The 55,703-nt window shown below is 67.7% G+C and carries 52 protein-coding genes and 1 pseudogene (1 of these 53 running past the window's edge); 23 read left to right on the forward strand and 30 right to left on the reverse strand.

Features of this window, described 5'->3' with window-relative positions:
* Positions 1–163: 163 nt before the first annotated feature.
* Both VFB33_06215 and VFB33_06220 read right to left on the reverse strand, forming a co-directional pair.
* The gene (locus tag VFB33_06215) at positions 164–553 is read right to left on the reverse strand and encodes a hypothetical protein (GenBank protein ID HZO81273.1); all 390 of its coding nucleotides are present in this window, start codon (positions 551–553) and stop codon (positions 164–166) included.
* Between the two features lie 27 nt (positions 554–580).
* A complete protein-coding gene (locus tag VFB33_06220) occupies positions 581–997 on the reverse strand; it encodes a nuclear transport factor 2 family protein (GenBank protein HZO81274.1) in 417 nt (138 codons plus the stop codon).
* Positions 998–1,138: 141 nt separating this feature from the next.
* Between VFB33_06220 and VFB33_06225 the strand changes: the two genes are divergently transcribed.
* The 3 genes from VFB33_06225 (at position 1,139) to VFB33_06235 (ending at position 4,230) form a co-directional block, all read left to right on the forward strand.
* The gene (locus tag VFB33_06225) at positions 1,139–2,743 is read left to right on the forward strand and encodes a hypothetical protein (protein ID HZO81275.1); all 1,605 of its coding nucleotides are present in this window, start codon (positions 1,139–1,141) and stop codon (positions 2,741–2,743) included.
* 406 nt (positions 2,744–3,149) lie between these two features.
* Complete coding sequence (locus VFB33_06230) at positions 3,150–3,650, forward strand: cupin domain-containing protein (protein HZO81276.1); 501 nt, start codon at positions 3,150–3,152, stop codon at positions 3,648–3,650.
* A gap of 364 nt (positions 3,651–4,014) precedes the next feature.
* Positions 4,015–4,230 carry a hypothetical protein gene (locus VFB33_06235; GenBank protein HZO81277.1) on the forward strand — a complete coding sequence of 72 codons (216 nt, stop codon included), beginning with the start codon at positions 4,015–4,017 and terminating at the stop codon, positions 4,228–4,230.
* A gap of 258 nt (positions 4,231–4,488) precedes the next feature.
* Here VFB33_06235 and VFB33_06240 read toward each other — a convergent pair whose 3' ends face one another.
* Positions 4,489–6,231: a CocE/NonD family hydrolase gene (locus tag VFB33_06240; GenBank protein ID HZO81278.1), complete on the reverse strand. Its 1,743-nt coding sequence runs from the start codon at positions 6,229–6,231 to the stop codon at positions 4,489–4,491.
* A 406-nt stretch (positions 6,232–6,637) separates the two neighbouring features.
* Here VFB33_06240 and VFB33_06245 point away from each other — a divergent pair, with 406 nt between their 5' ends.
* Both VFB33_06245 and VFB33_06250 read left to right on the forward strand, forming a co-directional pair.
* On the forward strand, positions 6,638–7,576 hold the full coding sequence (locus VFB33_06245; protein HZO81279.1) for an alpha/beta hydrolase: 939 nt from the start codon (positions 6,638–6,640) through the stop codon (positions 7,574–7,576).
* 57 nt (positions 7,577–7,633) lie between these two features.
* Positions 7,634–8,569 carry an alpha/beta hydrolase gene (locus tag VFB33_06250; protein HZO81280.1) on the forward strand — a complete coding sequence of 312 codons (936 nt, stop codon included), beginning with the start codon at positions 7,634–7,636 and terminating at the stop codon, positions 8,567–8,569.
* A gap of 219 nt (positions 8,570–8,788) precedes the next feature.
* On the opposite strand, the gene VFB33_06255 is transcribed toward VFB33_06250, so the two are convergent.
* Together VFB33_06255 and VFB33_06260 are read right to left on the reverse strand one after the other, a co-directional pair.
* Entirely contained in the window at positions 8,789–9,595 is an 807-nt protein-coding gene (locus VFB33_06255; protein ID HZO81281.1) for a Dam family site-specific DNA-(adenine-N6)-methyltransferase, read from the reverse strand.
* Positions 9,592–10,197 (reverse strand): DsbA family protein, encoded by a 606-nt coding sequence (locus tag VFB33_06260; protein HZO81282.1) that lies wholly within the window; start codon positions 10,195–10,197, stop codon positions 9,592–9,594. The genes VFB33_06255 and VFB33_06260 overlap by 4 nt, the downstream gene beginning before the upstream one ends.
* Before the next feature lie 217 nt (positions 10,198–10,414).
* Here VFB33_06260 and VFB33_06265 point away from each other — a divergent pair.
* A pseudogene (locus VFB33_06265) lies at positions 10,415–10,831 on the forward strand (NUDIX hydrolase).
* Positions 10,832–10,915: 84 nt separating this feature from the next.
* On the opposite strand, the gene VFB33_06270 reads toward VFB33_06265, so the two are convergent.
* Positions 10,916–11,128: a hypothetical protein gene (locus VFB33_06270; protein ID HZO81283.1), complete on the reverse strand. Its 213-nt coding sequence runs from the start codon at positions 11,126–11,128 to the stop codon at positions 10,916–10,918.
* Between the two features lie 366 nt (positions 11,129–11,494).
* On the opposite strand from VFB33_06270, the gene VFB33_06275 reads away from it, so the two are divergent.
* The 4 genes from VFB33_06275 (at position 11,495) to VFB33_06290 (ending at position 15,177) form a co-directional block, all read left to right on the forward strand.
* Positions 11,495–13,219, forward strand: coding sequence for a gamma-glutamyltransferase family protein (locus VFB33_06275; protein ID HZO81284.1), 1,725 nt, complete (start codon positions 11,495–11,497; stop codon positions 13,217–13,219).
* Positions 13,220–13,233: 14 nt separating this feature from the next.
* Positions 13,234–14,061 (forward strand): cyclase family protein, encoded by an 828-nt coding sequence (locus VFB33_06280; GenBank protein HZO81285.1) that lies wholly within the window; start codon positions 13,234–13,236, stop codon positions 14,059–14,061.
* Between the two features lie 392 nt (positions 14,062–14,453).
* The gene (locus VFB33_06285) at positions 14,454–14,801 is read left to right on the forward strand and encodes a glycine zipper domain-containing protein (protein ID HZO81286.1); all 348 of its coding nucleotides are present in this window, start codon (positions 14,454–14,456) and stop codon (positions 14,799–14,801) included.
* A 43-nt stretch (positions 14,802–14,844) separates the two neighbouring features.
* On the forward strand, positions 14,845–15,177 hold the full coding sequence (locus tag VFB33_06290; protein ID HZO81287.1) for a glycine zipper domain-containing protein: 333 nt from the start codon (positions 14,845–14,847) through the stop codon (positions 15,175–15,177).
* A gap of 79 nt (positions 15,178–15,256) precedes the next feature.
* On the opposite strand, the gene VFB33_06295 is transcribed toward VFB33_06290, so the two are convergent.
* From VFB33_06295 to metH, 3 genes are all read right to left on the reverse strand, one after another.
* A complete protein-coding gene (locus VFB33_06295) occupies positions 15,257–16,087 on the reverse strand; it encodes a methylated-DNA--[protein]-cysteine S-methyltransferase (protein ID HZO81288.1) in 831 nt (276 codons plus the stop codon).
* Between the two features lie 5 nt (positions 16,088–16,092).
* A complete protein-coding gene (locus tag VFB33_06300; protein HZO81289.1) occupies positions 16,093–16,608 on the reverse strand; it encodes an RNA polymerase sigma factor in 516 nt (171 codons plus the stop codon).
* A 79-nt stretch (positions 16,609–16,687) separates the two neighbouring features.
* Entirely contained in the window at positions 16,688–20,218 is a 3,531-nt protein-coding gene (metH, locus tag VFB33_06305) for a methionine synthase (GenBank protein ID HZO81290.1), read from the reverse strand.
* Positions 20,219–20,364: 146 nt separating this feature from the next.
* Between metH and VFB33_06310 the strand changes: the two genes are divergently transcribed.
* A complete protein-coding gene (locus tag VFB33_06310; protein HZO81291.1) occupies positions 20,365–21,162 on the forward strand; it encodes a methyltransferase domain-containing protein in 798 nt (265 codons plus the stop codon).
* A gap of 148 nt (positions 21,163–21,310) precedes the next feature.
* Positions 21,311–22,051, forward strand: coding sequence for a DUF1499 domain-containing protein (locus VFB33_06315; GenBank protein ID HZO81292.1), 741 nt, complete (start codon positions 21,311–21,313; stop codon positions 22,049–22,051).
* Between the two features lie 31 nt (positions 22,052–22,082).
* On the opposite strand, the gene VFB33_06320 is transcribed toward VFB33_06315, so the two are convergent.
* The 6 genes from VFB33_06320 to guaB all read right to left on the reverse strand — a co-directional run bounded on the left by VFB33_06320 (position 22,083) and on the right by guaB (position 29,009).
* Positions 22,083–22,754, reverse strand: coding sequence for an EthD domain-containing protein (locus VFB33_06320; GenBank protein ID HZO81293.1), 672 nt, complete (start codon positions 22,752–22,754; stop codon positions 22,083–22,085).
* Between the two features lie 73 nt (positions 22,755–22,827).
* Complete coding sequence (locus VFB33_06325; protein HZO81294.1) at positions 22,828–24,327, reverse strand: mechanosensitive ion channel family protein; 1,500 nt, start codon at positions 24,325–24,327, stop codon at positions 22,828–22,830.
* A 3-nt stretch (positions 24,328–24,330) separates the two neighbouring features.
* Positions 24,331–25,503, reverse strand: coding sequence for a hypothetical protein (locus VFB33_06330; protein HZO81295.1), 1,173 nt, complete (start codon positions 25,501–25,503; stop codon positions 24,331–24,333).
* Positions 25,504–25,548: 45 nt separating this feature from the next.
* Positions 25,549–26,190, reverse strand: a complete 642-nt coding sequence (locus tag VFB33_06335) for a non-canonical purine NTP pyrophosphatase (GenBank protein HZO81296.1) — start codon at positions 26,188–26,190, stop codon at positions 25,549–25,551.
* A 16-nt stretch (positions 26,191–26,206) separates the two neighbouring features.
* Positions 26,207–27,403 carry a D-alanine--D-alanine ligase family protein gene (locus VFB33_06340; GenBank protein HZO81297.1) on the reverse strand — a complete coding sequence of 399 codons (1,197 nt, stop codon included), beginning with the start codon at positions 27,401–27,403 and terminating at the stop codon, positions 26,207–26,209.
* A gap of 151 nt (positions 27,404–27,554) precedes the next feature.
* Positions 27,555–29,009, reverse strand: a complete 1,455-nt coding sequence (gene guaB, locus VFB33_06345) for an IMP dehydrogenase (GenBank protein ID HZO81298.1) — start codon at positions 29,007–29,009, stop codon at positions 27,555–27,557.
* 260 nt (positions 29,010–29,269) lie between these two features.
* Here guaB and VFB33_06350 point away from each other — a divergent pair, with 260 nt between their 5' ends.
* The gene (locus VFB33_06350) at positions 29,270–30,208 is read left to right on the forward strand and encodes an LLM class flavin-dependent oxidoreductase (GenBank protein HZO81299.1); all 939 of its coding nucleotides are present in this window, start codon (positions 29,270–29,272) and stop codon (positions 30,206–30,208) included.
* Between the two features lie 18 nt (positions 30,209–30,226).
* Here the strand turns inward: VFB33_06350 and VFB33_06355 are convergent, their stop codons facing one another.
* The 3 genes from VFB33_06355 to ribB all read right to left on the reverse strand — a co-directional run bounded on the left by VFB33_06355 (position 30,227) and on the right by ribB (position 34,300).
* The gene (locus tag VFB33_06355; protein HZO81300.1) at positions 30,227–30,922 is read right to left on the reverse strand and encodes an iron-containing redox enzyme family protein; all 696 of its coding nucleotides are present in this window, start codon (positions 30,920–30,922) and stop codon (positions 30,227–30,229) included.
* Positions 30,923–31,064: 142 nt separating this feature from the next.
* Entirely contained in the window at positions 31,065–33,056 is a 1,992-nt protein-coding gene (locus VFB33_06360; GenBank protein ID HZO81301.1) for a cytochrome c biogenesis protein CcdA, read from the reverse strand.
* Between the two features lie 56 nt (positions 33,057–33,112).
* Complete coding sequence (gene ribB / locus VFB33_06365) at positions 33,113–34,300, reverse strand: 3,4-dihydroxy-2-butanone-4-phosphate synthase (protein ID HZO81302.1); 1,188 nt, start codon at positions 34,298–34,300, stop codon at positions 33,113–33,115.
* A gap of 160 nt (positions 34,301–34,460) precedes the next feature.
* On the opposite strand from ribB, the gene VFB33_06370 reads away from it, so the two are divergent.
* The 7 genes from VFB33_06370 to VFB33_06400 all read left to right on the forward strand — a co-directional run bounded on the left by VFB33_06370 (position 34,461) and on the right by VFB33_06400 (position 41,347).
* On the forward strand, positions 34,461–35,780 hold the full coding sequence (locus VFB33_06370; GenBank protein ID HZO81303.1) for an MFS transporter: 1,320 nt from the start codon (positions 34,461–34,463) through the stop codon (positions 35,778–35,780).
* Between the two features lie 184 nt (positions 35,781–35,964).
* Positions 35,965–37,338 carry an L-seryl-tRNA(Sec) selenium transferase gene (selA, locus tag VFB33_06375; GenBank protein HZO81304.1) on the forward strand — a complete coding sequence of 458 codons (1,374 nt, stop codon included), beginning with the start codon at positions 35,965–35,967 and terminating at the stop codon, positions 37,336–37,338.
* A 102-nt stretch (positions 37,339–37,440) separates the two neighbouring features.
* Entirely contained in the window at positions 37,441–37,662 is a 222-nt protein-coding gene (locus VFB33_06380) for a dodecin (protein HZO81305.1), read from the forward strand.
* A gap of 107 nt (positions 37,663–37,769) precedes the next feature.
* Positions 37,770–38,624, forward strand: a complete 855-nt coding sequence (locus VFB33_06385) for an LLM class F420-dependent oxidoreductase (protein HZO81306.1) — start codon at positions 37,770–37,772, stop codon at positions 38,622–38,624.
* Positions 38,625–38,732: 108 nt separating this feature from the next.
* Positions 38,733–40,280, forward strand: a complete 1,548-nt coding sequence (locus VFB33_06390) for a TonB family protein (protein ID HZO81307.1) — start codon at positions 38,733–38,735, stop codon at positions 40,278–40,280.
* 162 nt (positions 40,281–40,442) lie between these two features.
* Positions 40,443–40,772 carry an SCP2 sterol-binding domain-containing protein gene (locus VFB33_06395; GenBank protein HZO81308.1) on the forward strand — a complete coding sequence of 110 codons (330 nt, stop codon included), beginning with the start codon at positions 40,443–40,445 and terminating at the stop codon, positions 40,770–40,772.
* Between the two features lie 284 nt (positions 40,773–41,056).
* Complete coding sequence (locus tag VFB33_06400; protein HZO81309.1) at positions 41,057–41,347, forward strand: hypothetical protein; 291 nt, start codon at positions 41,057–41,059, stop codon at positions 41,345–41,347.
* Between the two features lie 102 nt (positions 41,348–41,449).
* Here the strand turns inward: VFB33_06400 and VFB33_06405 are convergent, their stop codons facing one another.
* The 4 genes from VFB33_06405 to VFB33_06420 form a co-directional block, all read right to left on the reverse strand.
* Complete coding sequence (locus VFB33_06405) at positions 41,450–42,817, reverse strand: ABC transporter permease (protein ID HZO81310.1); 1,368 nt, start codon at positions 42,815–42,817, stop codon at positions 41,450–41,452.
* Between the two features lie 34 nt (positions 42,818–42,851).
* Positions 42,852–44,072, reverse strand: a complete 1,221-nt coding sequence (locus tag VFB33_06410) for a CoA transferase (GenBank protein ID HZO81311.1) — start codon at positions 44,070–44,072, stop codon at positions 42,852–42,854.
* Between the two features lie 18 nt (positions 44,073–44,090).
* Positions 44,091–45,353 (reverse strand): CoA transferase, encoded by a 1,263-nt coding sequence (locus VFB33_06415; GenBank protein ID HZO81312.1) that lies wholly within the window; start codon positions 45,351–45,353, stop codon positions 44,091–44,093.
* A 123-nt stretch (positions 45,354–45,476) separates the two neighbouring features.
* Complete coding sequence (locus VFB33_06420) at positions 45,477–46,289, reverse strand: hypothetical protein (GenBank protein ID HZO81313.1); 813 nt, start codon at positions 46,287–46,289, stop codon at positions 45,477–45,479.
* Positions 46,290–46,401: 112 nt separating this feature from the next.
* Between VFB33_06420 and VFB33_06425 the strand changes: the two genes are divergently transcribed.
* The 3 genes from VFB33_06425 (at position 46,402) to VFB33_06435 (ending at position 48,465) form a co-directional block, all read left to right on the forward strand.
* Entirely contained in the window at positions 46,402–47,784 is a 1,383-nt protein-coding gene (locus tag VFB33_06425; protein ID HZO81314.1) for a replication-associated recombination protein A, read from the forward strand.
* Between the two features lie 48 nt (positions 47,785–47,832).
* A complete protein-coding gene (locus tag VFB33_06430; GenBank protein HZO81315.1) occupies positions 47,833–48,096 on the forward strand; it encodes a hypothetical protein in 264 nt (87 codons plus the stop codon).
* A 93-nt stretch (positions 48,097–48,189) separates the two neighbouring features.
* Positions 48,190–48,465 carry a hypothetical protein gene (locus VFB33_06435; protein HZO81316.1) on the forward strand — a complete coding sequence of 92 codons (276 nt, stop codon included), beginning with the start codon at positions 48,190–48,192 and terminating at the stop codon, positions 48,463–48,465.
* Positions 48,466–48,564: 99 nt separating this feature from the next.
* Here the strand turns inward: VFB33_06435 and VFB33_06440 are convergent, their stop codons facing one another.
* The 8 genes from VFB33_06440 to ilvC form a co-directional block, all read right to left on the reverse strand.
* Positions 48,565–48,846: an HU family DNA-binding protein gene (locus tag VFB33_06440; GenBank protein HZO81317.1), complete on the reverse strand. Its 282-nt coding sequence runs from the start codon at positions 48,844–48,846 to the stop codon at positions 48,565–48,567.
* A 223-nt stretch (positions 48,847–49,069) separates the two neighbouring features.
* Positions 49,070–49,804 carry a tRNA pseudouridine(38-40) synthase TruA gene (gene truA / locus VFB33_06445; GenBank protein ID HZO81318.1) on the reverse strand — a complete coding sequence of 245 codons (735 nt, stop codon included), beginning with the start codon at positions 49,802–49,804 and terminating at the stop codon, positions 49,070–49,072.
* Between the two features lie 16 nt (positions 49,805–49,820).
* Positions 49,821–50,813, reverse strand: coding sequence for a hypothetical protein (locus VFB33_06450; GenBank protein ID HZO81319.1), 993 nt, complete (start codon positions 50,811–50,813; stop codon positions 49,821–49,823).
* A 2-nt stretch (positions 50,814–50,815) separates the two neighbouring features.
* Complete coding sequence (leuB, locus tag VFB33_06455) at positions 50,816–51,922, reverse strand: 3-isopropylmalate dehydrogenase (protein HZO81320.1); 1,107 nt, start codon at positions 51,920–51,922, stop codon at positions 50,816–50,818.
* A 240-nt stretch (positions 51,923–52,162) separates the two neighbouring features.
* The gene (locus tag VFB33_06460) at positions 52,163–53,743 is read right to left on the reverse strand and encodes a 2-isopropylmalate synthase (protein ID HZO81321.1); all 1,581 of its coding nucleotides are present in this window, start codon (positions 53,741–53,743) and stop codon (positions 52,163–52,165) included.
* A 272-nt stretch (positions 53,744–54,015) separates the two neighbouring features.
* Entirely contained in the window at positions 54,016–54,939 is a 924-nt protein-coding gene (gene pssA / locus VFB33_06465) for a CDP-diacylglycerol--serine O-phosphatidyltransferase (protein HZO81322.1), read from the reverse strand.
* On the reverse strand, positions 54,936–55,631 hold the full coding sequence (locus tag VFB33_06470) for a phosphatidylserine decarboxylase (protein HZO81323.1): 696 nt from the start codon (positions 55,629–55,631) through the stop codon (positions 54,936–54,938). Before VFB33_06470 ends, pssA begins: the two co-directional genes overlap by 4 nt.
* Positions 55,632–55,645: 14 nt before the next feature.
* Positions 55,646–55,703 carry the final stretch of a ketol-acid reductoisomerase gene (gene ilvC, locus VFB33_06475; protein ID HZO81324.1) on the reverse strand. 959 nt of this gene lie beyond the right edge of the window, so only the last 58 of its 1,017 coding nucleotides appear in the window; its start codon lies beyond the right edge, outside the window; it ends in the stop codon at positions 55,646–55,648.

Genomic DNA, 55,703 nt, shown 5'->3' on the forward strand with positions numbered 1-55,703 from the left:
CTCAGACCGCCTGCTGCTCTCCGGCACCAAGGTGCGCGAGATGCTCCGCCGCGGCGAGGCTCCCCCGCCAGAGTTCACCCGCCCCGAAATCGCCGCCATCCTCCTGCGCGCCATGCGCGACCCCGCCTAGATCCCCGCGGCGGGTGCGACGCGCTCCGCGCGCCTAGTCGTCGGACGGTGGGTTCTGCGCGCCGGAGAACGCGCCGCCGTTGTCGCCCGCGGGCTGCTGAACCGGCGGAGCGTCGGCGTCGTCGTCATCGGATGACGGCGGAGGCTGCGCGGACGGATTGTCGTCAGAGTCAGAAGACGGCGGCTGCGGAGCGGATTCGAGGTCACCCGGCATCGCGGCCTGGGGCACGTTGACGGCCGCGCCGCCGTCGTCATCCTCGTCGCTAGCGCCGGCGGTCTCCGGCGCGTCGGCAGAGCCGGGAACCGCGATTGCGCTTCCCGACTGCGCGACTACAAGCGCCCGCGCAGATTTCGGATGGGAGCGCGGGTTCCTGGCGCGTGGCGTCAATCCGGCCGCGACCGCGACGCCCAGCGCAACGCTCATCAGCGCGGCTATCATATGAATTCGCCTCTACTGCAATGGCGGTTCATCGCCCTCGGGCGGCGCCATCACCGGCGAGCCATGATGGGAAACCATCCACCAACGCCCTTGCGCATGCTCGAAGACGTTGGTCGCCAGCACGCGGCTGCGGCTTCGCCCGTCGTAGCCGTGCTGAGTGAGATTCTCTTCGACCACGACAACTGCCAGATCGCCGCTGACCATCAGTTGCGCCTCGCCGAGGTCGAACTTCATCTCGAAGACGTTGTCGAAGATGCGCTCGAAGCTGTCCATGATCGCGCCCCATCCGACCAGCCGGCGCCATCCGGGATGGATGCAGATGATCCGGGGGTCGCGCAGCCACACCTCGGCCATCCTTTCGACATCCAGGCTTTCGAAGGCACGGTAGAACGCGCGATTTGCCTCAAGCACTGCCTCGCGCTCCGACATGGGGCCGCCTTCCCGGGGAATGTCCAGAGTTTATCCGCCGCGGCGTTGACGCGCTAGCGGCCGGGCGGACGCGCGCGGTACGGCCTGGGTCGGCGCCCGCTTGGGCGGGGCGAATTGCCGGGTCCGTTGCTGGCGGCTAGCATGGTCGTCGAGGCGGGGATGGAAGCGGACGCGGCGCACGCCAGCCACGACACGCCCGAGACTCTGATCGGACCGCAACGCTCGCCAACCTCGCTGCTCCGTTACTCGCCGGCGTTGGTGCTGCTGATCGCGGTGCTGATGAACGCGGCGCAGTGGACCGACGTTGATCCCTGGCTGCGTATCCTGCTCGGACGGCTGACGATCGCCCGGGGCCATGCGCCAACGAGCGAGAGCTTTTCCTACACGGCCTTCGGTCATCCGTGGTGGGACCACGAATGGCTGACGGAAGTCCTGTTCGCTGCAATCTATGACAAGTTCGGCGTGCTTGGCCTCAAACTGCTGAAACTTGCCTGCTCGTGTGCGATTGCAGCGCTGCTCGCGGCGGCGCTGGCCGAGACCGGCGCCGCGGTCAGTATCCAACTACCAATCCTGCTGGCGAGCGCGATCGGACTTGCCCCGTTCGTCCAATATCGCCCGCAGCTTTTCACCTTCCTGTTCACCAGCGCGCTGCTCGCCGTACTGGCGCGCGAGAATTACCGGCGCACGGCGCCGCTGTGGCTCGCGATCCCGATCTGCCTGCTGTGGGCCAATCTGCATGGCGCCTTCTTCGTTGGCCTCGGCATCCTCGCCACTTACACCACCGGCGCGGGCGCGGCCGATCTGATCGCCGGGCGCGGTCTGTGGCGCGGGATCAGACTTGGCGCAATCACGATCGCGGTCGCGCTGGCCACCCTGGTTAACCCCTACGGCATCCGGCTTTGGACCACGGTCCTGGCGTCAAGCGGTCGATGGATGAAGGGGCTCGACACGCAGTGGCAGCCGACGCTCACGGTGATGGCGGCGCAGCTTCACGGCTCGCCCGCAACCTTCGTATGCCTGGTGGTCGTGCTGGCCGCGACCGCGGCGCTCGGCGTGCTGCTCGTTGTGCGCCCGCGGGCTGACGATCTGCCGTTGGTGGTGGTCGCAGCAGTGGTCACCGCGAGCGGGCTGGCTGCAATTCGCAACTTGCCCCTGCAGGCGCTCGCGATCGTCGCGCCGCTGGGGCGCCGCGCGGGCCTGCTCTTCGGCCCCGCCGGCGCGGCCGCTCCCGCCCCGCCGCCGCGCCGATCGCTGGGCCACGAACTGATAATCGTCGCAGTCGCCCTGATGGTTGCGCTCGCCACCGGAGAGCTTTCGGGCAGGCTGATCAACACCGTCGATACGCCCACCGGCGCGGTGGCGTTCATGCGCCGCCACGATTTGCACGGCAACGTGCTGTGCGACTTCGACTGGGCGGCCTATTTCATCGCGCGCGAGGTGCCGCCGTCGCGCATCTTCATCGACGGCCGCCAGGACATGGCCTACCCGATCGCGGTGCTGCGCGACTACATAATTTTTACCGAGGGCGGCGCGGGCGCAGCGGCGGTCCTGCGGCGCTATCCGCCCGACTACGTTCTGATCCCGCTCGGCAAGCCGGGCTACCGTTTCATGAGCGCGCAGCCGGACTGGCGCCTCGTCTATCGCGACAACGTCTCCGCCCTTTTCGCGCGGGCGGATTCGCCCGCCGCGCGCATCGATGGCGTCCCGGTCCAAGGCCACAGCGGCCCGGACTTTGCCCCGCTGTAGAAGGGACGGGATGGGCGGGCGTTCTCGCGGCCTGCATCGGCGTCGTCGGACTGGTTTAATCCGGCTTGATCTGGCGCAGGATGAAGAGACACGGGATCATCGACACGATCGATATCGTCGATCGTCAATGGTTGGGGCTGCTCCCGGTAGTGGCTTACCTGCTGATGATGGCGGGGTGAGCGGAACTCGCGCGTCGCCCTACGGCGGCGCTCGAATTTCTCGCCGCCGCGCTGATTCTGCTTCTCCTCATCGGCACCCGCGACGCCCGGGACGTGACGGTGTGGATCATCGACCGCCGCCGGCACAGCAAGCGCTGCTGTCTTAACCGCATATATGTTGATTCGCGGACATGCGCCGCGCGCCGCGCCCGGTTACTATCTGGCCGACCAGCGCGGAGGTCTCCACGATGGACAACCGTACCAACGTCGTGAACGAAGCGAGCCTGCCGTGGACCGAGGCCGGCCACGGCGCGCGTTTCCATTGTCTGCGCAAGCAGCTCAGCGCGCCGGCCGGCGGGCGGAAGCTCGGATGCTCGCTGTACGAGTTGGCGCCGGGCAAGAGCGCGTGGCCGGCGCACTATCACACCGCCAACGAAGAGGCGATCTATATCCTTGAAGGCGCCGGCACGCTCAGACTCGGCGGCCGCGAAATTCCGCTCGCGCGCGGCGACTATGTCGCGCTACTCCCGGCCGCCGATGCGGCCCATCGCCTGGCTAACACCTCGGACAAGCCGCTGCGCTATCTCTGCTTTTCGACGATGATCGAGCCTGAGGTGACGGTCTATCCGGATTCCAACAAGATCGGAATCTCTGTCGGAGCAGCGCCTGGCGGACCCAGGGAGAAGCGCACGCTCGCCAAGTCGCTGCGCGCCGATGCCGAGGTCGATTACTGGGACGGCGAGCGCTGACCGGCTGCGCGCTGGCGCTCGCCGCTCTGTGAGCAGTCGAGCCGTCCGCACGCTGCGAGGAGCATGTCAGAATGCAATCCCGTCCTTCATTTTGCAGCACAGCGACGCGATCACGGGTTCGGATTCTGGTTTGATTTCTTCGAGGTTTTCTCTGGTTTGGAAATTGCGCTTCGCCTTTGGGCGTGAGGCTGTGGGCAAAGCTGCACCCGGCGCAGCGGATTGCAAAGAGAATGGGCAACGCCGTACTCCTCGCGCCGGCGAGATTCGGGTCAGGTCCGGTCTGTCCAATGAACATGCCGCGGCCTGGTAGCTTCTTAGCCGCCCGATTCAACCGATACAGCCTAACAGACACATTCGTCCCCCCATGGATCATTTGACGCTCTTCGGCCTGTTCGCCGTGACCGCAATGCTCGTGTGTTACGCGCTGGAGCAACGCAGCCGATGGTTCGTGCTCGCCTTTGCGGGCGCATGCGTGCTGGGCTCGGCCTACGGTTTTTTGCAAGGAGCGTGGCCGTTCGGAGTGGTCGAAGCAATCTGGTCGGCGGTCGCGGTGCGCCGCTGGTGGCTGGTCGCCGATTAGCGTTTGCGTCCCTCGCTGCAAGCAGGGCAATCGCGGCCCGCAGCTCCGCGACCGGCGCCCTAGAAGTGGAAGACGCGCACGGCGCGGATCAGCGCGCCGTCCCATTCGACCAGTTCGAGCGCCTGCGCCGGATGGTCGGCGTCCAGGTTGGAATGGCGGCGGTACTCGATCGCGGCGCGGTTGCCGGACTCCGTGACGGAGACAGCTCGAAGCGCAGCGCGGTGAAGCGCCTGAGGCGTCCGCCGCGCAGCTGCGAGGTCAGCGCCGGCGCGGAATCACGGGCAGGCTCAGGTAAGAGGCGAAATTGCACTCGTGCATCACGCTTTGCAGCGCCGGACGCATCTCGGCGTCGGTGAACAGCTCGTGCCCGGTGTTAGGATTGCGGTCGAAGCGCGGGAAATTCGACGAGCTCACCTCCAGGCGCACGCGATGGCCGGCCTTGAACACGTTAGCCGTCGCCCACATGTCGATCTTGAACTCGTACACCTTGCCCGGGACCATCAGCTTCGGCTCCGACTGCGATTCGCGCACGCGCGCGCGGATAATCCCGTCAGTCAGATTGCGCGCGAAGCCGCAGGGGCCGACGTCCACCAGCTTGGCAGTGAAGTCGGTGTCGGGCGCCGACGACGACGCGTACAGGGTCAGCGACACCGGGCCGATCACTTCGAGGTCCTCGGCGAGCGGCTCGGTGGAGTACACCAGCACGTCGGCGCGATGCTCGACCGCGCTTTGATCCATCGCGCCGCCCATCAGCGCGTTGGCGTAGCAGCAGAGCCCGCCGCCCGCGGTCGGCACCGGGTCGAGCGGATTGTAGAGGAAGGAGTCCGCCGGCTCGTTGCCGGGCGGCTCGGTCGCGAGCGCGCCGTCGCCCATCGCGCCGTTGGCCCTACCGCGGCTGTGCAGGTAGTAGCGGCGGCTCTCGGCGCCGGGCACCGGCCATTCCTTCTCCTCGCGCCATTCGTTTACGCCCATCACGAACAGCTTGACCGGCGCCTCCTTGTCGACGCCGTTGTCGATGCCCTTGAGCCAGCGATCGAAAAAGCGCAGCTGCGCGCCGTCGTAGTCGATCGCAACCGGCCCCGAGCGGAAGCCGTAATCGAACTGGCCGACCAGGCTCGAGAAGGGCAGCGTATGGTGCCAGGGACCGACCAGCAGGCGCTGGCCGGCGCGGGCCTCGGCCGAGGCCCCGCGCGCGCGCATCCCGACGTAGTTGCGCAGGGTGCCGCCCATGAAGATGTCGTGCCATCCGCCGACGTTGAGCGCCGGCACCCCGACCTTGTCGTGCTGCTCCTCGATACAGAGTGCGCGCCAGTAGTCGTCGTAGTAAGGATGGTCGAGCCAGTCGAAGAAGTAGGGCGCGCCGACACGGAAGAGCGGGAACTCACGCAGCGGCATCGCCTCCATCTTCTGGCGCATCACGTCGATGCTCTCCATCAGCGCGCTTAGCTCCTCGGCCGCCTTCGGATTTTCCGCCCGCTCGCGCATCAGGCGCGTCAGTCCCAGCGTGATCATCAGCCAACTCACGCTGAAGAACAGCTCGAACGCGCCGCCCTGATAAACCCATCCGTCGTGGTAGTCGCTCGCCGTGATCGACGGCACCATCGCCTTGAGGCTGGGCGGGCGCCGGGTGGCGGCGAGCCACTGGGTCGCGCCCATGTAGGAGGCGCCGAAGGTGCCGACGCTGCCGTTGGACCACGGCTGGCGCCCCAGCCATTCGATCGTGTCGTAGCCGTCGCGCGCCTCATCGAGGAAGCAGCGGAAGGTGCCCTGGGAGGCGAACAGCCCGCGGCAGTCCTGGACCACGACGTTGTAGCCGGCGCGCGCCGCGCGCATCACGTCGAGCGTGTTGAGCGTGATCGGCGGAAACGACTTGTCGTAGGGCGTGCGGTTGAGCAGCACCGGCAGTTTCTCGGGGCCGTCGGGCCGGTAGAGGTCGGCCTTCAGCACGCACCCGTCACGCATCGGGATTTCGATGTCCTTGTCAACGATGATCCTGGCCATGTGGCTCGCGGGCTCCTTTTCGCGGTCGCCGCCGCAGCCTGTCGCGCGTCACTGCTGCGCCTTGAGCGCGCCGCGTTTGCGCTCGGCCGCTGTGCCGTTTAAGGTCGCTTGTAGCCCGAACTCCGTAAGGGCTTCAAGCGAACGCGCGCGGCGCTTGCGGCGCGCAGGCTCGAATATCGGGCGGGAGGCGATGCGATGGCGACGGAACGGCAGCGTGAGATCAGGCGCAGGCGCAAGCGGCGCGAGAAGCGGCTCAAGGCGCGCGTGCGCGAGGCGCGCCGGCAGAAGAAAAGGCGCGCCTAGCACCCGCCACAGACGGTGCGGCGGCGCCGCCGGCGAGTTGCCATAGCCGCGCGTTCGCGCTACTTCCCAAGCGCGCGTAATCCCATTGCCGAGGAGCTCAGCGATGCAACTCCATCCGCAGATGAAGGCGATTCTCGACCAGGCCGCCGCCGCCGGCGCCAAGCCCTTCCATTCCATGACGCCGGTCGAGGCACGCCAGGCGATCAACGGCCTGCTCGAAGCGTTCAAAGGCACGCCGGAATCGGTGGCCAAGTCCGAGCGGCGCGAGATTCCGGGCCCCGCCGGGCGCATCCCGGTCCAGATCTACACGCCCGAGGGCAAGGGTCCGTTTCCGGTGCTGGTGTATTACCATGGCGGCGGATGGACGATCGGCGAGACCGCGTCATGGGATCCGTTCAGCCGCTCGCTGTGCAATGCCTCGGGATGCGTCGTAATTGCGGTCGAGTACCGGCTCGCGCCCGAGCATAAATTTCCCGCTCCGGTCGAAGACTGCTACGCCGCCGCCGACTGGGCATCCAAGAACGCGGCGTCGATCGGCGGCGACCCCCAGCGCGTGGCGGTCGGCGGCGACAGCGCGGGCGGCAATCTCGCTGCTGCGGTCTCGCTGATGGCGCGCGACCGCGGCGGACCCAGGCTCGCCTTCCAGCTGCTCATCTACCCGGCGACCGACGCCGCGCTCGACACGCCCTCGCAGCAGCAGTTCAAGGACGACGGCTACATCCTCTCCCGCCACGACATGGTCTGGTTCTGGGGGCATTACCTGCGCAACGACGCCGACAAGTCGAATCCTTACGCCTGCCCGGCGCAAGCGAGCGACCTGCGCGGTCTGCCGCCGGCGCTGGTGGTGACCGCCGGCTTCGACCCCCTGCGTGATGAGGGCGAGACCTACGCCGCGCGGCTCCAGGACGCCGGCGTCAAGTGCGAGTGCGTGCGCTACGAGGGCGTGACCCACGGCTTCGTGCTGTTCGGGACCGTGCTCGACGAGGGCCGCAAGGCGATCGCCGACATGGGCGCGGCGCTTAAAAAGGCACTCGCGCGGTGAGCCGTCAGCGCCGCTGTTAAGTTCGACGCCGAAGGTCGGTGCCCGGAGGTTCGTGCGATGCCGCTCGACCCGCAGATGAAGGCGATCCTCGACAAAGCCGCCGCGGCCGGCAATCCGCCCTTCCATAAGCTCACGCCGGCGGCGGCGCGCGCCTTCATCCGCAGTCGCCCGCCGATGGGCGCGCCGGAGTCGGTCGCCCATGTCGAAGACCGGCGCATCCCGGGCCCCGCCGGCCAGATCCCCATCCGCATCTACCGGCCCATCGGGAGCGCGCCGCTGCCGGCGGTGGTTTTCTTTCACGGCGGCGGATGGGTGGTCGGCGACATCGAGATGACCGACCCGGTGTGCCGGATTCTGACCAACGCCGCGCGCTGCGCAACGGTGTCGGTCGATTACCGGCTGGCCCCCGAGCATCGCTTCCCCGCCGGTCCCGAGGATTGTTACGCGGCCACGCGATGGGTGGCCGAGAACGCGGCGATGATCGGCGCCGACCCCGCGCGGCTTGCGGTCGCTGGTACCAGCGCGGGCGCGTCGCTGGCGACGGTGGCGGCGATGATGGCGCGCGACCGCGGCGGGCCACAGCTCGGCTACCAGGTGTTGTGGTATCCGGCAACCGACGCCGAGATGGATACGCCGTCGCATCGCAACTACGCCACCGACAGCTACTACTTCCTCTCGCGCGCCGATATGGAATGGTTCTGGGGCCACTACCTGTCGTCGGAGCGCGACAAGGCCAATCCCTACTGCGCACCCGCCGCGGCCAAGGACTTAAGCGGCCTGCCGCCCGCGCTCGTGATCACCGCCGAGTACGATCCGCTGCGCGACGAGGGCGAGGAGTACGCCGCGCGGCTGCGGCGCGCGGGCGTGGCGACGCGATGCACGCGTTACGAGGGCGTGACCCACGGTTTTGTCGGGATGGCGCAGATCCTCGCCAAGGGCCGCCAGGCGGTCGAGGAAGCTGCCGCCGCCCTGCGCGAGACGTTCGGCCGCTGACCCGCTGCTTATGTCGTGGAAACGTGGCACAGGCTTTCGCCTGTGACTAAAGAACGCCGGGACTCTTCGCCGGGCAGCCACGTGCGCGGGGGACAGAGAAAGACGCCGGCAGAAAGCACTGCTGGCGCGGGCCAGGCGCCCGCGCGCCAGTCAGCGGACAGGGACGCCCGCTCCACAGAACTGAACAAAGAGTACGCAGGCTTACAAGAGATGGACTCACTATAGGCCGCGCGTCGCGAGGACCTCGCGAGCGGGATGGCGGTCGCCGGTGCAGCTGATGCGGCGCGGTGCATCGAGGATATGCAGCGAAAAGCCGAGCCTGCGATAAAGCCGCGCGATTCGTGGGGTCGCCTGGTTCGACAGCACCACCGGGCCGCGATGGCGCGCCAAGAACTCAGCCAGCCGCACCTGCTCGTCCCATCCGAACCGTTCCTTTGAGTATTGAGTGAACACTACATCATAGGGCGGATCGGCGTAGATGAAATCGCCGCGCTCAAGCGGCAGCGACTCGAAATCGCCCGCCTCGAACTCCCATCGTGCGAACGCCTCCCGGTACGAGGAAAAGTCAGTAGAGTAGTTGATTCTGATATAACGGCCGAAGGGCACGTTGAATTCGCCCTTACTATTGAATCGGCACAGCCCGTTGTAGCCTGTGCGATTGAGATAGTAGAAGAGCGCCGCCGCTTCTTCGCTGTTTGCGTCCCCGCCGGCGATCAGTTCATTGAAGCGCGCGCGATGCGTATAGTAGAGCGTCGCGTCGTTGCGCATCTCCAACCCGATCTTCAGCCCCCGCTTGAGCCATCGGTAGAAGTTCACCACGTGTGGGTTGATGTCGGCGAGCGACGCCCGCGCTGGCATCAGGCCGAGCGCAATCGCAAGTCCGCCGCACAAGGGCTCCACGAGCCGCCGCTGCGAATGCCCGGCCCATAGCCGGCGCAGATGAGGCACCAGCCATCGCTTGCCTCCTGCCCACTTGAGCGGCGGCCGCAGCCCCGGCGCGGTCGCTGGGGCGAAGGCGGGGCTCACGCCCGAGGCTCCGCCGCGCGGCGTGCGAGGAACCGCCCGAGCACCATCCGCATCGTCTCGATCGGCTGGATTCCGATAAGCGGGAAATCACCCAGAACAAAGGTCGGATAGCCGAGCGCTGAGAAGCGATCGGCCTCGCGCTTGTTCTCGGCGATCCGCTCGGCCATCGCGCCGCGCTCCAGGGCGTCACGAAACCGCACCGGGTCCAGTCCCGCTCGGGCCGCGATCGCGCACAGGACGTCGAGCGCGCCGATATCCGCGCGTTCCTCAAAGGCGGCGCGAAAGACCGCGTCGTGGTAGGCGCGGAACGCGCCCGCCTCGCGCGCGAACTCCGCGCCCTGGAGCGCAGGCTGCGAGTCGAGCCAACGCGCGGGCGGCTCGACCGCCACTGCGGTCTCGGCGGCGACGTTTTGAATTCTGGCGCGCTCGAGCGCGCCCAGCGGCTGTCCGGGGCGCGCGCGATAATTGCGCAGCGCGATCGGTACGCCCTTCCATAGCGCGGCGAAGCCAAGCTCGCGCTCGAGTTCAACCACGATCCGCCAGGCGACATAGCACAGGGTCGAGGCGTAGTCGAAGTAGATCGGAATTACCGGCTGCTCCATCGCGACGCGTCCGGCTCAAGTATGTTCCGCGCGCTTGGCGCCCGCAATTCCGTGGCGGGGCGCGCGCGGCCCTTGCGCGCGCCCTGCGCCTGCCGCCAAGCTTAGGCGATGGGAACGCGGCGCGAAGTGCTCAAGTTGGGGGTCGTCGATCTCGGGGTGGAAACGGCGGAGCTGCCTAACGGTGTGACGGTCGAGCTCGCCGTCACGCCATCCAGGGGCAAGCGCGATCGTCGCACTTGACGACGCACGCCGTGTGGCGTTGCTCCGCCAGTGGCGCCACGCGGCCGGCGGATGGATGTGGGAGATCCCGGCCGGATGCCGCAATGCCGGCGAGGACGGGCTCACGTGCGCGCGGCGCGAACTCGGCGAAGAGGCGGGACTTGCAGCGCGCCGCTGGGAGCGGCTCGGCACGATCGTCACGATTCCCAGCTTCTGCGACGAGCGGATCGAGCTTTACCTCGCGCGCGAGCTGCGCGACGCGCCCGGTCGGCTCGACCATGATGAAGTGATAAGGCTGTCGCAGGTCAGTCTCGACGAGGCACTGGCGATGATCGCGCGCGAGGAGATCATCGACGCCAAATCGATCGTGGCGTTGATGCGCGCGCGCGATTTCCTCGCCGCCGAGAACGCCTAGGGAGGTCGGGGTCGGAAGGAGACCCGGGCGCGCTCGCGTCCGCGCCGGCCTGGCTATCGATCAGGCAGGCTGCTCAGCGCGTGCTCACTCGACGACAACTTCGTCGGGGAACAGGAAGGTGGTGGCGCCGTCGTCGAACTGGACCAGAAGCATCCGGCGTCCAAGGTTGTCGACGCTGCGCAAGATGCGAGGCCTTTCGCTAAACCTGCTAAAACCCTCGTGGTCGCGGACCGGCTTAAGCAGACGGCATCGCCGCCCGACTATCGAATCCAAGTTCGTGCTTTCCATGTCAATCATGCCCCCTCCCCGCGAATCTTCCTCCCGCTGGTTGCCGAAACATGACTCACATCCAAGCCTAAGCAATCATCGCGCCTATAGATTAGACGCCCGACGTACGATTTCGATTCCGTTCCCCGATTGCCGAAAAAGCGCAAGCGGCGCCAGCCTTTTTTCAATCGCTACGGGAACTCTTTCGCGGCCTTGCGACTTGCTCTTGATTTGCGGCCCGAATCGAGTCAGGAACAGGTTGGGCTGACTTGGGGGTACGCCGCCGCCGCTCACCGCTAGCCCTCAAAATTCTCGCTAACGGACGCCAAGTCTCAGAAGATACTCGTTATACCAGATATGTCAACGTTATATCCGCTCCTGAGAGGCCGCCAGGTGATGATTGCCACTGAGCATCACCTCTCCGCCGCCGCTGGCGCCCGCATCTTCGCGCGTGGCGGAAATGCAATCGACGCTGCCCTCGCCGCAACCCTCGTCGAGGGCGTGGTCAACCCGCACATGCACACGATCGGCGGTGAGGCGCCGATGCTCGTGCGCGAAGGCGGCTCGGGACGCGTGGTCGCGATCAACGGCAATACGATGGCGCCTGCGCGCGCGACGATCGCCCATTACCGGGCGCTCGGTCTGGAGCTGATGCCCGGCGAGGGGCTGCTCGCGGCCGGCGTGCCCGCCGCCTTCGGCGCCGTGATCTGCGCGCTGGAAAACTTCGGCACGGTGACGCTTGCCGAAGTTGCGGAGCCCGCGCTCGCGCTGTGCACGGACGGCTTTCCGATGCATCCGGGGCTGAGCGGCCCGCCCGACGGCCACGAGATTACGACCGCGCTGGGCCCCTCGACCATCCGCGCCAACGCCGAGGTCTATCGCACCCGGTGGCCGTCAACGGCGCGGCTGTATATGCCCGGCGGTGACGTCCCACACCCGGGCGAGATCATCAAGAACCCGGCGCTCGCGAATTTCTTCCGCCGCCTGCTCGACGCCGAGGCGAGCCATCGCAACGGTGGACGTGCGGCCGGCTTGCGCGCGGCGCTCGAGCGCTTCTATCGCGGCGACATCGCGCGCGAGATTGTCGGCCACAGCGAGGCCCACGGCGGTCTTCTTGCGCTCGAAGACCTCGCCACCTTCACGACCCGTATCGAGGAGCCGGTCAGCCGCGGCTATCGCGGCGCGACGGTGTTCAAATGTGGGCCGTGGTCGCAGGGGCCGGTCTTTCTCCAGCAGCTCGCGCTGCTCGAAGGCTTCGACCTGCGCGCGATGGGCCACAACTCGGCCGACTACCTTCACACCCTGGTCGAGGCGGCCAAGCTGGCGTTTGCCGACCGCGAGCTTTACTACGCCGATCCCGATTTCGTCGCTGTCCCGCTCGCCGCGCTGCTCTCGGAGCGCTATGCAGCGCTGCGGCGCGAGCTTATCGACACGGCGCGCGCCTCGATGGAACTGCGGCCGGGCGATCCGCAGGCGATGCGTGCGCGGGCAGACGCGCCTGCGCCTGCGCGCCCGTGGGGCGCGGGCACGACGCACGTCGATGCTGCCGATCGGCAAGGCAACCTGATCGCGATCACGCCCAGCGGCGCATGGATCCGCAGCTCGCCGGTGATCGAGGCGCTGGGCTTCCCGCTCGGCACGCGTCTTCAGACCTTCTATCTCGACGAGCGTCATCCCAATGCGCTGGCTCCGCACAAACGGCCGCGCACCACGCTGACGCCCTCGATAGCGGAGACGCGCGACGGACGATGGATCGCCTTCGGCACCCAGGGCGGCGACCAGCAGGACCAGTGGACGCTACAGTTCTTTCTTAACGTGGTCGAGTTCGAGATGGACTTACAGGAGGCGATCGAAGCTCCGCGCTACTCGTGCGTGCATTTTCCTTCGTCGTTCTATCCGCATGACGCACATCCGGGCGTCTTGCGGCTGGAGAATCGCGTCGACGCGCAGGTGCGCGCGGCGCTCGCCGAGCGCGGTCATTTGCTCGAGGAACGGCCGCCGTGGTGCGACGGCAATGTGCTCGCGGTCTCATTCGACGGCGCGCGCATGGCTCTGGCCGGCGGTGCCGACCCGCGCGGGCAACTCGCGCCGCTGATGCCGGCGCAGGCGATCGGATGGTAGGGGAGGGAAGACGGATGGGCATAACGGGCGGCGTGGCGGCCGCAGTGGCGCTGTTGATGCTTGCGGCGGTGGGGCCGGCGCGAGCGCAAGGCGAGCTGTTCAATCCGGAGAAGATCGTCAGCCTCAACGAGAACGGCAAGGTCGTCGATCTGAGCTACACGTTCGACGCCTCGACCATCTACTGGCCCACCGAAGGGGGCTTCGTGCATCAGTTCGAACAGTTCGGCATCCATCAGCCGGGTGGCTACTTCTATGCCTCGGCGCGCTTCGCCGCCGCCGAGCATGGTGGTACACACATGGACGCGCCGCTGCACTTCAACCGCAACGGGATGGCCGTCGATCAGATTCCGATGAGCTACCTGATGGGGCCCGCGGCCGTTATCGACTTTTCCGCCCGCGCCCTCAAAGACCCCGACGCGATGCTTACGCTGGAGGAAGTCCACGCCTACGAACGCACGCATGGGCAGATTCCGTCGGGGGCGATCGTGGTCGCTCGCTCGGGATGGGGTCGATACTGGCCAGATCGCAAACAGTATCTCGGTAGCGACAAGCCCGGCGACGTGACCCACTTGCACTTTCCCGGCTTTTCCCCCGAGGCTGTGAAATTTTTACTCACCCAGCGCAATGTGGTAGCGCTGGCGATCGACACTGCCAGCATCGATCCTGGCAGCTCCACCGACTTCCCGGTGCATCGCCTATGGCTGGGCGCAAACCGGGTCGCGTTTGAAAATCTCGCCAACGCGGATAAGCTCCCGTTCGGCGGAGCGACCCTATTCTGTATTCCGTTGAAAATCGCGCACGGCACCGGCGCTCCGACCAGGATTTTCGCAATACTTCCGTAGGGTTATCCGCAGTGGCCGGATCCTGGATTGAAGCTTCTAACCTGTGCGCGAGCTGCCTTGAGTCACTCGCGCCTGTGGCGTAAAGCGCGTAGCGGTGCACCAATTCGGCGGCGTCGCCGCACGGGCGGCCGTGAGGGGATCAAAAATAACTAGAGAAAGCGTACAATGGTTTGACGTGGCACGCGGGCATGAAAAGTGCTCAAAGGGCAACCGAAGCGTTTTGCGCATCGGAAGCCCTGACGTGCGGACAGGCGTAGAGAAAGCGATCGTGAGCTTGGCGGTTCAGACCGCGCCGACTACTCTATCGCATGCGGTGCCTGCCCATTCGAGAAGGTAATGTGAGCGGGCTCACGAAACGGAGCAGGGTGCGCTCAGTAGACAGGAGGGGAACGATGCGCAAGGGCACGGTTGTGACAATTTTACTGGCGGCGGCTGGAGCGCTGTTGTTGGCCGGATGTTCCGGGCAGCCGCTGTCGACACGTGAAAAGGGTACGCTTTTGGGCGGCGGCTTGGGTGCCGCAACCGGCGCGATTATCGGCGCCGCAGTCGGCGCGCCCGGTGCAGGCGCCGCCATCGGCGGCGCGCTGGGCGGCGTGACCGGCTTTGCGGTCGGCAATGAGATGCAGAACAACGAGGTCCAGCAGCAGCAGACCCAAGGCCAGATTCAGCAGCAGCAGCAGGAGCTCGAGCAGCAGCGACAGGAGATCGAGCGGCTCAAGCAGCAGCAGCAAACCGAGTGACAGGAGGTTGATGGAGGGTATGCATAAGCCTTCAGGGGGGAGGATGGCGGCCGCAGCGCTGATTTTGGGCGCGGCCTTTGCGCTGGCAGGATGCAGCGGCCAGCCGCTGTCAACGCGCGAGAAGGGCACACTGGGCGGTGGGCTGCTTGGCGCAGGTGCCGGCGCAATCATCGGCTCCGCGGTGGGTGCCCCGGGCGCGGGCGCAGCGATCGGCGGTGCGCTGGGCGCCGGCACCGGCTTTGTGGTCGGCAACGCGATGCAAAATCAGGAAGTCACTTCACAGCAGCAACAGGGTCAAATCCAGGCTCAGCAGCGCGAGATCCAGAGCCAGCGCCGCCAGATCCAGCAGCTCCAGCAGCAGCAGGAAACCGAGTAGCCTGACCTTTGCGCGCTTGGCGCGCGAACCCCAGCCGTGGGTTCGCGCGCCGCGCCCTCCGCCTTTCAGCGCCTGCCGGCTAGGACGGACGGCACAGCTTGCACGCGCGCATTCCGGCCCCGCGCGCACGGCGCGGATCGGCGAAGATAACCATCCGGTTGTGGTCGGCGCGCATGGCCGCGCGGCATCGCGGATCGCAGAAGATCCGCGTCTGCAGATGGCCCATCACTGTGCCGGCGGGCAGCCGGCAGTCGCGATCGACGCAAAAGCCCTCCGTGCGCAGCAGCCTTAGCTTGCGCTCCACGCCACCGCCATAGTGCCCGACCGTGCCGTCGGAGCGGATCACACGATGGCATGGCACATAGAGCGGAACCGGATTGATCGCCATCGTGGTGCCGATCGCGCGCTGCGCGTTGGGCGCGCCCACCGCGGCCGCCAGCGCCTGATAGGTGATGACCGCCCCCGGCGGCACCGCCCGCCGCAGCCGCATCAGTGCGCGCCGCTGGAAGGGGCTCTCGACGAGGCTGAGGTCCACCGGATGATTCAGCAGCGCGTGCGCGTCCCCGTCGAGATAGCGCAGGATCTCGCGCCGCACGCGCTCGGCGGCCTGTGCGTCCTCGACGAGGTCGAAGCGCCGGCGCAGGGCGTCGAGTGGGTCGGACGCGCCGCTTACGTCAAGAAAGCGCAGCGCGAGCAGGCCGCGCGCGCTTTCCGCCACCAGCATCTCTCCGAGCGGCGTCTCAATCACCCCGACGCGCGCCCGCGGGCGGCGAATCCGCGCCAATGCGCGCGCCATCGGCGCGCGCGCCACGCCGAGCGCCGCCTCGACTGCGGCGTCGTCGCGCGCGGCGTCGCACATAAGCGGCCGGTCGTCCTGGAGCATGTCGTCCGTAAGCAGCGTGTCGTTCATCGCCTTCACCGAATCGCCTGGAGCTTTTTAAGCGCCTGGTAAACGTGAGCGCGCGCGCTTTCGGCCGAGCAATCGAGCGCGGCGCCGATCTCCTCGTATTCCAGCCCCTCGAACTTGCGCATCACCAGCGCCAGCCCCTGCTTGTGCGGGAGCCGCGCCAGCGCGCGCTTGAGATTGAGCATGCCGGCGTGGCCGTCGGCGACCGCAGCCGCGTGCAGCGCGCCATTTTCCCCGCCCGGTGGTTCGGCGCCGGTGCGAAAGACGCGCGCGCGGCGGGCGTGATCGCGCGCGCGGTTGCGGCAGAGGTTGGCGGCGATCTTGTACAGCCACGGCCTCAGCCCCGCCTCCGAGTCGAGCTGCGAATAGGCGCGGTAGGCGCGCAGCCAAGTCTCCTGGAAGAGGTCGAGCGCGTCCTCGCGGTCGCGCGTCATGCGCAGGAGAAAGCGCATGATTTCGCGCTCGTGGCGGCTTAGCGCCTCCTCGAACGGAGGCGGCAGGGCGAGCGTGGCGATGGATTTCATCACGTACGCTTATAACCCCGCCGCCCGCCGGACGTGAATCGGGCCGGTTACAGGGAGCGCAGCGCTTCCTGCACGTCACTTACGACAGGGCGGCCACGCGGGGTGAAGTCTCGGCTGCCAGCTCGCGCTCGAGCGCCTCAGTGTCGGCGGCGGAAAGGCTGAAGTAGCGTGCCTCGGGATGGTGGAAGACGATCGCGCTCACCGAGCTCTCGGGATCCATCATCCAGCCCTCGGTGAGCGTCACGCCAATCGCATGCTTGTCGACGTCGAGCAGGCGGAAGAGTTTCTCCTGGTCCTCGAGCCGCGGACAAGCCGGATAGCCGAACGAGTAGCGTTTGCCGCGGTAGTGCGCCTGGAACAGGTCTCTCATCGCGATCGCCGCCGGGTCAGCGAAACCCCACATCGCGCGGATCTTCTGATGGAGCAGCTCGGCGAACGCCTCAGCGCCCTCCAGCGCGAGCACCTGCAGGATGTGCGAGCGCAGGTATTCGCCGCGCTCCTTCCATTGCTCGGCCAGCGCACGCACGCCGGTGCCGATGGTGGTCACGAACATACAAACATAGTCCGTGCGTCCTGAGCCGCGCGGCGCGACGTAATCGGCAAGGCAGAGGCCCGGCTCCTCGCTCTGGCGGCCGAAGACGAATCGTTCGAGCACGGTTTTGCCGTCCGGCGCGCAGATCTCGATCGTGCGGTCGCCGTCGGAGCGCGCCGGGAAAAAGCGATAAATCGCGTTGGCCGCGATGTCCGCCCGTGCGAGCATCACCTCTTCGACCGCGGCAACCGCCGCCTTGAGCTCTTTGGCGCGCGGGTCGCCCTCGGCGAGCGCTTGCTCGTAGTTGCGCAGGCCGAGGTGGCGCGTATAGAGCATCACCGGGTTGATGTAGCGGAAGATCTCGCCGAGGTCGTAGCCGCGCACGACGTGGGATTTGAGGTCCGGCGGCTGCGGAATCTCGACATCCTGGCGCACCGCAGACGCCTTGCGCGCGGCGCGCGCGGGGGCGGCAGCGGGCCTGGCCGATGCCAGCAGCCTGTGCGTTTCGGCCTCCAGCGCCCGGCGCAGCGCGGCGCGCCGCTCCTCGTCCATGATCTGGTTGGCCAGGTCCAGCCCTTCCATCGCGTCGTTGGCGTAGGCGACGAGTCCGTCGTATTCCGGCGCGATCTTCATCCGGGTAAAGCGCGCCGAGAGCGCGGCGCCGCCGACCAGGATCGGACAGGCGATCCCAGCCGCGCGCAGGTCCTGCGCCGTCGCGACCATCATCTGCGCTGACTTCACGAGCAGTCCGGAGAGCCCAATCGCGTCCGGATGATGCTCCTCGTAGGCCTTGATCAGCTCCTCGGGCGGCACCTTGATGCCGAGATTGAGCACGCGGTAGCCGTTGTTGCTGAGGATGATATCGACGAGGTTCTTGCCGATGTCGTGGACGTCGCCCTTGACCGTGGCGAGAACGATGGTGCCGCGGGCGGCGCTGTCCGTCTTCTCCATGTGAGGTTCGAGATAGGCGACCGCGGCCTTCATCGCCTCGGCCGACTGGAGCACCTCGGCAACGATCATCTGGTTCGCGTTGAACAGCCGGCCAACTTCGTCCATCCCCTTCATCAGCGGGCCGTTGATGATCTCCAGCGGCGGACGCGTCTTGAGCGCCTCGTCGAGGTCCTCGGTCAGTCCCTCGCGCGAGCCTTCGAGGATATAGAGCGCGAGCCGCTCGTCGAGCGGCAGCGCGCGATGCTCGGCGTGCGACGGCTTCGACTTGCGCGCGCGGAAATAGCCGGCGAATGCCGCGATCGGGTCCTCGCCGCGCCACCAGATCAGGTCCTCGGCGAGCCGGCGCTCCTCCTCGGGAATCGAGTGGTAGCGCTCGAGCTTTTCGGCGTTGACGATCGCGAGATCGAGCCCGTTTTGCACGCAATGGTAGAGCATCACCGAGTTCAGCACCTCGCGTCCGGCCTCGGGCAGGCCGAAGGAGACGTTGGAGATGCCGAGCACGGTCCTGCACCGCGGCATCGTGGTCTTGATCAGCGCGATGCCCTCGATGGTCTCGACCGCCGAGCCGATGTAGTTGCGGTCGCCGGTGCCGACCGGGAAGACCAGTGGGTCGAAGATGATGTCCTCGGGCTCGACGCCGTACTTTTCGGTGAGCAGCTTGTAGGAGCGCTCGGCGATCGCGAGCTTGCGCGCGCGCGTGATCGCCTGCGCCTGCTGCTTGTCCTCGTCGATGCAGCCGACGACCAGCGCCGCTCCGTAGCGCCGCGCAAGCGGCACCACGCGCTCGAAGCGCTCCTCGCCGTCCTCGAGGTTGATCGAGTTGATAATCGACTTGCCCGGTGTGCGCTTGAGCGCCTCTTCGAGCGCGCGCGCGTCGGTGGTGTCGATCATCAGCGGAACCTTGACCTTTTTAACCTCGACTTCGAGGAAGGCGGTCAGATCGGCGACCTCGTTGCGGTCGGGGTCCTGCAGACAGACGTCGAGCAGGTGGGCGCCGCGGCGCACCTGGAGCCGGCCGACCTCGGCGGCCTCTTCGAGGCGGCCTTCCGCGATGAGCCGCTTGAACTTGCGGCTGCCGAGCACATTGGTGCGCTCGCCGACGATCACCGGTCGGGTGTTCTCGTCGATCACCAGCGCCTCGATTCCCGAAACCACCGAGCGGCGCACGGTGGCGGGCCGTCGCGGGCGCTTGCCCGCGGCCATCTGCGCGAGCATCCGGATGTGCGCGGCGGTCGTACCGCAGCATCCGCCGACCAGGTTGATCCATCCGGCGTCGACGAAGCGCTCCAGCTTAAAGGCGAGCGACTCAGGCGACTCGTTGTAATGGCCTTCCTCGTCGGGCAGCCCGGCGTTGGGCACGCAGGCGACGTCGAAGCGACAAATTGCCGAGAGCGTGCGCAGATGGTCGGTCATGAAGTCGGGGCCGGTCGCGCAGTTGAGCCCCATCCAGAGCAGCTCGCGATGGGCGAGCGAGGTGTAGAAGGCCTCGATGTCCTGCCCCGCGAGCAACGTCCCCATCGTCTCGATCGTGCCCGACACCGCGACCGCGACTTCAATGCCTGCGGTGGCCGTCGCGCGCTCGATTCCGAGCAGCCCGGCCTTGCAGTTGAGCGTGTCCTGCACGGTCTCGAGCAGCAGCAGGTCGACGCCGCCCTCGATCAGTCCCTCGGCCTGCTCCTGGTAGGCCGCCGCCAGCTGGTCGAAGGTGACGCCGCCGGTGACTGAGATGGCCTTGGTCGTCGGCCCCATCGAGCCGGCGACGAAGCGCGGCTTAGCGGCCGTGGCGGCGGCGTCGGCGGCGGCGCGCGCGATCTGCGCGGCCGTCCGATTGATTTCGCGCGCATGCTCGGCGAGCCCGTATTCGGCAAGGACGATCGAAGTGGCGCCGAAGGTGTTGGTCTCGATGATGTCGGCGCCGGCGTCGAGGAAGCCCTGATGCAGCTCGCGGATCCTGTCGGGCCGGGTGCGGACGAGGTTCTCGTTGCATCCTTCGAACTGGGCGCCGCCGAAGTCGGCGGCGCCCAGATGCATCGCTTGGATCGAAGTTCCCGCCGCGCCGTCAATTATGACGATCCGCTCGGCGAGCGCCTCGCGCAGAAGTTTCAGTCGGTCCCGGGTAGTACTCATCCTTCGAAACAGGCCGCCAGGCCCCTGAACAGTCAGCCTATCGGAGCAGGGGGTGAGGGGCAATTTGGTGCCCGCCGCGGCGGTTCTCAGTAACCGTCTGCTTTGTATTTCCCGTCCAAGTCCTGTAACGGATCGCTGGAAGCGCCGTGGCCAACGCCTATTACAAGCAGCATTGGGTCGAAGTCGAACCCGAACGCCAGGGGGCCTATGACGAGATTCTGGCCTACCATCCGGCGCTCGACCCTCTGTTGCAGCCGCTGGAGCCGGGGCTCGGGATGCGGCTGCTCGACGTCGGCTCGGGGCCCGGCTATACGGCGCTAGAGATGGCGCGACGGGTCGGCGCGTCGGGGCGGGTGGTCGGCGTCGATATCAACGCCGACTTCGTCGCCGCCGCGTCGCGTCGCGCGCGCGCTCAGGGGCTCAATGCTGAATTCGTGCAGGCGGCGGTTCCGCCGCTCCCCTTCCCGGACCGCAGCTTCGAGCGCGTGCTGTGCAAGAACGTGCTCGAATACGTCGATTCGGCGGCGGACACGATGGCCGAGATGGCGCGGGTGGCCGCGTCGGGGGCGATCGTGGTCGCGATCGACAGCGACTGGGAGATGCTCGCGCTGGAGCTGGCGCCGCGCGCGCAGGCGCTGAGCGACCGGGTTATCGCGGCGGCCCGCGCCATCGCGGTCAACGAGCCGCGCATCGGACGGCGGCTGCACGGCCTGATGCGCCGGGCGGGACTCGACGAGGTTAAAGTTTCGGTCTTCGCGAGCGCCGACACCCGGGGCCATCTGGCCGTGATGTTGCGCCAGAGTCTGGCGCGTTACGCGCGGGACTCGGGCGCGGTCAGTGCGGCGGAGGTCGAGCGATGGCTCGGCGCGGTGGACGAGGCGATCGCCGCTGGCGAGTACCTGTTCATGCTGCCGCAGTTCGTGGCCCGCGGGATGAAGCGCTAGCTGGGGCGCGGCGCTTCGGCGCGCCGGCGGGGCCCGGGCGACGCATGTCAGCTTCGTCGCGGGAACCCTGGCGTGCCGCAGGTGTTTCGGACTGGCAAAGGCTGCGGGCGGCTCGCGCCCGCGGCGCCATACGGAGGAGAGACGATAAATGATCCCAGCCTGGCTTTCGTTGCTCGACGCGATATTGGCGGTGATCCTGCTGGCAGTCGGCATCGGTGGCGCGCACTTCTACCTGGTTGCACCGATGCTGGGCTTCCAGCTCTTCCTGCTGAGCGTGCCGCTGGCGGCGCTTGCCTTCCTGATCGGGCTTTTGGGAATCGCGCGCACCGGCGCCGAGCCGCGCCGGGCGGGGCGTCCGATCGCGCTGGCCGGCACGATCCTGGGCCTAGTGGTCGCCGTCCCGCTGATTCTCATCATTCGTAGCTGGATGTCGATGCACGCGCCGCTCATCAACGACATCACCACCGACTTCGACAATCCGCCCGAGTTCGTCAAACCGCCCGGGATGTCCCCGGAAGCGATGAAGTACAGGCGCGACTACTTTGCGCCGCAGCAGATCGCCGGCTACGGCAAGCTCGAGCCGTTGCATCTCGACGACAAGCCGGCCCAAGCCTTCGCCAAGGTCAACGCCGCGGCGCATACGATGCCCGGATGGGAGATCGTATGGGTTGATCCGGGCACGCGCACCATCGAGGGCATCCAGCGCTCCGACCTGTTCCGCTTCTGCGACGATTTCGTGATCCAGGTGCGGCCCGCCGCCGACGGCGCCGGCAGCGTGGTCGAGATGCGCTCGCGCTCGCGCGACGGCAAGGGCGACTTCGCCGTCAATTACCATCGGATCGAGGACTTCTTCGCGATGCTCAAAAACGAGAGCGCCGCGAAGTCCTAGGCGCGGGCGCGAAGGCCCGCCCCGCCGCCGCTTACAGCATCACGAAGTCGCGCGTGATGATGAACGGGAAGGGGTGGGTGGTGTCGATGAAGTTGGGCTCGTCGGCGCGCACCGCGCGGTACTCCTCGGTCTTCGCCGACTGGCGCATGGCATCAGTCGAGTCGAACCAGACCTCGGCGACGCCGTCGTAGATCGGCTGGCGGCCGCCGCGGTAGGCGCCGGCACGGACGTGGTTCTGCACGTAACGCCGCATCTGCGGGATCCTCGCGCCGAGTGGGCCGTGGACCTCGCGCCAGTAGCGCTGGAACGCCGCGACGTCCATCCCGGGTTTGCGCCGGATAAACTCCACCAGATGCATCATCGTGGGCGCCGCTGGCGCGTCCTTTTGAAGCACCTCTTCGGCCAGGATGAAATCCATCATGGACATGTCGAGGAAGGCGGCGTCGTCCTCGAGCGCGGCGCGGCTTTCCGGGCTGTTGGCGATGCGGCGCATGGCGTCAACGTCGTCGTACCACAGCTCAGCCACGCCGTCGTAGATCGGTTCGCCCTTGCGGTAGCCCGAGGGGATGGTGTGGCACTGGACGTAGCGGCGCAGCCCCGCCACCTTGCGCACGGCGTCGGCATGGCGGGTGCGCCAATACTCGCCGAAGGCCTCGAGAGTCATCCCGGGCTTGCGCTTGATGAAATAGATCGCTTTGACCATCGCGGACTCTCCCTCGGCTGTGGGTTTGGAGGCGCGTGCGGTGGCGGTGGCCCGCGCGGCCGCGCGCCCTGGCCTAGATATCGAATATTGCGCGCATCTTGTCGAGGAGCCAGCGCGAGCGGCCGCGGGTGCCGCCGTCCACGGTCTGCCCGGCGTCGAGCAGCTCGCGCCGCTGGCTCATCCGCGCGGCGATTATCTCGCTCATCTGGGCGGCAGCCTCGGGATGGGTCTTGAACAGCTCGATGAAGCCCTCGCGCGGCATCTCGATGACCTCGACGTCGGTGCGCGCGCGGATGGTCGCGTTGCGCGGCTCGCCCGTCATCAGGCCCATCTCGCCGAAAAACGCCGGGCGGCGCAGCTCGTTGAGATGGACCGGGCGGCCGTCGGCGCCGCTCGCGCTCACGTCAACCACGCCGCGGCGCATGACGTAGAGCGTGTCGCCGAGCTCGCCCTCACGCACCAGCAGCTCGCCGGCGCCAAAGTGGCGCACGCGCGCCGACGCGCTTAGGATGCGCATCTCGTCCTCGTTTAGCGCGCGCAGGAAGTCCACGCCGCGCAGCTCGGCGATAAGCTCGCGCTGCACCTCGGACTCGGCCATCCGGTGCTCGCGGCTGAGCTTGAGGGTGCGAATTGGAAATGGAATCTCGATCCCGTTGCGGCGCAGCGCGTACCACAGGCTCGAGATCACGCGGTCGTGGACCTGCTCGGTCAGTCCGTAGTCGGCAAGCCAGTACTTGACGCGGTAGCGGATGGCCGAGTCGCCATACTCCCAGGCGAAGATCTCGGGGCTCGGATGGCGCAAGATGTCGGGGATGTCGCGCAGGACACCGAGGATTACCTCGCGCACGCGGTTGGGCGGCTCGTCGTAGCTGATGCCGAGCGAAATCTCGTCGGCGACGGCGTGGCTGGCGTAATTGAAAAGCACGTCCTTGGCCAGCTGGGCATTGGGAATATCGACCCGCTCGTTGGCGCGGGTCAGAATCGTCGTCGCCCGCCAGCCCACGCCCTGCACGCGCCCGACCTTGTCGGCCGAGCGCACCCAGTCGCCGGGCTGGAACGGCTGCGAAATCTGAAGCGTCAGGCCGCTGAAGATGTTGCCCAGGGTTTCCTGGAGCGCCCATCCGATCACCACGGTGATGACGGCGGGGATGGCGAGCAGCGCGGTTACGTCGATCTTGAAGAACGTTCGCAGCACCACCATCACGACGAACGCCCACAGCGCCAGCGTCAGCAGGTCGCGGAAGATGGTGGAGAAGTGCTCGCGCCCGCGATGGGTTGCGGCGTCGGCGAGTTCGAGCGCGATCCGGATGAGCCCGCACATGAAGATCAATAGGGCCGAGGTGTCGACCACGTAGCTCAGGCGGCTGAGCCCGAGCGCCGGCGTCAGCAGGTCGATAATCAGCGCCACGCCGACCACCGCCACCGGCCAGGCGTGCAGGTGCCCGCGCCGACGGCGCAGCGCCACTGCGTAGAGCAGCACGATCACTGCCACCAGCGCCTGGACGATAAACCGGACCTCGGGGCTGAGGCGGTCGAGTCCGAGAAGGAACTGGAGCTCCGTGGTACGGCTCATCGGCTAGAGCCCGCAGAGCGTGGCGATTTCGTCGAGCAGGCGCGCGGCGTCGAAATACTCGCACGCAAGCTCGCGCGCCGCCCGCGCATGGCGCGGATAGTCGGCGTTGATCACGCGCAGCGCGTCGGCCGCCGAGGCGGCGTCGTCGAAGCCGAGCAACCCGGTGCCGGCCGGGATGAATTTTTCGAAGCCGGTGAACTGAGTGGCAGCGGGGCGCCCAGCGGCCAGATAGCACACCGTGCGATCGCTGAACCATCCCGAGCGAGTACTGACGTAGAGGTCCTTGGCCGGCGTGAATTCGCCGCGCGAGCCGCTGATGTAGGCGCGATAGGCGTCGAGGTCGAGCGACATCGGAACCACCGGCCGGAAGCTGAAGCCGCCCGCCAGCGCCCGCTCGTAGTCAGGGCCCGAAGAGAGGTCGGTCGCCAGTTCGACGGCCTGTCCGGCGCGCCGCGGAACGTCGAGCATTTTTGCAAAGTTGAGGTGCTTGGACCAGTAGTAGATGCGTCCGCTTATTTCTATGTCGTTGCCTCTGTTGCGCCAGGTTCCGACCGTGGTGAAGGGGGCAGACCGGGCCGGCGTCGGCTGCACGGGCCATTGGTCCAGCAGCACAGGCGGGCGGGTCGGATGCCATACAAGCCCGCCGGTCGGCAGCACGCAGTCGGGCTGCCCGATATTACTGGCGTAGGTGAAGAACAGGCGATGCGCCCGGGCCAGGCTCACCATCTTCGGGTCGCCGGCCGCGTAGCGCGCCTGAAAGACACCGGGATCGGTTTCAAGATACACCATGCATCGCGCGCGCAGATGCTCCTCGCGCGGCTCGGTCGCCGCGCACAGGTTGATCACCGCGTCGGCTTCGGCGAGCAGCCGATGGGTTCGCTCGCGGCCCATCCCGAGGTACTCGCCCCGCTCGGCATCGAGGAACGACCAGCGATCGGCGAAGCCGAAGCGCCCAAGCACGCCGGTCAGAAGCTTGAGATTCGGCGCCGGATCGGGCGCGACCGTGCCGGCGGCCGGGTTGTACACCCACGCCCCGTGATCCTCGACGTAGTAGACCTCCAGTCCGAGGCGCTGGAAGCCGACCAGGTGATGGAGCAGCTGCCAGATCACGCCCGCGAACGGATAGCGGGCGGCCAGATGCAGAACGACGACCTTGCCCTTGTGCCGCCGGCTCATCCGCTTACCGCAATCGCACTTCCAAATCGTTGGGCGCGCCGGGCCTCAGCGCATTCCCGCGATCCGCTCGAGATCGGCGCGCAGGGCTTCGAGTGCGGTGCGACGCTGGCTGAGCCGTGCGGCCTCCTCCTCGGGCAGCTCGCCCAGGTAGCATCGGCGATCCGGCAGGACCAGCACGGAGCGATAGGGAAAGCCCGTACGCACCGGCGTCAGCACGCGCTCCGCGATGACTCCCTCGATCGCGGCCTCGCTGACGCGCTCGTGGATCTGCCCGTGCTCGTGATAGACGAGCACCGCGGCCGCCCGCAGGCGGGCAGTGCGCCGTTCGCGCGCGACTCCCGCCATCCGCCGAATCACCTCTTCGGCCAGCGCGAGGTCGAGGCTGCCGCCGTGCGCGGCGGCGGCCGCCTCGGTGAGCCATCGATGCGACCGCACGCCCGGCTCGCCGCCGAGCGCGTCAACTTCGAGCCCGCCATCGTCGGCGAGCGTCGGTAAGTTGGCGCGCGCGAAGTAAAACCGTGCCTTGAGCCGCGCGTTGTCGGCGAAGGTCGCGCCGGTCTCTTCGGGCGTATGGTCGTCGACGCCGGCGTCGTGCAGGGAGAGTGGCGCGAGGCCGAAGCCGTGGAGCAGGATGCGATACTCGTCGAGCTTGGCGCGATTGGTAGTCGCGATCAGCAGTGGTTTCATCGCTCGCGGTGACGATTCAGCCTTCCCTGGGCTCGTAAGTTATCTTGAGTTCGGCGCGCTCGCGATGCTCCTCCAGTGCCAGCTCGAGCAGGCGCTCGATTAGCTGGGGCAGCGGCAGCCCGGTCGCCTCCCACAACTTGGGATACATGCTGATCGCGGTGAAGCCGGGGATGGTATTGACCTCGTTGACGAAGATTTCGCTCAGGGAGGGACGGGCGAGAAAATCCACCCGCGCCATCCCGCGCAGGCCGAGCGCGCGAAAGGCGGCGACCGCAAGCTTGCGCAGGTGCTCGCTTTGCGCGGGGGGCACGTCGGCCGGGATTTTTATTTCGGCGCCTTCGGGGTCGACGTACTTCGACTCATAGCTGTAGAACTCGTGGCGCCCCTTGACGACGATCTCGCCCGGGATCGACGCCTCGGGACGATCATTGCCGAGCACCGCGCATTCCAGCTCGCGCCCCTCGCAGGCGGCTTCGATCAGCACCTTGCGGTCGTAGCCGAAGGCGTCGCGCAGCGCGCGGTCGAGGTCGCTTTCCCGCTTGACCTTGCTGATCCCGACCGAGGAGCCGAGCGCGTTAGGCTTGACAAAGACCGGATAGCCAAGCGAGCGCGCCAGGTGAGCGGCGCCGGCCGGATCGTCGCGCCAGTCCGCGCGCTCGAGCGCCGCGTAGCGGACCACCGGAATGCCGGCCTCGCGCAATAGCCGCTTCTGCACGTCCTTGTCCATCCCGATTGCCGAGCCCAGCACGCCCGCACCGACGTAGGGAATTCCCGCCAGCTCCAGGAGCCCCTGCACCGTACCGTCCTCGCCGTAGGTGCCGTGCAGCACCGGGAAGACGACGTCGAGCGGGCCCGGGAGCGCGTGCCGCGCGCCGCGCGCCGGCGTCGGAGTGCGACGGGCGGCACTCGCCCTGCCATGGGCGCGGTTGTGCATCGTCTCGACCAAGGTGCGGCCGGCCGGATGTGGCAGCAGGCTGACCTCGACGCCGCCCGCGCCCAACGCCTCCAGCCGCGGCGCCGCCTCGGAGAGCATCCGCATCGCGTCGTCGCGCAGATACCAGCGGCCATCGCGCCCGATTCCGATCGGCACGACCTCGTAGCGCGCCGGATCGATCGCCGACATCACAGTCAGCGCCGAGCGCAGCGAAACCTCGTGCTCGCTCGACCGTCCGCCGAACAGCACGCCCACTGTGAGTCTTCGTTTCTCGCTCATCCGCGCCACGCCACCCCGCGAAACCGCGCTATCAGCCAGTGCAAGCCTCGATTCTGCCACGCCGCCGCAGCGCTATCGAGCGGGCGCGGCCGCGCCGGCGGCGATGCGCCGCCGCGCGCCTTGGCTCTTCCGATGGCGACGGCTGGCTGGTTTACTGCCGGTAGTTGGGGGCTTCCTTGGTGATGAAGACGTCGTGGACGTGGCTCTCGCGCTGACCGGCGTCGCTGACCCGGATGAAGCGCGCGCGCCGGCGCAGCTCGACAAGGTTGGCGGCCCCGATGTAGCCCATCCCGGCCTGCACGCCACCGACGAGCTGCTCGATGTTGGAGGCGAGCGAGCCGCGATGCGGCACCCGCCCCTCGATCCCTTCCGGCACCAGCTTGCTCTCGTGGACCTCGCTCTGGCCGTAGCGGTCGCGCACCCGTTCGCTCATCGCGCCCAGCGAGCCCATCCCGCGGTACAGCTTGTAGGTCCGCCCCTGGTAGAGAATCGTCTCGCCCGGGCTTTCCTCAGTCCCGGCGAACAGCGAACCGATCATCACGTTGGAGGCGCCGGCGGCCAGCGCCTTGACGATGTCGCCGGAGAAGCGAATTCCGCCATCGGCGGTCACCGGCACGCCGCGCGGCTCGGCGACCGCCACGCAGTCCATGATCGCCGTGATCTGCGGGACGCCGACGCCCGAAACAACTCGCGTGGTGCAGATCGATCCGGGTCCCATCCCGACCCGCAGCGCGTCGGCGCCGGCGTCGATGAGCGCCTTGGCACCTTCGGTAGTGGCGACATTGCCCGCCATCACCTCGACCTCGGGGAATTCGCGCTTGGTCGCCTGGAGCGCCTCGATCACGTTGCGCGAATGGCCGTGGGCGGTGTCGATGCAGAGCACGTCGACCCCGGCGCGCACCAGTGCGGCGGCGCGTTCGGCGCGCTCGGGACCGACGCCGATCGCCGCGCCCACGCGCAAGCGGCCCATCTTGTCCTTGCTGGAGTACGGATGGCGGGTCGCCTTGTCCATGTCTTTGACGGTGATGAGGCCGCTGAGGCGTCCGCGCTCGTCAACCAGCGGCAGCTTTTCGATCCGGTGGGCCTGGAGGATCTCCTTGGCCTCTTCGAGGCTGATGCCCGGATGGGCGGTGATCACGCGCGTGGTCATCACCTCGCGCACAGCCTTGTCCAGCCGTCGTTCGAAGCGCAGATCGCGGTTGGTCAGGATGCCGACCAGGCGGCCGTCGGTGACCACGGGCAGTCCGGAAATACCGTGGCGCTCCATTATCGATAGCGCGTCGGCGATCTTCTGCTCGGGATGGACGGTGACGGGATCAACGATCATTCCGCTTTCATACTTCTTTACCGCGGCGACTTCGGCGGCCTGGCGCTCAAGCGGGAGGTTGCGATGGATGAAGCCAAGCCCGCCCATCTGGGCGATCGCGATCGCCGTGCGCGACTCGGTCACGGTGTCCATCGGGCTCGACACCAGGGGGATGCGCAGGCGGATGTTGGGCGTCAGCATCGTGGCGACGTCGCAGCTGGAGGGCAGCAGGTCGGAGGCCTGCGGAAGCAAGAGCACGTCGTCGAAGGTCAGTCCTTCACGAAGCTCCTGGTAGGGCATCGGAAAGTCTCCTCATGACAAAAAGCCCGCGGAGATCCGCGGGCTTGTCGCCGTTTGTATGGGAGCTGCTGTGCAGCAGAGCGCCATATCTTTAACTAACAAAATGAGGATCGCCGATCAATTAGCCCTCGCGGCCGGGTAGTGAGTCAGTTTGAGGTTTTTGAACTGACCCACTACTCAAGGCCGGCGCGGGTTGCGCCGCGCAGACGCTTCAGGCTATCGAATGAACGCGCTTCCCGCAGCGAAAGGAATCGTCCGCGATGGCGAAGACCGCACTTGCCTTCTCGATCATGCCCGACAGCCCCCTTGACAAGATCGTCGAGTGGACCAAAGAGGCCGAAGACCTCGGCTTTTCCGGCGTCTTCATGACCGAGGCCAACAACGACTCGCTCGCATGCTCGCTCGCGCTCGGGATGCAGACGCGGCGGATTACGCTGGGCACCGCGATCACCAACATCTACCTGCGCCATCCGGTGCTCCTCGCCAACGAGGCCGCCACCGTCCATCACTTCACTGGCGGCCGCTTCATCCTCGGGTTGGGCACCGGCCACGGCGAGAGCAACTCGCGCCTAGGGATCGAGATGGGGACGCCGATGCTGAAGATGCGCGAGACGGTGGCGACGCTGCGCAAACTGCTCGACGGCGGCGCCACCGGCCCGCGGATAAGCGGCAGGCTGCCGATCTATCTCGCCGGCGTCTCGCGCCCGATGGTGAAGATGGCGGGCGAGATCGCCGACGGCGTGATCTTCAACTTCTTCCCGCCCGCCCGCGTGCACGAGGCGATGGCCGAAATCGCCGAGGGCGCGCGCGTCGCCGGGCGCAGCCCCGAGGCGGTCGAGCCGGTGCTGTTCGCCACCGCGTTCATCTCCGACGACCTCGAAGCGGCGCGCCGGCCCGCGCGCACGCTGCTGTCGCGCTACGGGGCGCTGCGATTTTACGGCAACATGATGGCCAAGGCAGGGTTCGCGCGCGAGATCCAGGGGATTCGCGCGGCGCGCGGCGACGCCGCCAAGGCGCTCGCCGCGGTGAGCGACGCGATGATTGACGCGACCCTGCTGGTCGGCCCCGGGGCGCGCGTGCGCGAGCGGCTGGCCGAGTTGTGCGCGCCCGGCGTGGGCACCGCGGTAGTGTTCACCAATCCAGTCAACGAAACGCGCGAGGCGGCGATCCGGCGCACGATGCGCGCGCTGCGCCCGTAGCGTCCCCGCCGGGCGGCGTCAGGCCTCGCAGGCGCGCTGGATGTCGTCGAAGAAGTTCCACCACAGATCGAGCGAGCGCGAGGCGGCCGCCTGCACCTTGGCCCTGTCGTGGTCGCTCAGCGGCAGATGGCTCAGGATATTGTCGCCGACGTCGCTATGGTCGCGGTCTGCAATCTCATGGATGTCGAAGAAGGCGACCTGCTCGGTGTTCAGCCCGTAGTGCTTCTCCAGTGCCCGCGCGAACGAGCCGAAGTTGCCCGGCACCTGACCCTCGGCGGCCACGTTGATCGCGCCGATTCCCTCGGCGAACGAGCGGTCCTTGGTCGAAAGCTCGAACCAGTCGATCAGGGCCTCGGTGCCCGGCAGCGGCTGGGCCTGGGTCATCTCCTCGCGCTTGAGCCCGAAGCCCGTCCCGAGCCGGATGAAAAGTTCCGGATGGGGCGCGCTGCCTGAAATCAGCCCGGTCTCCTCCTCGTAGAGGCTTTCGGCGAGCTTGAGCCGCTCCTGCGAGTCGTAGCATCGCGAGTGCAGGGCGCTGATCGCGCGCGGGAACTCGCGCACCTGGAGGAAGAACTGCTGCGCGAAGATCTTCATCTTGTCTCGCGGGACCTGGCCGGCCTCGATCTTCTTCCACAGCGGATGGCGCCCGAAGGAGCGGCGCTCGTGGACCAGCTTGAACAGTTCGCGGACGAATTGTTCGTTGTTCTGTGCCATGACGGTCAAAAACTCCTGGCGGAGGATCTCCGGATTCCGGTCGGCTGGCGCGCGCGCCGGCGCCGCAGGCCAAAGCCTGCGCCGCATCCTGCTCCCGCTCCTGGCCGCCTCCGGGCCTGAGGCAAAATACAAAAGCCCCGCTCTAAAGTGAAGCCGACTCCGCGGCGGGAATGGTCGTATTGCGGACCTCGGGCAGCCCGTCAATCTCGTCGATTTCGCGCAGATCGCTCAGAAACTGGCGGGCGTCGACATAGCCGACCTCGCGTTTGAGAATCCGCCCGTGCTTGTCAATGAACACGGTCGTCGGCACGCCGTGGATCTCGTACATGCTGCTGAGCTGTTTGCTGCGGAGGTCGGTCTGGGTGAGATCCGCCTGGAGACGGACGAAATGTTCGGCCTCGCGGATCACCGCAGGGTCGCGGAAGGTCGTGCGCTGCATCTCGCGGCATGGGATGCACCAGGTCGCGCTGAAGTCGATCACCACCGGTTTCTTGTCGGCGCGCGCCTGGGCCACCGCCTTCGCGTCGTAAGGGGCAAAGGAAAGCTGCGCGGCGGGTTTGGCGGCCGGGAACAACAGCAGATAGGCGAGCGCGCCCAGCGCAGCCGCCCCCAACGCACTGCGAAAGACCAGGAATGGACGCCATCCGCGCCCCACCGGCGTAACGAAGCCGAGAAAGATCCCTGCCCCAGCCGCATAGTACGGCATCAGCCGTATCGCCCATCCGCCCAGCAGCGGGTCGAGGAAATAGAGCGCGAGCCCGAGCAGCACGAAGCCGAAGAACTGCTCGATCCACGCCAGCCATTCCCCCGATCGCGGAAGCGCGCGGATATGGCCGGCGGCCAGCGCGAGGGCGACGTAAGGCAATCCAAGTCCGAGTGCCAGCGTGAAGAAGAGCGTGAAGCCGAAGAGCGGGTCGGCGCTGCGCTCGACCATCAGGAGCAGCCCGAGCACAATCGGCCCGATGCACGGTGCCGCGACGACGCCCATCCCGAGCCCCATCGCGAGCGCGCCGAGATAACCCGGGCGTGCCGCCCCCGCCCGCTGCATCATCCACTGCGGCGGCTGAAGCGAATACAGCCCGAAGCTGGAACCCGCCAGCGCCAACAGAACCGCCGCGATAATCGCGAGCACCCACGGATTTTGAAGTGCCGCGCCGAACAGGCCGCCCGAGAGTGCGACCGCGACTCCAGCGGCGGAGAACGTCAGCGCGATCCCCAGCACGTAGGTCACGGCGAGAATCGCGATTCGGCGCGGCCCGCCGCCCTGGTTGGCGAAGTAGGCCAGCGTCACGCCGATCAGCGGATAGACGCACGGCGTCAGGTTGAGCGCGAGCCCGCCAAGGAACACCGCCAGCAGGCCGAGCAGCATCCCGTGCTGCGCGAAAATGTCCGCAAGGTTCCATCCGCCGCCCACACCGCCGCTATCGTCGGCAGTGTCGGCCGGGGAATCGGCGGATGAGTCCAACGCGGTGAGTGCCAGGTGCGCAGGATGCGCCTCGTATGCGGCGGCCGACGCCACGGGAGCGTAGGCCGCTGCGCCCGCGGCGTCGCGCGACTCTCCCGCGTCAGCCGAGGGCTGGAGCGAGGAGAGCGGTGCGCTCGCCCTGATCTGCGCGGGAGGAAGACAGATATTGTCGTTGCAGGGCTGGTAGTCGAGCGTGACGGCGATCGCGGCGTCGGCCGCCGGCTTGAAGCCGGGCGCCGCCATCAGTGGGACCTCGAATTCGATCGGCCCGGTGAACACCGAAAGCTTTTCGCCGCCGGAAAACGCGGGCGCGATCTGGTCGGCCGGCGGATACTTCACAGCGCCGGTCTTGAGCCCGGGCGGCGGATTCACCGCAAGTTTGGTCGGGATAAAGTCGGGCGAGTTCGGATGGTTCGAGTTGATGTGCCATCCGGAGAGAATCTCGGCGTCAACCACCAGCTTGCTGATGCCGCCCGGCTTGAGCGGCGCGGCGAGCTTGAGCCCATCGATCCTGGCGATTTCCGACGGCTTGGGGAGCGCCTGTGCGCGAACCCGCGCCGGCGCGCCGAACGCGACGATGACGGCGAGGGCGAATGCGGCGGGCGCCCACGCGCCGATTGCCGCAAAGAGCGCGCGTACGACGCGCGACGGCGGGCCGTAACGTTCCATCATCGCAGATAATTCCGCATCGGAGCAGCCGGTTCCGCGCGGCGCCGGGCCGGGATTCAGCCTCCCGGCACCGGCTCGCCTTTGGAGAGCGGCTCGTTGCCGACGATTTCCAATCCGTAGCCGGGCAGATTGGCCAGCCGCGGCGCCTGGTCGGAGAGCAGGACCATCTTGCGCACGCCGACGTCGCGCAAAATCTGGGCGCCGATGCCGTAGTCGCGAAAGTCGGCCTCGGGTGGGCTTAGATGGGTGCTCGCGCGCTGCGCCCAGGGCGCGCGGCGGGCGGTCGCGCCGTTGCCGTTGATGTCGGTAGCGATCGCGTCGGACTCGCGCTTGAGGTAGAGGATGACGCCTTCGCCGACCTCGGCGATGCGTTCCATCGCGGCCTGCAACAGGCTGCGCGTGTTACGCTCCGTATAGCCGAAGACGTCGCCCGGGAGATACTCGCGATGGGCGCGCACGCGCACCGGGTGCTCGGCGTCAATCCTGCCCATCACGAGCACCAGATGCTCGGTGGAATCGACCAGGTTGCGATAGACGATGGCGCGGAACTCGCCGAAGGAGGTCGGCAGACGGGCCTCGGCGATGCGCTGGATCATGGTCTCGTTGCGCAGACGGTACTCGATAATGTCGGCGACGGTGACGATCTTGAGCCCGTGGATGCGGGCGAAATCGACGAGGTCGTCGCGCCGCGCCATTGTGCCGTCGTCCTTGAGAATCTCGCAGATCACACCGGCCGGCTTGAGCCCCGCCAGCCGCGCCAGATCCACCGCGCCCTCGGTCTGCCCGGTGCGCACCAACACGCCGCCCTCGCGCGCGCGCAGCGGATAGACGTAGCCGGGGGTGATGAACTCGGCGCCGGTGGCGTCCTCGCGCACGGCCTGGAGGATGGTCGTCGCGCGGTCGTGGGCGGAGATGCCTGAGCCGCCGGCGCGCCGCGCGGTAATCGGGACGGTGAACGCGGTACCCAGCGGGGCCTGATTGTCGCCGACCATCATGCTCAGCCCCAGGCGGTCGATCCTCTCGGGCGCCATCGGCAGGCAGATCAACCCGCGCCCGTACTTGGCCATGAAGTTGATCGCCTCGGTGCTGGCCTTCTCGGCCGCCATGCAGAGATCGCCCTCGTTCTCGCGCTGCTCGTCATCCATCAGGATGACCATCCGGCCGCGCCGGATCTCTTCGAGCGCTTCCTCAATCGATATGAAGGGCGCCTCGGTTTTCTCGCGGAGGACGATTTCGCCGAACATTTACGTCACCCAGGAGCGTGCCGGCTGTCTGAGGAGAGACGTGCCGCACGATCCAACCCCTCGAATCTTACACTACCGCGTGGCCACGCGTGAATCCCGGTTACGCCGGTCGCAAGGCGCGCCCGACTTTGGCACACTGAGCCCCATTCACCGCGGGAGCGTGCCGATCGAGACCTCCTCCGAGACCCCCGAAGCTGCCCCCGCATCGGCAGCGCCGCCAGCCTCCGCCGGCGGCCGGCGAGGCGCCTTCCGCGCCCTGCGCCATCGCAACTTCCGGCTCTTCTTCGGCGGCCAGTTCACCTCGCTCATCGGCACCTGGATGCAGTCGGTGGCGCAGGGCTGGCTGGTGCTCAAGCTGACCAACTCGTCCCTGATGCTCGGGGTGGTGAGCTTTGCGGGCTACCTGCCAGTGCTGGCGGTGACGCTGTTTGCCGGCGTGGTGGTGGATCATGTCGATCGCCGCCGGCTCATCATCGCCACTCAGGCACTTCTGATGCTGAGCGCTTTTGCGCTCGCCGCGTTGACCTGGGCAGGCGTGGTACGGGTCGAGCACGTTGCACTGCTGGCGGCGTTCAACGGCCTGGTGACCGCCTTCGACATGCCGGGGCGCCAGGCCTTCGTGGTCGAGATGGTCGGGCGCGAGGATTTGCCCAACGCGATTGCGCTCAACTCGATGATCTTCAATGGCGCGCGTGTGGTCGGTCCGGCGATCGCGGGCGTGCTGATCGGCATGGTCGGCACCGCCGGATGCTTCTTCCTCAACGGCGTCAGCTACCTCGCCGTCATCTGGAGCCTGTGGGAGATGGACCTGGTGGCGCGCGAGGCGGCTCCGATTGGCGGAGCGATGCTCGTTCGCCTGCGCGAGGGGCTGGTCTTCGTCCGGCGCCATCGCGCGAGCTTCTACCTGCTCTTGCTGGTCGCGATCAACGCGGGCTTCGGGATGCAGTACTCGGTGCTGATGCCGGTTTTCGCGCGCGACGTGCTCCACGGGGCGGCGAGGACCTACGGTTTCCTGCTCGCCGCGCAGGGGATCGGCGCGCTCGTCGGCGCCCTGGTGCTGGCCTCGCGCCGCAGCCCGCGGGCGTTGAGGCAGAACCTGGTCGTGGGGCTGTTCGGCGCCGCGGCGGGGATCCTGGCTTTCGGGTTCTCGCCCTGGATCTGGCTCTCGATGGTGGCGCAGATGGTGATCGGCGCGGGCCTTATCAACCATACGGCGACCAGCAACACGATGCTCCAGCTCTTCGTCTCCGACGAGTTGCGCGGGCGTGTGATGAGCATGTACACGCTGTCGTTCATCGGACTCGCCCCGATTGGCAGCCTTGAGGTCGGCTATGTGGGCGAGCTGGCAAGCCCGCAAATCGCGGTGGCGCTCTCGGCGCTGGCGACGCTTGCCTGCGGAATTATCGTCGCCAGCCGCCTCGACGTTATCGCCAGAGCTCAGGCCACAGTCAGCGACGAGGCGCACGCGGCCGCCGATTGAGCGCGGTGCGAGGGTTATCGGCGGATACGCGCGGACGGCGGGCTGCGGTTATAATGACCGATCCACGGCGGAGAGCGTGAGAGGGCGCAAGATGGCTGCGGGCCAGGCGAAAAAACAGCTCCGGAGGGCTAAGGCGGGCCACGCCTCCGTTGCGTCTCAGTCGCGCGCGGAGCTGCTGCGCGCGATGCCCACGGTGGACGAATGCCTACGCGCGTGCGAAGCGGCGCCGGAGTTTGCCGGATTCGGCCGCGAATACCTCAAACTCGCTGTGCGTCGAGCGCAGGACGAGTTGCGCGCCGCTATTGCCACCGGCGCGCATACATCATCTGCTCCTGCCCGCGACGAGCTTATTGTCGACGTCGTGCGACGCGCGCACGCCGCGATCGCCGCCGACCAGCCGAATCTGCGCGCGGTGGTCAACGCCACCGGCGTCGTCCTCCATACCAACCTCGGGCGTGCGTTGCTCGCCGAGCCTGCGATCGAGGCGCTCGCCGCCGCCGCAGCCTCTCCTGTGAATCTCGAATTCGACCTCGCTGGTGGCGGTCGCGGCGAGCGCGACACGCTGGTCGAGGACGAACTGATAAGGCTGACGGGCGCAGAGGCGGCGACGGTGGTCAACAACAACGCCGCCGCGGTCCTGCTTGCGCTCAATTCGCTCGCCGCCGGGCGCGAGGTCGTGGTTTCGCGCGGCGAGCTGATCGAGATCGGCGGTTCGTTCCGGCTGCCCGAGGTGATGGAGCGCAGCGGCGCGATCCTGCGCGAGGTCGGCACCACCAATCGCACCCATCCGGCCGACTACGAGCGCGCGATCGGCCCCAACACCGCGCTCCTGCTCAAGGTTCATCCTTCCAACTATCGCGTGGTCGGCTTTGCCTCCGAGGTTGGGCTTAAGGAACTGGTCGAGATCGGGCGCCGCCACGGAATCGACGTGGTCGAAGACCTCGGCGCGGGCGCGCTTGTCGATCTGAGCCGCTACGGGCTGGCGCGCGAGCCGATCGTCGGCGAGCGAATCGCGGCGGGCGCGTCGCTGGTGACATTCTCGGGCGACAAGCTGCTCGGTGGGCCGCAGGCGGGGCTGGCGGTGGGACGGCGCGAATTGGTCGAGCGGCTGCGCGCCAACCCGCTCAAGCGCGCTCTGCGCTGCGACAAGCTGATCCTGGCGGCGCTCGAGGCAACGCTTAGGCTGCATCGGCGCACGGGTGACCTCGCCGCAGCGCTTCCCACCTTGCGCTACCTCACGCGCACGGTGGGCGAGCTGGAGACGATGGCGCTCCGCGCGCGCGAGGTGCTCGCCGAGCGGCTCGGCCCGCAATTCCGGCTCGAGACGGTGCCGAGCGTTTCACAGATCGGCTCCGGGGCGCTGCCGACCGAGCAGATCGACTCGCGCGCGATCCGCGTGACGCATCCGGCGCTCTCGCCTGAGGCGATCGCGGCGGTCTTCCGCAGCGCGCGCCCACCCGTCATCGGCAGAATCACGGACGGCGCCTTCCTGCTCGATCTGCGAACAGTGGACGATGCCTCGGCGTTCGCGGTATCGTTTTCGCAAGCGCTGTCGTAACCGGCTGTAGGGGCCGGCCGCGATGGGCGCGGACGCGGAGTAGCGAGGCGGTGGGGTTTGCCATAACCGGATGCGTCGCCAACGCCGGGAGGAGTAAATCCAATGCCCAACAAGACCTATAAGGTCGTCGACGTGGTCGGCGTCTCCGACCAGAGCATCCATCAGGCCGTGCGCAACGCGCTCAAGAAGGCGGGCCAGACCCTGCGCAACATCGACTGGTTCGAGGTCCAGAACATCCGCGGCGCGGTCAACAAGCAGTGCGATCCCGAATTCCAGGTCACACTCAAGATCGGTTTCCGGCTCGAAGATCAGCCCGTCAACTGACTCGCGCCGCGGGGTGCGCCGGCGGGCAGTGGGGCGAGGGATGCTGCGTTGACGCGCCGTGATCTCACGCGGGCGCCGGCTTGGCCGGGCGCCGGAAAGGTGCGCTCGTGAAGTTCGCGACGTTTCTCTATCAGATCGCCGGACCTGATATCGCCCGTGTCGCGCGCCGCGCCGAAGAGCTCGGATTCGAATCACTCTGGATTCCCGAGCATCTGGTACTGCCGGTCGAGTACCGTTCACCGTACCCGTACTCGGCCGACGGCCGGATGCCGGCGCCGCCCGACACGCCCTTGCACGACCCGTTTCTGGCGCTAGCCTACGCGGCGGCGGTGACCAGCCGGATCAGGCTCGCCACCGGCGTGTTCGTGGTGCCGCTGCGAAATCCGTTCGCGACCGCCAAGGCGGTTGCCAGCCTCGACGTGCTCTCCGGCGGCCGGTTCATCTTCGGAGTGGGGATCGGATGGCTGGAGGAGGAATTCGACACAGTCGGGATGACCTTCGGCGACCGCGCGCGGCGCACGCGCGAGTACCTTGCCCTGATGCGCGAGCTGTGGACCCGCAACGACCCGGTCTTCGAGGGGCGCACGGTCCGCGTCGCGGGGTGCAAGTTTATGCCCAAGCCGATTCAGCAGCCACGCCCGCCGGTGATCTTTGGCGGCCATACTGAGCCCTCGCTGCGCCGCGCCGCCCAGGTGGCCGACGGATGGTATGGGATCGCGGAGAACATCGCCGACACCCGCGACCTCATCGCGCGTTTGCGCGGCCATGAGCGCGCGCAGAACCGCACCAGCCCGTTGGAAATCACGCTCAGCCCGCGCTTGGGCGGGCCGCTGACGGTAGCGCAGGTGCAGACCTTCGCCGAGATGGGCGTCGCGCGGCTGATAACCCCGGTCGGGCGCGAGCCGGAGCGCGCCGTGCGCGCGATGGAGCAGTTCCACGAGCAGGTAATGTCGCGCGTTTAAGATGGCGTGGTCAGCCGCCGCCGCGCGCGGCATTTTGCACCCCCTTACGCACGGGTATCATTACCATCAAACGGCACCGGGGGATGCGGCGGGAGGCCGCGTTGAGTCATGAAGACCTGTCCGCGATGTGCCAGGACCTATCCCGATAGCGAAGCATTTTGCGAGCTTGACGGCACCGCGCTGGTTTCCGGCGCCGCCGCGCAAACCGCCCAGAGCGCCACGCCGATCGACGAGAGCGAGGGCGCAATCGAATGCCCAGTCTGCGGCGGCAAGGCCCAGCCGGGTGAGCTGGTCTGCAACTTCTGCGGCGCTCGCCTGGTGCCGGACGCCGGCCCCTCGGCTGGCGGGGTGGCCCCCGGCGGACCAGCGTCCTCCGCAAGCGCCCGGCGTTCCGCAGGTGGGGCGGCGCGGCGCAGCCCCGAGACTTTCGTCCCCGCCCAGGAGAAATTCACCTCGCGCGACTTTACTCCACCAGAGCCTGAAGAAGAGGAAGAGGAGGGGGGACGGCCGCTCCTGAGCATAATCGGCTACACGATCGCCGCGCTGGCGGCGCTCGCTGCCGGTGCTTGGCTTGCGCTCAGGCTGAGCTCGCATCCCGCGACCGAGCCGTCGAAGCTGGTTTCGGCCACGCCCGTTCCGAGTGCGGCGCCTGCCGCTGCTTCGCCAGTGGTCGAGTTGGCGAAGAGCGTATCGCTGCAAACGGTGGGTGCCTCGGCCTCGGCGCCCGAGCGCAGCACCGACGTTGCGCGCAAGGTTTTCGAGGACAATAAGAGCGCGCTGCTCGACAACTACCGGACGGTGCTGGCGGGCGGCGCGGCGGTCGATGACGGTATGATGGTGCGCCTGACAGTGGCGCCCAGCGGCGAGGTAACCGGCGCCGCGGTGCGCACCTCAACCGCACCGAACCCGGAACTGGATGCGGCAGTGGTCAAGTCGATGATGGGATGGAAGTTCGCGCCGTTCAACGGCGGCGAGGTGAGCGCAGACTATCCGATGATTTTCGCGCGCGATCCCGCGCAAGCCGCGGCTATCGATACGAGTCTGGCGACCAAGGTGGCCGCGCTGACTCCCGCCGAGACTCCCGAATACGCCTTTGCGCCGGCGCCGGCCGCGCCCGCCACGGCGCCGACGCCCGCGATGGAAGCGGCGGTGCCGCCGCTCGCGCCCGCGGTTGCGCCCGAGTCGAAGCCCAAGGTCCGGCACCGTCCGCGGCGGCTGGCCGCCGTGCCGCCGCGCCAGCCGCCGTTGCTCGAGCGGGTGCAATCGGCGCTGCGCTCCAATCGCAAGCTGGGACGGGTCAAGGCCTACACTACCGGCGGCGTCGTTACGCTGTACGGCAAGGTCTTTGACGACAACGGCAAGCGGCTGGCCGAGCGTACCGTGCGCGGAGTCAGCGGTGTGACCGACGTTATCGATCAGCTCACCACCGACAAGGCGCAGTGGGCCGCGGACGAATTGCGTATCACACAGGGTCTCGCCAACGCGGGGCTGAGCGGGGTCAAAGTCAAGGTCATCGGGCGCGATGCCTACCTGGACGGCGAGGTGCCAACCGACCTCGACCGCCAGCGCGCGGTGACAATCGCCGAGGGCGCGGCGGCAGTCAAAGTCCGCAGCAACCTGATTCGTGTGGCGCCCGGCCGCGTATTTGGCTTTTAGGCGCGGGTGGACCGGACAGGCTTCCTACAGACGAAGAGGCCTGCCTAATCGGGCGCCGGTTGGCGTCTTAGACCGCGCCAAGTATTGACAACGTTTTAGCTCCACGTTTAGACTGGGTCGCAAGAACCTATCGGTTTCCCCGCCAGGAGGTCCCGCTCACAAATGGCTGACGCCCCGTCTTCGTGCAAAGAAGCGTTCGATGCCATGCCGTCGCGGTTCAAAAAGGACGCGGCTAAGGGCATGAACGCAATCTACCAGTTCGACCTCTCTGGCGACGGCGGTGGCCAATGGCAGGTCATCATCAAGGATCAGACCTGCGAGGTGAAGGACGGCAAGGCGGCCTCGCCCAACATCACCATCTCGATGGCGGCCAAGGACTACCTCGACATGATCAACGGCAAGCTGAACGGCCAGATGGCGTTCATGACCGGAAAGCTGAAGATTTCCGGGGATATGGGGCTGGCCCTGCGTCTGCAAAGTCTCTTCGCCTAGACTGCGGGAATCCCGCACCCTCCCGGGTGCGCGGAAACATGGACAGGCCTCACAGGAACCTCGAAGAATCCCAACAGCGGCCCGAACTATCGCAGCAAAGCCGGAGCACGTCGCATCCGAGCCGCTATCGGGTCAGAACTGGATAACAATTTAGAGATTGGGCGGAGCGGCTGCGAATGTCGCGACTGGCGCGGACCTGAGGACCGCTCCGCTGTAGGCACTCGCCACATGGGATTTTTAACACCGGCCCGGCCCGGTGGGGGAGGAATAAGAAGACATCTCAAATGAGTCCGCAGGATACGCCACGCGGCATCGACAAGGAGAACGGCACCGGCATGGACGCTGACCAGAACAACGACTCGCTAGCCAACAAGCTCTCCGAAGAGCTGAGCAACTGGCGACGGCGGCGAACCACCGCACGGCCTCGACGCAACGAATCCGTCGCGCCCAGCAGCTCGCAGTCCGAGTCTGCGCGCACGATTCGGGTGCGCGGTCACGAAACGCTCGTGATTCGCAAGCCGAAGATGGTGACGAAGCCTTCCAACGCCAGCGATACCGACCGCGCCAATCAGTAGTTCTTTCTTCCCTAAGCGCCGCCCGTAACCGCAGGCGGTGAAGCAGCGGCCGCTCGTTTCAGGCTGAGGGCGGCAGAGTGTCATCTCCGCGCCCACCCGCCCTTAGGAGCGGAAGACCTCGACCGGCGTCTCACGCGCGGCCTGGCGCGCGGGATAGATCGTCGCCACGAAGCACAGCACCAACGAAGCCAGCGCCACCGCCACGAAGCTCAGCGGCTGGGCGTCGATCGGCAGGGTCGAAATGCCGTAGATGCGCGCCGGGATGTGGATGAACTGGTAGCGGGCGAGGGCAAAGCAGGTCGCCGCACCGACGACCAGCCCGGCCGCCGTGCCCGCTCCACCTACGACAAGCCCTTTGAGCTGGAAGATCCGCCGCACCTCGGTTGGCGTCGCCCCCATCGCGACCAACACTGCGATATCGCGCCGCTTCTCCATCACCACCATGATCAGCGTCGCAACCAGGTTGAATGCCGCCACTCCGATCAGCAGCAGCAGAACCAGCGCATAGACCCGCTTGAGCATCGCGAACCCGGCCGACGCCGCCTGGTCGTATTCCATCCAATTGGTCACCCGGAAGTCGCGCCCAAGAGTGCGGCGCAGCTCAGCCGTGACCTCAAGCGTCGCGTCGAGATTGCGCAGCTTGACTTCGATTCCGTCGGCGCGTTGGGGCCGCCCGAAGAAGTTCTGCGCCGCCCCGAGTCCCATGAAGATCACCTCGGAATCGATAAACTGGACGCCGGATTCGAACACTCCCGCGACCCGGAATTCGCCGCTGCGCGTGCTCAGCTCACCGTTGGAGCCCGAGATGATCGGCGCCACCAGCCGCACCGGATCTCCGGCCTTGACCTTGAGTTTGGCGGCCAGAGCTGACCCTACGAGCAGCCCGCCGACGGTGCCTGGCCGGCTGGCCTCGGTGGCATCCCCCCCAGCCGCAGGCGGTTGCGCTGGCCCCGCAGCGGCGGCTCCCGGCGGTCCTCCGCTCCGCGCTCGTGAAGATTTGCCTGCGGCGGCTCCGTTCGGCGGCGCGTCCTCGGCTGGAGTGAAGCCAGCCGCGATCTCTTTGATCGCCGCCGGCGCGACGTAGCGTCCGAGCTCGCTCAGAACCACGGGGTTATCCGGCTCGACGCCGCGCACCACGACGCCCGAGATCCCGCGGGCCGAGCTGATCATTCCCTGGCCCACGATAAAAGGGTCGGAACCCGCGACGCCGGCGACGCCGCCGATCCGAGCCTGCACCGATCCGTAGTCGGCGATCGCGCCAGTGAAGCTCTGGACCTGGACCTGGGGGCTGAGGCTCAGCAGGCGTTGGCGCAGGTTCGCCTCGAACCCGCTCATCACCGCCAGCATCACGATCAGGGCGGCGACGCCGATCATCACGCCGACCGCGGTGAAGAGCGTGGTCACCGAAATGAAGGCGTCCTTGCGCCGGGCGCGCAGATAGCGCAGCGCGATCGTCAGTTCGTAGCGCAAATCGATTCCGTTTGGCGGGGCACCCAGGCAGCGCTCAGAAAATCACCCGCTCTTCCTTGAGTTGCGCGATTTCGGCCGTGCTGAGTCCCATCATACCGCCCAGCACCTCGTCATTATGCTGCCCGAGCGTGGGCGCCGGGCTGCGCAACTCGCCGGGCGTGCGGCTCAGCCGATGCTGGAGGCCCTCGTAGGGCGACGGCCCCATCACTGGATGGTCGAGCCAGTGCCAGAAGCCGAAGGCGTCGAGGTTCTCGTCGTTGTGGATGTCCACGCAGTTCTGCACCGGGTAGGCGGCTATACCCGCGCCCTGGAGCTTCGCGGTGAGCGCGCGGACTTCGCACTCGCGCACCAGCTTGCCGACCAGTTCGTCGAGCGCGGCGCGGTTTTCGATCCGGCGCGCGGCGGTGGCGAAACGCTCGTCCGGCGGCGGAGCGCCGAGCGCCGCGACCATTGCGCCCCATTGCTCGTCGCCGTCCACCGCAATCGCGATCCAGCGCTCTTGGCCGTCTTCGTCGGCGCATCGGTAGGCGCCATGGGGCGCATAGCGCTCGGAGCGATTGCCTTGCGGACCCAGCACGCGTCCGCTTGCGAAGTAATCGACCAGTGCGGGCGCGAGATTGTGCAGCGCGGCCTCGTATTGCGCCATGTCGAGGTACTGACCGCGGCCCGTGCGCCGCCGATAGTCAAGCGCGGCGAGCAGAGCGCAGGCGGCCAGGCGGGGCGCGATGAAATCGGTATACGCGCCGTAGGGCGGGCACGGCGGCTCGCCCGGCGCATAGCCGGAGATGTGATAGAAGCCGCTGAGCGCCGCCATCAGCTGCCCGTACCCGGGGTACAGCGCGTTGGGCCCGGTCTGCCCCTGCATACAGGTCGAAAGCATGATCACGTCAGGCTTGAGACGGGAGAGATGCTCGTAGTCGAGCTCCCACTTGCGCAGCGCCTTGGGAGTGAAGCTCTCGGCCACGATGTCGGCCCACGGCAGCAGCCGCAGCACCAGCTCGCGCGCCTTGGGCTTGCTCAGATCCAGCGTGATGCTGCGTTTGGAGGTGTTGTAGCTGGCGAAGAACTGGCTGCGATCGATGCCCGGCTGGGCGTCCTTCCATGGCGGCGCCAGCCGCAGGACGTCGGGGCGCGCCAGCGACTCGACCCGGACAACGTCGGCGCCGTTGTCGGCCAGATACTTGGTCGTGATCGGGCCGACTCCGACCCAGGAGAAGTCCAATACGTGCACTCCCTCAAGCGCGTAGCGTCGCATCGTCGCCTCCCCGCCGGCTCAGATCGCGCCGATCGCGCGCAGGCGGCTCATCCGCCCGCCGTCGATTCCCATCAGCTCGCCCCATACCTCGCCGTTATGCTCGCCCAGGCGCGGGGCGCGGCGCGCCGGTCCGATCGGCGTGACGCTCATCTTGGCGAACGCGCCCGGCAGGGTCAGCGTGCGGCCCAGCGTGTCGTGTTCAATCCGGACGAAGTAGTTACGTGCCTTGAGCTGTTCGTCCTCGGCGATGTCGGCGGCGGTCGCGACCGGGGCGAGCAGGATGCGCCGCTTGAGGCCTTCGGCGTAGATCTCGCGCTTGGTCATGGTCGCGAAGAAGCGGCGCACGCGATCTTCGAGGTCGGCGATCTCTTCGAGGTCTTTTTCGGTCGCCTTCATCAGGATTCCTGGCACCCAGCTCGCCCAATCCTTGTCGATCATCCACTGCGCCGCGCAGCCCTTCTCGGCCATCCATCCCACCAGCCCCTTCATCGAGATGGCGCCCACACCGGGGCCGCCGGCGAGCAGGGTCGAGATGTAGCCGTCCTTGCAAGCGTACACCAGCTGGCGGCGCGAGCCGGTGGCCGAGTAGTACACGCCATCGCGCCGGATATAGTCGCCATGCATGATCGGCATCGCCTGTTCATTCATCAGCGTCCACACCACGCACGCCTGGGTGTTGACGATCACACGCTGCCCGCGGCCCTCGATCTCGCGCGGGTAATGGGCAAGGAGCGAGGCGACCGCGGCCTCGGCGCCGGCATGCAGCCCGGCCTGCGGCACACTCATCTCCAGCGGCGGCCTCCCCTTCTCGCCCATCATGAACATCGGGCCGCCCGAGGCCCACGAAACGATATCGGCGGCCTTGTAGTTGCGGGCCGGGCCGCTGTCGCCGAACGGCGTGATCGAGGCGTAGATGAGCCGCGGGTTGAGTTCGGCGAGCCGCTCGTAGCCGAGCCCCAGCGAGTCCATGTAGCCCGGCGCGAACGATTCGACCAGGAAGTCCGACTTGCGCGCGAGGTCTTCCAGCAGCGCGCGGCCGTCGGCCGACTCTAGGTTGAGCGTCACCGAGCGCTTGCCCGCCTGGTAGGCGATGAAATAGAGCCCGCGGTCGGGGCCCGGCTGGTCGTCGAGAAACGGCGGGATACGCCTAGTCGGGCATCCGGAGGGCGGCTCGACCTTGACCACGTCGGCGCCCAGATCGGCGAAGATCTTGCCGCAGAGCGCGCCGCGCTCGTCGGTCAGATCGAGCATCCGAAATCCGCTGAGCAGTTCGCTGGCCATCGCGACTCCTGTTCCGGGAAGGCCGGAGGATGCTGCGGCGCGCAGGCCCTGGGAGGCGCCGCCGCTCGCTACGCGCGATTGTATCGTTATCCAGGCGGGGATTCGAACCCGCCGCCGCGCAGCTCAGCGCAGCGGGCCGCCGGCGGCCCGCGCGGCGCCGATCGCGGTGGCGTAGTCGGCGTGTTCGGGGATCGTGAAGCGGCCGAGCAGGGCAAGCCGCTTCTGACGCTGCATGAAGCGGAAAACCCGCGTCAGCTTGCCGGTGAGCACGATGTCCTGAAGGCCGCTGGCACGCGCGGCGGCCAGGCTCAGCACGCTGACCGCTTCGACGATCATGTTCATGATCGCGAGCGCCTTGTCCTCGGCAGTCGCGTCGGCGGTGATCTTGCCGAAGTTCGAGGCGGTGGTGCCGGGCGGCAGGTCGCCCAGCGGGCCACCCGCGATGTCGCGCACGGTAAGGTCGATGCGGGCCAAGTCGCCGCGCTGCGCCAGCGCTTCGAGCGTCTCCAGCGTCGAGACCCCGAGCATGTGCTTGGAGAGCCCGCGCAGCGTGCCGCCGCCGAGCCCGGTGCCGCCGAAGTGCTCGATCTTGTCGCCGTGGACCGCGACCAGCGCGGTGCCGGTGCCGAGCGAAACCACCAGCGCGTCGCGCTTGCCGCACAGCGAGGTCCCGCCGATTCCGATCGCGGTGAATTCGCTAACCTTGATCACCGGCCGCCCGAACAGGGTGTCCGACAGCGCGCGCGAGCCGGCGCCGGTTGCCGCCACGCAGGCCACCTGCTCGAGCCGGAGGTTGTTCTGTTCGATGAGCTTGCCGAGCGCGCCGGCCGCCGCCGCGACCGGGTCGTTGGCCTCGATCGTGACGACGTGGTAGTCGCCGTTGTCAACGGTGACCGCGTCGGTGGTGGATCCGCCGATGTCGATTCCGACGATCATCAGGTGGTGCCGGCGCCGTGTGTCCAGCCCACCCAAGGCTAGAACACCCACGGCCCGTCGGTAAATAGGCCCCGGATGCGGGTGGGCGGAGCGCTGTGATAGGGTTTGCGCCATGGCCCGGCGCAAGTCTGGTGCGGAGCCCACGCTCTTTGCCGCGCGCAAGCCGGCGGCCCAGCCGCTGGCCGATCGGATGCGTCCGCAGAGGCTCGACGAGGTCGTCGGCCAGGACCACCTGCTCGGCGCGGGCAAGCTGTTGCACCGCACGCTGGAAGCCGGCAGCCTGCCGTCGGTCATCCTGTGGGGGCCGCCCGGCAGCGGCAAGACGACACTCGCGCTGCTGCTCGCGCGCCAGTCGGGCGCCGCGATGCGCACGATTGCGGCGGTCACCGCGGGGGTCGCCGACCTGCGCGAGGCGGTCGAGGCGGCGCAGCGCGAGCTCGACGCCAGCGGGCGGCGCACGGTCGTCTTCATCGACGAGATCCATCGATGGAACCGGGGGCAGCAGGACGCGATCCTGCCCCACGTCGAGAGCGGACTCATCACGCTTATCGGCGCGACCACCGAGAACCCGTCCTTCGAGGTGATCGCGCCGCTGCTCTCGCGTACCCGCGTGCTGGTGCTGCGCGCGCTCGGCGACGAGGACATCACGACGATCGTCAGGCGCGCACTGGCCGATCCCGAGCGCGGGCTCGGCCGCAGCGGGCTCGCGCTGGAGGACGAATCGCTTGCCGAGCTGGTGCGCTTTGCCGCGGGCGACGCGCGCCGCGCGCTCAACACCTTGGAAGTCGCGGCGACGCTTGCCCGCCAAGCCGGGAGCGCGGCGATTGCGCCCGAGCACGTGCGTGAGGCGGCGCAGCAGAAGACCCTGCTCTACGACCGCGCAGGCGAGGAGCACTACAACGTCGTCTCCGCCTTCATCAAGAGCCTGCGCGGCTCCGACCCCGACGCCGCGATGTACTGGATGACGCGGATGATCGAGGCGGGCGAGGATCCGCTGTTCATCGCGCGCCGGATGGTGATTTTCGCGGCCGAGGACGTCGGCAACGCCGATCCGCGCGCGCTCCAGGTCGCGATGGCGGTCAAGGAGGCGGTCGATTTCGTCGGGATGCCGGAGGGCGCGATCCCGCTGGCGCAGGGTGTGACCTATCTCGCCTGCGCGCCCAAATCCAACGCGTCGTACCGCGCGATGCTGGCGGCGCGTTCCGACGCGCTCGAGCGCGGGGCGTTGCCCGTGCCGCTCCATCTGCGCAACGCGCCGACGCCGCTGATGCGCAAGCTCGGCTACGCCGAGGGTTACCGCTACCCGCATAACTCAGAAGGCGCGATCAACGAGCAGCGGTACATGCCGGTCGAGCTCGGCGAGCGGATTTACTACGAGCCCTCCGAGCGCGGCTACGAGAGCCGGATGCGTGAGTACCTCGAACGCGCGCGGATGGCGCGCCGCGGCGGGGGACGATCCGCCCCGCCGCCGGCGGCGAAAAAACCCGGCGGATAAGGCCCGACGCGCGCCGGGAGCGTCGAGTCAGCAAGCGGAGGCCGCGTGATGGGAGCGGAAAAGGATCGCGAAGCGTGGGTCGAGCTGCCGAGCGAGCAGGAGATGCTCGCGTCATTCCCCGCCGACCATCCCTACAGCATCGGCGCCGGGCGGGTGCCGGCGATGGCGCGCCTGGTCGCGGCGCATCCGGGGATCGCTCCCTATTTTCAACGCTTGGTCGCGCGAATCATGTTCGGCGCGGGCGCGCTTGCGCGCGCCGAGCGCGAGATGGTTGCGGCGGTGGCAGCCGCCGCCCAGGATTGCCATTACTGAACCCAGTCCCACGCAGAGTTTCTGCGTGTCGAGGGCGGCGACTCCGAGCTGATCGAGGCGATCAAGGCCAGGCGATGGCGCGAGCTCAGGACGTTGAACGCGCGCGAGCGCGCGTTGTGCGCAGTGGCGGAGAAGCTCAGCGCCGAAGCGGTGCGGATGACCGAGGAGGACTGGAAACCGTTGCGCGAGTTGGGTTTCGACGATCGCGCCTGCCTCGAAGTCGCGCACATCGTCGGGGTCTTCAACTACCTGACGCGGCTGGCTGACGGCTTCGGTCTGCGGCTCGATGCGCCGGTCGCCGAAGCGTCGCGCTCAAGGATTGCGCTGCGCCAGCCGCGCGCGGAGGGCGGCGCCGAGCGCCCGGGTTAACGCGCTCCGGCTCCGCGGCCGCAACTGAAATGGAAGCGGAACGGCGAGGCCGAAGAGGGCTTCGGCCTCGCGCCCCGTCAAAATCACAATCGCCCGCCTCTAGCGCGCGCCGAGCACCGCGTCCTTGAGCGACTTGGCGGGGGTGAAGCGCAGGCGGGTGCGCGCCGGAATCTTGATCTGTTCCCCGGTGGCCGGATTGCGGCCCATCCGCGCCTTGGTCTTGCGCTTGCGGAAAATCCCCAGCCCCGCCAGGCGCAGCGAACCCTCTTTCTTGAGCTCGCGCACGACCAGGCCGGTGAGCTCCTCCAGCACGCTCTTGGCTTCCTTCTTCGAAATTTTGACCTTGTCGGCGAGATGCGCCGCGACCTGCGACTGCGTCATCATCATCCTCCTTGTCGGCGAGAGTGATTCCCGCAAGCAGAGCGTGAACCACGATCACGCGTTTTGCAAGACACAGCCGCCCGAAAATGCGCGTATTTCTTAAGAACCACAACGATTTTTCAACAGCTCCTGCGCGCGCCCGTTGGGGCAGAAGCGTTTTTTGCAACCCCCGTTCAAAGCCGCCCGTCCCGTCGGGAATTTTGCAACCTGCGCTGGCCGGGCGCTAGTAACGAACCTCGACCAGGTAAAGTCCGGCGGCGGGCGCCGGCGCCGGCGCGAGCGCGCGCTCGCCGCGCGCGAGCAGCTTGGCAAGTGCTTCAGCGCTGTACTTCCCACGCCCGACTTCGGCCATCGCTGCCACCATCGTGCGCACCATGTGGCGCAAAAAGGCGGTCGCCTCGACGCGGTAGACGAGCAGGCTCGGCTCCGCGCGCCGCCACGCGCTGAATTCGACGCGCCGCACCGTGGTTTTTTCTTCCGAGCCGAGCGAGCGAAAGGCGGCGAAATCGTGCTCACCGACGAAGACCCGCGCAGCCGCGTTCATCGCGTCGAGGTCGAGCGGCTCGCGCACATGCCATGCGTAGTTGCGCTCGAACACCGACGGCAGCGGCCGGTTGAGCACCCGATACTCGTAGATTCGCAGCCGCGCGTCGCGCCGCGGGTCGAAATTCTCAGCCACCTCGGCGGCCTCCAGCACCACGATATCCGCCGCCAGCATCGCGTTGAGCGCGCGCGCAAGCTCGGCCGGGTCAAAGCGCCGCGGCAGCCGCGCCGCCGCCACCTGTCCGCGCGCATGGACGCCGGCGTCGGTGCGGCCGGCGCCGCGCACGCGCACTGGCGCGCCGAAAATCCGCGCCAGCGCCTCCTCCAGGCGCGCCTGGATTGAATCCTGGCCGCTCTGGATCTGCCATCCGGAATAATTGCTGCCGTCGTATTCGAGCCGCAGACGGACCTGCATCGTGGGCTGCGCCGGCCTAGGCCGCGCCGGGTGCCTCGGCCGCGGCGAGTTTCTCGGCTATCCACACCGCGTCGAGCGCGGCGAGGCGGGCGCTGTCGAATGCGCACCAGATCGCGGCGCCCGCGCCGTGCACGCTGAGCCTGACCAGTACGGCCTCCTGGCCGATCGCGTCGATCACGCTCGCCTTCGCCTCCTCGCTCTCCATCATCAGGATTCCCGGCGCGGCGCGTAGCCGCGCCGGCAGCTCGGCGGGCGCGGGCGGATCGGAAATCAGCACGGTCATCGCCGAGCCGTGCAGCACGGCGATAGTTACGGTCTCGACGAGCAGCCGGGGCGCCGCGTGCACGAGCGCAGCGGCTTGCGCGGATAGCGCGGCAGCGAGTTCGCCCGCGGGATCTCCAGGTGACGCGTTGAAAGCGCGTTGCGGCTCGCCTTCCTCGAGGCTGTGCGCGCCGCTCAGCAGTGCGCCCGCCTCGCGCGCAACTTCCTCGACGCTCTGGCGCCCCTCGGCGCTGGCGCCGAGCATCACCGTCGCGCATACAGTGCGGTTTTGCGCGCCGGCCGCGCCGATAATCGTCGCGAGCACGTGGGCCGCGGGATGGGCGATCGCGACGGTTCTGCCGCGCGCTGCGATTTGCGCGATTGACTCGGGCGCCTCGAATCCGGGCGCCACCAGCGGAATCGCCGCCGACGGTGCGCGCGTCGCCGCGCTCAGGTCAACGAGCGCGGGTCCGGGCCGCGCGCGGATAATGTCCGCGGCGACGCTCGGTGGAACGGCGAGGAATGCGATATCGAAGTGCGCGAGCGCGGCGGGCTCGTCGAGTTCGGCGACGCGCTGCTCGCTGCCGTAGGCTTCGAGCGTCTGCGCGGCGCCGCGCGCGGTCGCATACAGCGCCAGTTCGGCGCAGGGCACTGCGCGCGCGTCGAGTAGCTCGACGATCTGGGTGCCGACTGCGCCGGTCGCGCCGACGACGGCGATTTTCACCTCGCGGCGGTGCGCCGCGGCCATACCTACGCTTCCGTGGCCTCGAGCCGTTCGCGCACCAGCCGACCCATCGCCTTGCAGCCGACAGTTTTGGTCCCGGCGCCGCCGCCCAGATCGCGCGTGCGATAGCCCTCGCGCACCACCGCCTCGACCGCCTGCGCGATCGTTTCGGCCTCGGCACGCATCCCGAGCGAATGCTCGAGCAACATCGCGGCCGAGAGGATGGCGGCGAGCGGATTGGCTTCGTCGCGGCCGGCGATGTCGGGCGCGCTGCCGTGGATCGGCTCGAACAGCCCGACCCGGCATCCCGCGCCGTTGAGCTCGTCGCCCAGCGAGGCCGACGGCAGCAGACCCATCGAACCCGCCAGCACCGACGCCTCGTCGGTCAGGATGTCGCCGAACATGTTCTCGGTGACGACGACGTCGAAGTCGCGTGGGCGGCGGATCAGATGCATCGCCATCGAATCAACGAGTTGGTTCTCGAAGGTGACGTCGGTGTACTCGGAAGCGAGCTCGCTTGCGATTTCGCGCCACAGGCGCGAGGTCGCAAGGATGTTGGCTTTGTCCACCGAGGTCAGGCGCTTGCGCCGGTTGCGCGCCAGTTCGAAGCCGTAGCGCAGGACACGCGTGATCTCCTCTTCGTTGTACGTGCAGGTATCGACCGCCTCGCGCTGGTCGCCGTGCATCCGCCGCTCGGATGGCTTGCCGTAGTAGATGCCTCCCGTCAGCTCGCGGATCACGACCAGGTCGACGCCGTTGACGATTTCCTGGCGCAGCGGCGAGGCCGCGGTCAGCTCCTTGATCGCCTTGACCGGGCGCACGTTGGCGAACAGGCCGAGCTCCTTGCGCAGGGTCAGCAGCGCTTGCTCGGGGCGCTGGTCGGCTCTGGGGTTGTCCCACTTGGGGCCGCCGACCGCGCCGAGGAGGATGGCGTCGCTGTCGCGCGCTTGTTTGAGCACGTCGTCGGGCAGCGGGGTGCCAAACTGGTCAAGCGCATGACCGCCGACGGGTGCTTCCTTGAACTCGAGCGCGAGCGCGGCGTTACGCGCGACGATCTTGAGCACCTGCAAGGCCTCGCCCACGACTTCGGGGCCGATACCGTCACCCTTGAGAACCAGAATCTTGTAGGCCATCTAAATTTGCGCAGTAACGGCCGCGAAAGTGCGGTCCGTGTAGAGCCAGGTCGGTTGAGCGCGGTCAGGAGCGGTGCGCGGCGACACAACCAGCGGTTGGCGGCTCTTGCGGCGGCGCGCTCTTCCCCCTTCTTTCAATCCTCGCGGCGTGCGGCGCACCGACGTGCGCCGCTCGACGCCATAAGCACTTAGCCCAACGCCACTGCCGCGGCAAGCCCTGCGCCGCTTGGCGCGGTCCGCTCAAGGCCCGTCGGCGGGGCGGGGCGCCTGATGCGTGCGCGCGCGCAGACGGTTGAGCGCGTTGACCAGCGCCAGCGCGCTCGCCATCACGATGTCGCTGTGGGCGCCCTGTCCGGCAACCGTCATCCCGTCGGCGCGCACCAGGCAGCTCACCTCGCCGAGCGCGTCGGTGCCGCCGGTGATCGCTTTGACCGAGTAGCGTTCGAGCGCCGGCTGCACGCCGGCCAGCTTGTAGATCGCCTTGTAGCACGCGTCCACCATCCCGTCGCCGGTCGCCTCGGCGACTCGCTCCTCGCCGTCGCCCGTCCGCATCGTGACGATCGCATGCGGCGTGCTGCGCGCCGACGAGGTCACCTGGACGTCGACCAGCTCGAACTGGTCGGCGGTGCGGCGGGTTTCCTCGGTGACGAGGGCCAGGATGTCGTCGTCGTACACGACCTTCTTCTTGTCACACAGCGCCTTGAACTCGGCGAAGGCGCGGTTGACGTCGAGCGCCGACGTGTCGACGCCGAGCTCGGTCAGCCGATTGACGAAGGCGTGGCGGCCCGAATGCTTGCCCAGCACGAGCTTGTTGGAGGGGATCCCGATGTCCTCGGGCTTCATGATCTCGTAGGTCAGCTTGTGCTTGAGTACGCCGTCCTGATGGATGCCGGCCTCGTGGGCGAAGGCGTTGTCGCCGACCACGGGCTTGTTGGGCGGCACCGCCTGGCCGATGATCTGCGAGAGCAGGCGCGAGGCGGGATAGATCTGGCGGGTGTCGATCCCGGTGCGCACGCGCATCAGGTCCTTGCGCGTCCGCAGCGCCATCACGACCTCCTCCATCGAGGTGTTGCCGGCGCGCTCGCCGATGCCGTTGATCGTGCATTCGACCTGACGCGCGCCGTTGCGGATCGCGGCCAGCGAGTTGGCGACCGCAAGGCCGAGATCGTTATGGCAATGCGCGCTCCACACCACGCGCTCGGCGCCTTCGACGGTGCGCCGCATGTAGGCGAACATCTCGCCGAACTCCTCGGGGATCGCGTGGCCAGTGGTGTCGGGCAGGTTGATGATGCGCGCGCCGGCGCGGATAACCTCGGCGCAAAGCTTGGCCATGAACTCCCACTCCGAGCGCGAGGCGTCCTCGCAGGAGAACTCGATGTAGTCGAGGTGGCGCTTGGCGCGCGCCACCGCCCAGGTCGCCGCGGCGAGCACATCCTCGCGCGTCATGTTGAGCTTGTACTTGAGATGGATGTCGGAGGTCGCGATGAAGATGTGGATGCCGGGGTTTTTGGCCTTCTCCACCGCGCGCAGCGCCGCGTCGACGTCCTCCTCGCGGGTGCGCGAGAGGCTGAGCACGGTCGGGCGGGTGAGCGCGTCGGCGATGCGAGTTACGGACTCGAAGTCGCCCGGCGAGGAGGCGGCGAAGCCGGCCTCGATGATGTCCACGCCGAGGCGCTCGAGCTGGCGCGCGATCGCGAGCTTCTCCTCGACGTTCATCGTGCATCCGGGCGATTGCTCGCCGTCGCGCAGGGTGGTGTCGAAGATGCGGACGTAGTCGGGGTCGGGCAGGATGTCGCGGACATCGTTTATCGTCTTGGCCATCGGCGTCTCTCTCCCCTCTCGACGTCCCGGCTGCGCGGGCCTCGTGCCGCACGACGCGCAAATAAGAAAACGCCCCGGGCGGCCTGTTTGGCCCATCGCCCGGGGCGTTCGCTTCAAGCTTTAAAGTCGCTGCGCTTTAAGCCTGCTCGGCGACGCTCCCGGCGTGGGCCCCAATAAGGCCCAGGCTAAGCAGCAGTCCGAGCAGCAGAGTCAACGTCAGCGACATGCCCCGTATCTTAAACGCCACTCGCCGGAGCGTCAAGGTGCCCGGCTTAGCGGCCCTGAGGTGGCGAGGACAAATCGCCCGTGGCGCGGGACGAGCGCTGCGGCGACTTGCGCGACGGCGGTGGCGCCACCGTAGCATTGCTCTCGCCCATCGGGCGCAGCATCGGGGCCATCGCCTGCGTCCGCTCGCCGCGCATCAGCAGGTACGGCCCCGAGACGACGTAGGCGGTCGCCAGCAGGAAGGCGGTGAACTGCGGCATTGCGAACAGGAACGCCAACAGGACCAGCATCGCCACCACCCACTCGACCGCCGCGCGCTGGCGCAGGTTGACGGTCTTGAAGCTGGGGTAGGGCACGCGCGAGATCATCAGGCCGGCGAGTGCGACGGTCAGCGGTGCCATCAGCGTGCACAGCGCGCGCGGCGAGTTGAGCTCGAAGTAGCTGTAGGCGAGCACCAGCCCCGCGATCATCACCGCCGCGCCCGGCACCGGCAGGCCGACGAAGCGTCGCTTGTCCACGTTCGCGGTCTGCACGTTGAAGCGCGCCAGCCGCAGCGCCGCGCAGATGACGTACACGCCCGCGATCACAACACCCCACGCGCCGAGCAGCCGCAGCGACCAGCAATAGGCGACGCCGGCCGGCGCCACGCCGAAGGCGACCACGTCGGAGAGGCTGTCGTACTCGACGCCGAAGGCGCTGGAGGTGCGCGACAGCCGCGCGACGCGTCCGTCGAGCCCGTCGCAGATGAACGCGATGAAGATCATCACGGCCGCGAGCTCGAAATGCGCGTTGATCGCCGAGACCAGGGCGAAGAAGCCCGAGAGCAGGCCGAGCGAGGTGATCGAGGCGGGGACGAGGAAAACGCCGCGGCGCAGTGGCGCGACCACCCGCTCGCGCTGCTCTTCAAGGCGGCCCGAGATGAGCTTCATCCGCGGGCGGCGGCGCGGACGATTACCTTCCGTCCGGTTCATTGGCCGAGCTCTCCGATCACGCTTTCGCCCGCGCGCACGCGATCGCCGACCCGGACCGTCGCCCGGTAGCCGGACGGCAGAAAATGATCGACGCGGCTGCCGAACATGATAAGGCCGATGCGGTCGCCGCAACGCACGCTGTCGTGCGGACCGACGCGGCATACGATGCGGCGCGCCAGGTAGCCCGCAATCTGCATCATCGCATGGCGCCGCCCGCGCCGGTCGGCGAACACGATCAGGTTGCGCTCGTTATGCTCGCTGGCGTGGTCGCGGAAGGCGGCGTGAAAGGCGCCCGGGGTGTGCCGCACGCTGACCACCTCGCCGTCCACCGGCGCGCGGTTGACGTGCACGTTGAGCGGCGACATGAAAACCGACACCCGCTGGCAGCGTTCGCCCGCCGCCGCGCCCGGAAGCTCGGCCTCGGCGATGTCGCTCACGGTGCCGTCGGCGCCCGAAAGCACGACGTGCTCGGAGGCGGCCGTGGCCGAGCGCTCGGGGTCGCGGAAGAAGGCGGCGCACGCGGCGCCGGCGGCAATAACGATCGCGCCTGGCCAGCGCCATCCCAGGACAATCATCAAAACCCCAAGCGCCAGCAGCGCGGCCGAGATCATGACGCCCTCGGCGGCGATTCTGACCGCCTTGCCGACGCGCCAGGCCCAGCCGGCAGCCCCCGATGCGAGCGTCTGGTTCAAGAAAACAACGCTCCTCAGTTTCTGCTCTTGTCCACCAGCCGGTCGCTGGCGAGCCACGGCATGAACGAGCGC

Source organism: Candidatus Binataceae bacterium (genome assembly GCA_035650475.1).
Classification (GTDB): Bacteria; Desulfobacterota; Binatia; order Binatales; family Binataceae; genus JAKAVN01.

What these genes read in the sequence shown, in the direction of transcription:
- VFB33_06215 (HZO81273.1), bottom strand. Translation starts at nt 553, where the DNA reads ATGAGCGTTGCGCTGGGCGTCGCGGTCGCGGCCGGATTGACGCCACGC.
- VFB33_06220 (HZO81274.1), bottom strand. Translation starts at nt 997, where the DNA reads ATGTCGGAGCGCGAGGCAGTGCTTGAGGCAAATCGCGCGTTCTACCGT.
- VFB33_06225 (HZO81275.1), top strand. Translation starts at nt 1,139, where the DNA reads ATGGTCGTCGAGGCGGGGATGGAAGCGGACGCGGCGCACGCCAGCCAC.
- VFB33_06230 (HZO81276.1), top strand. Translation starts at nt 3,150, where the DNA reads ATGGACAACCGTACCAACGTCGTGAACGAAGCGAGCCTGCCGTGGACC.
- VFB33_06235 (HZO81277.1), top strand. Translation starts at nt 4,015, where the DNA reads ATGGATCATTTGACGCTCTTCGGCCTGTTCGCCGTGACCGCAATGCTC.
- VFB33_06240 (HZO81278.1), bottom strand. Translation starts at nt 6,231, where the DNA reads ATGGCCAGGATCATCGTTGACAAGGACATCGAAATCCCGATGCGTGAC.
- VFB33_06245 (HZO81279.1), top strand. Translation starts at nt 6,638, where the DNA reads ATGCAACTCCATCCGCAGATGAAGGCGATTCTCGACCAGGCCGCCGCC.
- VFB33_06250 (HZO81280.1), top strand. Translation starts at nt 7,634, where the DNA reads ATGCCGCTCGACCCGCAGATGAAGGCGATCCTCGACAAAGCCGCCGCG.
- VFB33_06260 (HZO81282.1), bottom strand. Translation starts at nt 10,197, where the DNA reads ATGGAGCAGCCGGTAATTCCGATCTACTTCGACTACGCCTCGACCCTG.
- VFB33_06270 (HZO81283.1), bottom strand. Translation starts at nt 11,128, where the DNA reads ATGATTGACATGGAAAGCACGAACTTGGATTCGATAGTCGGGCGGCGA.
- VFB33_06275 (HZO81284.1), top strand. Translation starts at nt 11,495, where the DNA reads ATGATTGCCACTGAGCATCACCTCTCCGCCGCCGCTGGCGCCCGCATC.
- VFB33_06280 (HZO81285.1), top strand. Translation starts at nt 13,234, where the DNA reads ATGGGCATAACGGGCGGCGTGGCGGCCGCAGTGGCGCTGTTGATGCTT.
- VFB33_06285 (HZO81286.1), top strand. Translation starts at nt 14,454, where the DNA reads ATGCGCAAGGGCACGGTTGTGACAATTTTACTGGCGGCGGCTGGAGCG.
- VFB33_06290 (HZO81287.1), top strand. Translation starts at nt 14,845, where the DNA reads ATGGCGGCCGCAGCGCTGATTTTGGGCGCGGCCTTTGCGCTGGCAGGA.
- VFB33_06295 (HZO81288.1), bottom strand. Translation starts at nt 16,087, where the DNA reads ATGAACGACACGCTGCTTACGGACGACATGCTCCAGGACGACCGGCCG.
- VFB33_06300 (HZO81289.1), bottom strand. Translation starts at nt 16,608, where the DNA reads ATGAAATCCATCGCCACGCTCGCCCTGCCGCCTCCGTTCGAGGAGGCG.
- metH (HZO81290.1), bottom strand. Translation starts at nt 20,218, where the DNA reads ATGAGTACTACCCGGGACCGACTGAAACTTCTGCGCGAGGCGCTCGCC.
- VFB33_06315 (HZO81292.1), top strand. Translation starts at nt 21,311, where the DNA reads ATGATCCCAGCCTGGCTTTCGTTGCTCGACGCGATATTGGCGGTGATC.
- VFB33_06320 (HZO81293.1), bottom strand. Translation starts at nt 22,754, where the DNA reads ATGGTCAAAGCGATCTATTTCATCAAGCGCAAGCCCGGGATGACTCTC.
- VFB33_06325 (HZO81294.1), bottom strand. Translation starts at nt 24,327, where the DNA reads ATGAGCCGTACCACGGAGCTCCAGTTCCTTCTCGGACTCGACCGCCTC.
- VFB33_06330 (HZO81295.1), bottom strand. Translation starts at nt 25,503, where the DNA reads ATGAGCCGGCGGCACAAGGGCAAGGTCGTCGTTCTGCATCTGGCCGCC.
- VFB33_06335 (HZO81296.1), bottom strand. Translation starts at nt 26,190, where the DNA reads ATGAAACCACTGCTGATCGCGACTACCAATCGCGCCAAGCTCGACGAG.
- VFB33_06340 (HZO81297.1), bottom strand. Translation starts at nt 27,403, where the DNA reads ATGAGCGAGAAACGAAGACTCACAGTGGGCGTGCTGTTCGGCGGACGG.
- guaB (HZO81298.1), bottom strand. Translation starts at nt 29,009, where the DNA reads ATGCCCTACCAGGAGCTTCGTGAAGGACTGACCTTCGACGACGTGCTC.
- VFB33_06350 (HZO81299.1), top strand. Translation starts at nt 29,270, where the DNA reads ATGGCGAAGACCGCACTTGCCTTCTCGATCATGCCCGACAGCCCCCTT.
- VFB33_06355 (HZO81300.1), bottom strand. Translation starts at nt 30,922, where the DNA reads ATGGCACAGAACAACGAACAATTCGTCCGCGAACTGTTCAAGCTGGTC.
- VFB33_06360 (HZO81301.1), bottom strand. Translation starts at nt 33,056, where the DNA reads ATGGAACGTTACGGCCCGCCGTCGCGCGTCGTACGCGCGCTCTTTGCG.
- ribB (HZO81302.1), bottom strand. Translation starts at nt 34,300, where the DNA reads ATGTTCGGCGAAATCGTCCTCCGCGAGAAAACCGAGGCGCCCTTCATA.
- selA (HZO81304.1), top strand. Translation starts at nt 35,965, where the DNA reads ATGCCCACGGTGGACGAATGCCTACGCGCGTGCGAAGCGGCGCCGGAG.
- VFB33_06380 (HZO81305.1), top strand. Translation starts at nt 37,441, where the DNA reads ATGCCCAACAAGACCTATAAGGTCGTCGACGTGGTCGGCGTCTCCGAC.
- VFB33_06390 (HZO81307.1), top strand. Translation starts at nt 38,733, where the DNA reads ATGAAGACCTGTCCGCGATGTGCCAGGACCTATCCCGATAGCGAAGCA.
- VFB33_06395 (HZO81308.1), top strand. Translation starts at nt 40,443, where the DNA reads ATGGCTGACGCCCCGTCTTCGTGCAAAGAAGCGTTCGATGCCATGCCG.
- VFB33_06400 (HZO81309.1), top strand. Translation starts at nt 41,057, where the DNA reads ATGAGTCCGCAGGATACGCCACGCGGCATCGACAAGGAGAACGGCACC.
- VFB33_06410 (HZO81311.1), bottom strand. Translation starts at nt 44,072, where the DNA reads ATGCGACGCTACGCGCTTGAGGGAGTGCACGTATTGGACTTCTCCTGG.
- VFB33_06415 (HZO81312.1), bottom strand. Translation starts at nt 45,353, where the DNA reads ATGGCCAGCGAACTGCTCAGCGGATTTCGGATGCTCGATCTGACCGAC.
- VFB33_06420 (HZO81313.1), bottom strand. Translation starts at nt 46,289, where the DNA reads ATGATCGTCGGAATCGACATCGGCGGATCCACCACCGACGCGGTCACC.
- VFB33_06425 (HZO81314.1), top strand. Translation starts at nt 46,402, where the DNA reads ATGGCCCGGCGCAAGTCTGGTGCGGAGCCCACGCTCTTTGCCGCGCGC.
- VFB33_06430 (HZO81315.1), top strand. Translation starts at nt 47,833, where the DNA reads ATGGGAGCGGAAAAGGATCGCGAAGCGTGGGTCGAGCTGCCGAGCGAG.
- VFB33_06440 (HZO81317.1), bottom strand. Translation starts at nt 48,846, where the DNA reads ATGACGCAGTCGCAGGTCGCGGCGCATCTCGCCGACAAGGTCAAAATT.
- truA (HZO81318.1), bottom strand. Translation starts at nt 49,804, where the DNA reads ATGCAGGTCCGTCTGCGGCTCGAATACGACGGCAGCAATTATTCCGGA.
- VFB33_06450 (HZO81319.1), bottom strand. Translation starts at nt 50,813, where the DNA reads ATGGCCGCGGCGCACCGCCGCGAGGTGAAAATCGCCGTCGTCGGCGCG.
- leuB (HZO81320.1), bottom strand. Translation starts at nt 51,922, where the DNA reads ATGGCCTACAAGATTCTGGTTCTCAAGGGTGACGGTATCGGCCCCGAA.
- VFB33_06460 (HZO81321.1), bottom strand. Translation starts at nt 53,743, where the DNA reads ATGGCCAAGACGATAAACGATGTCCGCGACATCCTGCCCGACCCCGAC.
- pssA (HZO81322.1), bottom strand. Translation starts at nt 54,939, where the DNA reads ATGAACCGGACGGAAGGTAATCGTCCGCGCCGCCGCCCGCGGATGAAG.